Source organism: Nocardia sp. NPDC050630, assembly GCF_044457245.1.
Classification (GTDB): Bacteria; Actinomycetota; Actinomycetes; order Mycobacteriales; family Mycobacteriaceae; genus Nocardia.
Genome location: NZ_JBITGN010000007.1, coordinates 57,672 through 113,940, shown reverse-complemented (window position 1 = coordinate 113,940; position 56,269 = coordinate 57,672). Strand labels below are relative to the sequence as shown.

Annotated in this window: 57 protein-coding genes and 1 pseudogene; 33 read left to right on the top strand and 25 right to left on the bottom strand. The window is 65.1% G+C overall.

Annotated features, from left to right (window positions below; translation table 11 throughout):
• Positions 1-51: 51 nt before the first annotated feature.
• Positions 52-582 carry an anthrone oxygenase family protein gene (locus ACIBG0_RS19700; protein ID WP_397034298.1) on the bottom strand — a complete coding sequence of 177 codons (531 nt, stop codon included), beginning with the start codon at positions 580-582 and terminating at the stop codon, positions 52-54.
• Between the two features lie 86 nt (positions 583-668).
• On the opposite strand from ACIBG0_RS19700, the gene ACIBG0_RS19695 reads away from it, so the two are divergent.
• Both ACIBG0_RS19695 and ACIBG0_RS19690 read left to right on the top strand, forming a co-directional pair.
• Positions 669-1,244 carry a TetR/AcrR family transcriptional regulator gene (locus ACIBG0_RS19695; RefSeq protein WP_397034296.1) on the top strand — a complete coding sequence of 192 codons (576 nt, stop codon included), beginning with the start codon at positions 669-671 and terminating at the stop codon, positions 1,242-1,244.
• A 33-nt stretch (positions 1,245-1,277) separates the two neighbouring features.
• Positions 1,278-1,547 carry a DinB family protein gene (locus tag ACIBG0_RS19690; protein WP_397034294.1) on the top strand — a complete coding sequence of 90 codons (270 nt, stop codon included), beginning with the start codon at positions 1,278-1,280 and terminating at the stop codon, positions 1,545-1,547.
• A 44-nt stretch (positions 1,548-1,591) separates the two neighbouring features.
• Here ACIBG0_RS19690 and ACIBG0_RS19685 read toward each other — a convergent pair whose 3' ends face one another.
• Positions 1,592-2,215 carry a hypothetical protein gene (locus ACIBG0_RS19685; RefSeq protein WP_397034292.1) on the bottom strand — a complete coding sequence of 208 codons (624 nt, stop codon included), beginning with the start codon at positions 2,213-2,215 and terminating at the stop codon, positions 1,592-1,594.
• A gap of 156 nt (positions 2,216-2,371) precedes the next feature.
• On the opposite strand from ACIBG0_RS19685, the gene ACIBG0_RS19680 reads away from it, so the two are divergent.
• A complete protein-coding gene (locus tag ACIBG0_RS19680; RefSeq protein WP_397034290.1) occupies positions 2,372-3,148 on the top strand; it encodes a response regulator transcription factor in 777 nt (258 codons plus the stop codon).
• A gap of 216 nt (positions 3,149-3,364) precedes the next feature.
• Here ACIBG0_RS19680 and ACIBG0_RS19675 read toward each other — a convergent pair whose 3' ends face one another.
• The 7 genes from ACIBG0_RS19675 to ACIBG0_RS19645 all read right to left on the bottom strand — a co-directional run bounded on the left by ACIBG0_RS19675 (position 3,365) and on the right by ACIBG0_RS19645 (position 11,372).
• Positions 3,365-4,480, bottom strand: a complete 1,116-nt coding sequence (locus tag ACIBG0_RS19675) for a hypothetical protein (RefSeq protein ID WP_397034288.1) — start codon at positions 4,478-4,480, stop codon at positions 3,365-3,367.
• Positions 4,481-5,183: 703 nt separating this feature from the next.
• The gene (locus tag ACIBG0_RS19670) at positions 5,184-6,392 is read right to left on the bottom strand and encodes a hypothetical protein (protein WP_397034286.1); all 1,209 of its coding nucleotides are present in this window, start codon (positions 6,390-6,392) and stop codon (positions 5,184-5,186) included.
• Positions 6,389-7,522 (bottom strand): HesA/MoeB/ThiF family protein, encoded by a 1,134-nt coding sequence (locus tag ACIBG0_RS19665; RefSeq protein ID WP_397034284.1) that lies wholly within the window; start codon positions 7,520-7,522, stop codon positions 6,389-6,391. Before ACIBG0_RS19665 ends, ACIBG0_RS19670 begins: the two co-directional genes overlap by 4 nt.
• Before the next feature lie 895 nt (positions 7,523-8,417).
• Entirely contained in the window at positions 8,418-8,816 is a 399-nt protein-coding gene (locus tag ACIBG0_RS19660) for a PPOX class F420-dependent oxidoreductase (RefSeq protein WP_397034282.1), read from the bottom strand.
• Positions 8,817-9,000: 184 nt separating this feature from the next.
• Positions 9,001-9,477 carry an LOG family protein gene (locus ACIBG0_RS19655; RefSeq protein WP_397034280.1) on the bottom strand — a complete coding sequence of 159 codons (477 nt, stop codon included), beginning with the start codon at positions 9,475-9,477 and terminating at the stop codon, positions 9,001-9,003.
• Between the two features lie 33 nt (positions 9,478-9,510).
• Entirely contained in the window at positions 9,511-10,095 is a 585-nt protein-coding gene (locus ACIBG0_RS19650; protein WP_397034278.1) for a GNAT family N-acetyltransferase, read from the bottom strand.
• Complete coding sequence (locus tag ACIBG0_RS19645) at positions 10,092-11,372, bottom strand: helix-turn-helix domain-containing protein (RefSeq protein WP_397034276.1); 1,281 nt, start codon at positions 11,370-11,372, stop codon at positions 10,092-10,094. The genes ACIBG0_RS19650 and ACIBG0_RS19645 overlap by 4 nt, the downstream gene beginning before the upstream one ends.
• Positions 11,373-11,790: 418 nt before the next feature.
• Here ACIBG0_RS19645 and ACIBG0_RS19640 point away from each other — a divergent pair, with 418 nt between their 5' ends.
• Together ACIBG0_RS19640 and ACIBG0_RS19635 are read left to right on the top strand one after the other, a co-directional pair.
• Positions 11,791-12,015, top strand: a complete 225-nt coding sequence (locus ACIBG0_RS19640; protein ID WP_397034274.1) for a hypothetical protein — start codon at positions 11,791-11,793, stop codon at positions 12,013-12,015.
• 4 nt (positions 12,016-12,019) lie between these two features.
• Positions 12,020-12,253, top strand: a complete 234-nt coding sequence (locus ACIBG0_RS19635) for a hypothetical protein (protein WP_397034272.1) — start codon at positions 12,020-12,022, stop codon at positions 12,251-12,253.
• A 187-nt stretch (positions 12,254-12,440) separates the two neighbouring features.
• Here ACIBG0_RS19635 and ACIBG0_RS19630 read toward each other — a convergent pair whose 3' ends face one another.
• On the bottom strand, positions 12,441-12,941 hold the full coding sequence (locus ACIBG0_RS19630) for a GNAT family N-acetyltransferase (RefSeq protein WP_397034270.1): 501 nt from the start codon (positions 12,939-12,941) through the stop codon (positions 12,441-12,443).
• Positions 12,942-13,002: 61 nt separating this feature from the next.
• Between ACIBG0_RS19630 and ACIBG0_RS19625 the strand changes: the two genes are divergently transcribed.
• On the top strand, positions 13,003-13,638 hold the full coding sequence (locus ACIBG0_RS19625) for a class I SAM-dependent methyltransferase (RefSeq protein WP_397034268.1): 636 nt from the start codon (positions 13,003-13,005) through the stop codon (positions 13,636-13,638).
• A gap of 90 nt (positions 13,639-13,728) precedes the next feature.
• Positions 13,729-14,121 (top strand): hemophore-related protein, encoded by a 393-nt coding sequence (locus ACIBG0_RS19620; RefSeq protein ID WP_396955296.1) that lies wholly within the window; start codon positions 13,729-13,731, stop codon positions 14,119-14,121.
• A 17-nt stretch (positions 14,122-14,138) separates the two neighbouring features.
• Here ACIBG0_RS19620 and ACIBG0_RS19615 read toward each other — a convergent pair whose 3' ends face one another.
• Positions 14,139-15,323: a sensor histidine kinase gene (locus ACIBG0_RS19615; RefSeq protein ID WP_397034266.1), complete on the bottom strand. Its 1,185-nt coding sequence runs from the start codon at positions 15,321-15,323 to the stop codon at positions 14,139-14,141.
• A complete protein-coding gene (locus ACIBG0_RS19610) occupies positions 15,320-15,976 on the bottom strand; it encodes a response regulator transcription factor (protein WP_397034264.1) in 657 nt (218 codons plus the stop codon). Before ACIBG0_RS19610 ends, ACIBG0_RS19615 begins: the two co-directional genes overlap by 4 nt.
• Before the next feature lie 151 nt (positions 15,977-16,127).
• On the opposite strand from ACIBG0_RS19610, the gene cqsA reads away from it, so the two are divergent.
• Positions 16,128-17,360 carry an alpha-hydroxyketone-type quorum-sensing autoinducer synthase gene (cqsA, locus tag ACIBG0_RS19605; protein WP_397034262.1) on the top strand — a complete coding sequence of 411 codons (1,233 nt, stop codon included), beginning with the start codon at positions 16,128-16,130 and terminating at the stop codon, positions 17,358-17,360.
• Between the two features lies 1 nt (position 17,361).
• Here the strand turns inward: cqsA and ACIBG0_RS19600 are convergent, their stop codons facing one another.
• The 8 genes and pseudogenes from ACIBG0_RS19600 to ACIBG0_RS19565 form a co-directional block, all read right to left on the bottom strand.
• The gene (locus ACIBG0_RS19600) at positions 17,362-18,858 is read right to left on the bottom strand and encodes a sensor histidine kinase (RefSeq protein WP_397034260.1); all 1,497 of its coding nucleotides are present in this window, start codon (positions 18,856-18,858) and stop codon (positions 17,362-17,364) included.
• A 32-nt stretch (positions 18,859-18,890) separates the two neighbouring features.
• A pseudogene (locus tag ACIBG0_RS19595) lies at positions 18,891-19,193 on the bottom strand (response regulator); the annotation flags it as partial.
• 70 nt (positions 19,194-19,263) lie between these two features.
• On the bottom strand, positions 19,264-20,862 hold the full coding sequence (locus tag ACIBG0_RS19590) for an NTF2-like N-terminal transpeptidase domain-containing protein (RefSeq protein WP_397034258.1): 1,599 nt from the start codon (positions 20,860-20,862) through the stop codon (positions 19,264-19,266).
• A gap of 261 nt (positions 20,863-21,123) precedes the next feature.
• On the bottom strand, positions 21,124-21,501 hold the full coding sequence (locus ACIBG0_RS19585) for a VOC family protein (RefSeq protein ID WP_397034256.1): 378 nt from the start codon (positions 21,499-21,501) through the stop codon (positions 21,124-21,126).
• 92 nt (positions 21,502-21,593) lie between these two features.
• A complete protein-coding gene (locus ACIBG0_RS19580) occupies positions 21,594-22,292 on the bottom strand; it encodes a helix-turn-helix transcriptional regulator (RefSeq protein ID WP_397034254.1) in 699 nt (232 codons plus the stop codon).
• Between the two features lie 135 nt (positions 22,293-22,427).
• On the bottom strand, positions 22,428-23,036 hold the full coding sequence (locus ACIBG0_RS19575) for a hypothetical protein (RefSeq protein WP_397034252.1): 609 nt from the start codon (positions 23,034-23,036) through the stop codon (positions 22,428-22,430).
• A gap of 153 nt (positions 23,037-23,189) precedes the next feature.
• On the bottom strand, positions 23,190-24,014 hold the full coding sequence (locus ACIBG0_RS19570; protein ID WP_397034250.1) for an alpha/beta fold hydrolase: 825 nt from the start codon (positions 24,012-24,014) through the stop codon (positions 23,190-23,192).
• Between the two features lie 8 nt (positions 24,015-24,022).
• Positions 24,023-25,492, bottom strand: coding sequence for a PucR family transcriptional regulator (locus ACIBG0_RS19565; RefSeq protein ID WP_397034248.1), 1,470 nt, complete (start codon positions 25,490-25,492; stop codon positions 24,023-24,025).
• A gap of 193 nt (positions 25,493-25,685) precedes the next feature.
• On the opposite strand from ACIBG0_RS19565, the gene uraD reads away from it, so the two are divergent.
• From uraD to ACIBG0_RS19475, 18 genes are all read left to right on the top strand, one after another.
• The gene (uraD, locus tag ACIBG0_RS19560; protein WP_397034246.1) at positions 25,686-26,198 is read left to right on the top strand and encodes a 2-oxo-4-hydroxy-4-carboxy-5-ureidoimidazoline decarboxylase; all 513 of its coding nucleotides are present in this window, start codon (positions 25,686-25,688) and stop codon (positions 26,196-26,198) included.
• Positions 26,195-26,494 carry a hydroxyisourate hydrolase gene (gene uraH, locus ACIBG0_RS19555; RefSeq protein ID WP_397034244.1) on the top strand — a complete coding sequence of 100 codons (300 nt, stop codon included), beginning with the start codon at positions 26,195-26,197 and terminating at the stop codon, positions 26,492-26,494. The genes uraD and uraH overlap by 4 nt, the downstream gene beginning before the upstream one ends.
• A 3-nt stretch (positions 26,495-26,497) precedes the next feature.
• Complete coding sequence (gene pucL, locus ACIBG0_RS19550) at positions 26,498-27,373, top strand: factor-independent urate hydroxylase (RefSeq protein ID WP_397034242.1); 876 nt, start codon at positions 26,498-26,500, stop codon at positions 27,371-27,373.
• Between the two features lie 2 nt (positions 27,374-27,375).
• A complete protein-coding gene (locus ACIBG0_RS19545; RefSeq protein WP_397034240.1) occupies positions 27,376-28,251 on the top strand; it encodes an FAD binding domain-containing protein in 876 nt (291 codons plus the stop codon).
• Positions 28,251-28,721: a (2Fe-2S)-binding protein gene (locus ACIBG0_RS19540; RefSeq protein WP_397034238.1), complete on the top strand. Its 471-nt coding sequence runs from the start codon at positions 28,251-28,253 to the stop codon at positions 28,719-28,721. The genes ACIBG0_RS19545 and ACIBG0_RS19540 overlap by 1 nt, the downstream gene beginning before the upstream one ends.
• Entirely contained in the window at positions 28,718-30,061 is a 1,344-nt protein-coding gene (locus tag ACIBG0_RS19535; protein ID WP_397034237.1) for an 8-oxoguanine deaminase, read from the top strand. The genes ACIBG0_RS19540 and ACIBG0_RS19535 overlap by 4 nt, the downstream gene beginning before the upstream one ends.
• Complete coding sequence (locus tag ACIBG0_RS19530; protein WP_397034235.1) at positions 30,061-32,394, top strand: xanthine dehydrogenase family protein molybdopterin-binding subunit; 2,334 nt, start codon at positions 30,061-30,063, stop codon at positions 32,392-32,394. Before ACIBG0_RS19535 ends, ACIBG0_RS19530 begins: the two co-directional genes overlap by 1 nt.
• 133 nt (positions 32,395-32,527) lie before the next feature.
• The gene (locus ACIBG0_RS19525) at positions 32,528-33,970 is read left to right on the top strand and encodes an NCS2 family permease (RefSeq protein ID WP_397034233.1); all 1,443 of its coding nucleotides are present in this window, start codon (positions 32,528-32,530) and stop codon (positions 33,968-33,970) included.
• 4 nt (positions 33,971-33,974) lie between these two features.
• On the top strand, positions 33,975-35,042 hold the full coding sequence (locus tag ACIBG0_RS19520) for an XdhC family protein (RefSeq protein ID WP_397034231.1): 1,068 nt from the start codon (positions 33,975-33,977) through the stop codon (positions 35,040-35,042).
• Positions 35,043-35,210: 168 nt separating this feature from the next.
• Positions 35,211-35,591: a gamma-glutamylcyclotransferase gene (locus ACIBG0_RS19515; RefSeq protein ID WP_397034229.1), complete on the top strand. Its 381-nt coding sequence runs from the start codon at positions 35,211-35,213 to the stop codon at positions 35,589-35,591.
• Positions 35,588-36,388, top strand: coding sequence for a hydroxypyruvate isomerase family protein (locus ACIBG0_RS19510; RefSeq protein ID WP_397034228.1), 801 nt, complete (start codon positions 35,588-35,590; stop codon positions 36,386-36,388). The genes ACIBG0_RS19515 and ACIBG0_RS19510 overlap by 4 nt, the downstream gene beginning before the upstream one ends.
• On the top strand, positions 36,385-37,311 hold the full coding sequence (locus ACIBG0_RS19505) for an NAD(P)-dependent oxidoreductase (RefSeq protein ID WP_397034227.1): 927 nt from the start codon (positions 36,385-36,387) through the stop codon (positions 37,309-37,311). The genes ACIBG0_RS19510 and ACIBG0_RS19505 overlap by 4 nt, the downstream gene beginning before the upstream one ends.
• 2 nt (positions 37,312-37,313) lie before the next feature.
• Positions 37,314-39,089 carry a glyoxylate carboligase gene (gcl, locus tag ACIBG0_RS19500; protein WP_397034225.1) on the top strand — a complete coding sequence of 592 codons (1,776 nt, stop codon included), beginning with the start codon at positions 37,314-37,316 and terminating at the stop codon, positions 39,087-39,089.
• Between the two features lie 6 nt (positions 39,090-39,095).
• Positions 39,096-40,466, top strand: coding sequence for a glycerate kinase (locus ACIBG0_RS19495; RefSeq protein WP_397034224.1), 1,371 nt, complete (start codon positions 39,096-39,098; stop codon positions 40,464-40,466).
• A gap of 83 nt (positions 40,467-40,549) precedes the next feature.
• Positions 40,550-41,929: an allantoinase AllB gene (allB, locus tag ACIBG0_RS19490; RefSeq protein ID WP_397034222.1), complete on the top strand. Its 1,380-nt coding sequence runs from the start codon at positions 40,550-40,552 to the stop codon at positions 41,927-41,929.
• Positions 41,926-43,092, top strand: a complete 1,167-nt coding sequence (gene alc / locus ACIBG0_RS19485) for an allantoicase (RefSeq protein ID WP_397034221.1) — start codon at positions 41,926-41,928, stop codon at positions 43,090-43,092. The genes allB and alc overlap by 4 nt, the downstream gene beginning before the upstream one ends.
• A gap of 104 nt (positions 43,093-43,196) precedes the next feature.
• Entirely contained in the window at positions 43,197-44,123 is a 927-nt protein-coding gene (locus ACIBG0_RS19480) for a DMT family transporter (protein WP_397034219.1), read from the top strand.
• 352 nt (positions 44,124-44,475) lie between these two features.
• Positions 44,476-45,078, top strand: a complete 603-nt coding sequence (locus ACIBG0_RS19475; RefSeq protein ID WP_397034218.1) for a TIGR03086 family metal-binding protein — start codon at positions 44,476-44,478, stop codon at positions 45,076-45,078.
• A 162-nt stretch (positions 45,079-45,240) separates the two neighbouring features.
• On the opposite strand, the gene ACIBG0_RS19470 is transcribed toward ACIBG0_RS19475, so the two are convergent.
• Positions 45,241-46,413 carry a cytochrome P450 gene (locus tag ACIBG0_RS19470; protein ID WP_397034216.1) on the bottom strand — a complete coding sequence of 391 codons (1,173 nt, stop codon included), beginning with the start codon at positions 46,411-46,413 and terminating at the stop codon, positions 45,241-45,243.
• Positions 46,414-46,524: 111 nt separating this feature from the next.
• Between ACIBG0_RS19470 and ACIBG0_RS19465 the strand changes: the two genes are divergently transcribed.
• The gene (locus ACIBG0_RS19465; protein WP_397034214.1) at positions 46,525-48,060 is read left to right on the top strand and encodes a DHA2 family efflux MFS transporter permease subunit; all 1,536 of its coding nucleotides are present in this window, start codon (positions 46,525-46,527) and stop codon (positions 48,058-48,060) included.
• A gap of 41 nt (positions 48,061-48,101) precedes the next feature.
• On the opposite strand, the gene ACIBG0_RS19460 is transcribed toward ACIBG0_RS19465, so the two are convergent.
• Both ACIBG0_RS19460 and ACIBG0_RS19455 read right to left on the bottom strand, forming a co-directional pair.
• Complete coding sequence (locus ACIBG0_RS19460; RefSeq protein WP_397034212.1) at positions 48,102-48,887, bottom strand: alpha/beta fold hydrolase; 786 nt, start codon at positions 48,885-48,887, stop codon at positions 48,102-48,104.
• An 11-nt stretch (positions 48,888-48,898) separates the two neighbouring features.
• A complete protein-coding gene (locus ACIBG0_RS19455) occupies positions 48,899-49,330 on the bottom strand; it encodes an SRPBCC family protein (protein ID WP_397034210.1) in 432 nt (143 codons plus the stop codon).
• A 354-nt stretch (positions 49,331-49,684) separates the two neighbouring features.
• On the opposite strand from ACIBG0_RS19455, the gene ACIBG0_RS19450 reads away from it, so the two are divergent.
• The 6 genes from ACIBG0_RS19450 to ACIBG0_RS19425 all read left to right on the top strand — a co-directional run bounded on the left by ACIBG0_RS19450 (position 49,685) and on the right by ACIBG0_RS19425 (position 54,958).
• Entirely contained in the window at positions 49,685-51,115 is a 1,431-nt protein-coding gene (locus tag ACIBG0_RS19450) for an ATP-binding protein (protein ID WP_397034208.1), read from the top strand.
• The gene (locus ACIBG0_RS19445; RefSeq protein ID WP_397034206.1) at positions 51,115-51,543 is read left to right on the top strand and encodes a roadblock/LC7 domain-containing protein; all 429 of its coding nucleotides are present in this window, start codon (positions 51,115-51,117) and stop codon (positions 51,541-51,543) included. The genes ACIBG0_RS19450 and ACIBG0_RS19445 overlap by 1 nt, the downstream gene beginning before the upstream one ends.
• Complete coding sequence (locus ACIBG0_RS19440; protein ID WP_357472780.1) at positions 51,540-51,890, top strand: DUF742 domain-containing protein; 351 nt, start codon at positions 51,540-51,542, stop codon at positions 51,888-51,890. Before ACIBG0_RS19445 ends, ACIBG0_RS19440 begins: the two co-directional genes overlap by 4 nt.
• Positions 51,865-52,470, top strand: a complete 606-nt coding sequence (locus ACIBG0_RS19435; protein ID WP_040689533.1) for an ATP/GTP-binding protein — start codon at positions 51,865-51,867, stop codon at positions 52,468-52,470. Before ACIBG0_RS19440 ends, ACIBG0_RS19435 begins: the two co-directional genes overlap by 26 nt.
• Positions 52,471-52,622: 152 nt before the next feature.
• Positions 52,623-53,720 (top strand): cytochrome P450, encoded by a 1,098-nt coding sequence (locus ACIBG0_RS19430; RefSeq protein ID WP_397034204.1) that lies wholly within the window; start codon positions 52,623-52,625, stop codon positions 53,718-53,720.
• Positions 53,721-53,728: 8 nt separating this feature from the next.
• The gene (locus ACIBG0_RS19425; protein WP_397034202.1) at positions 53,729-54,958 is read left to right on the top strand and encodes a cytochrome P450; all 1,230 of its coding nucleotides are present in this window, start codon (positions 53,729-53,731) and stop codon (positions 54,956-54,958) included.
• Between the two features lie 55 nt (positions 54,959-55,013).
• Here ACIBG0_RS19425 and ACIBG0_RS19420 read toward each other — a convergent pair whose 3' ends face one another.
• Together ACIBG0_RS19420 and ACIBG0_RS19415 are read right to left on the bottom strand one after the other, a co-directional pair.
• Positions 55,014-55,958 carry a hypothetical protein gene (locus tag ACIBG0_RS19420; RefSeq protein ID WP_397034200.1) on the bottom strand — a complete coding sequence of 315 codons (945 nt, stop codon included), beginning with the start codon at positions 55,956-55,958 and terminating at the stop codon, positions 55,014-55,016.
• Positions 55,959-56,017: 59 nt separating this feature from the next.
• A complete protein-coding gene (locus ACIBG0_RS19415) occupies positions 56,018-56,230 on the bottom strand; it encodes a hypothetical protein (RefSeq protein ID WP_397034199.1) in 213 nt (70 codons plus the stop codon).
• Between the last annotated feature and the right edge of the window lie 39 nt (positions 56,231-56,269).

Here is a 56,269-nt window from a genome sequence, read left to right as displayed (position 1 = left end):
CTTGCTGCCATGAAAATCCGGGCGCATCGACCCGCGTTGGCGGACAGTGCGTCACGGGGTCGCTACGGAGGCCTCGGCCGAGGGTTCGTCCGCGGCTGAGCTCGGGCGCGGGGCCTCGTTGTGGGGCCGGATGGCGCCGACGACGACCGTGATCACCAGGATGAATGCGAGAAGTGCGCAGCCGGTTCGGGTGAAATGGAACAGTTCCCAACGCCGGAGGATGTCGGCATAGTCGCTGGGCGGGGTCCCCACCGCCCACTGCTTGATCTGCTGGTTGATCGGTACGTTCCCGAAGCGGGTCACCAGGAAGGAGAGGAATGTCAGCGCCGAGGCGCCCGCCGCGCCCCACCGCGGCCATGACTTCGACAGCACCGCGAGCACCAGCGTGCTCAGGACAGCGAGCCCCATCAGCGACTGCATCACCGGCCCGTTGACCCGCATCAGCGCGGTATGAAAGGTGAACCGAACATCAAGGGGTACTTCGCGAAACGCGTACAGCACGTTCACCGCGCCGTACCCGAACGCCCCGGCGAGCAGGCCGGGGAACAGCAGTGCCGCGGCCCGAACGGATTTCGACAACATCGGAACTCCCATCTCGATATCGCAACATCGAGTTGCGATATGGTCAGCATGCCCGGGTTATGCCGATATCGCAACAAGGAGTTGCAATGAGTTCTGCCGCACCCCTCGGACGCGGACCGAAAGTGCGTGCCGCCGTGCTCGCCGCGGCCGTCGAGGAGCTGAGCGAGCACGGGTACGCCGCGTTCACCGTCGAGAACGTCGCCCAGCGTGCCGGTGTGCACAAGACCACCGTCTACCGGCGGTGGGCCGACCGGGATGCCCTGATCGCCGATGCGCTGGCCGAGAGCGTCGAAGCGGAAATCCCTATCCCCGAGACGGGTTCGATAGAGGACGACCTTCGCGCGTTGGCGCGCGGTCTGGTCGCGTGGATCGGTAGCCCGTCCGGTCGGGCGGTCCTCGCTGTCATGCTCTCCAATGCTGCGCCACCCGACCGGACGCGCCATGCTTTCCGCGACCGCATCCGCAAGGCGCTGCCCGTCGCGACGCGTGCGGTCGAACGCGGCGAACTCCCCGCTGGCACGAACCCCGTCGAACTGATCAAAACGCTTGTGGCGCCGATCTATTTCCGTGTGCTGATTACCCGTGAGCCGGTGAACGACAGCACCGCCGACGCGGCCGCCGCGGTGGCGTTGACCGCGGCGCGCGCCGGTCTGTTCGGCTGAGCCCGGTCGAAGTGGAGCGTGACGATCGACCCCATGCGCGGACACACCCCACCGGACCGTACCGAGATCATGTGGCCGGGACCGGGACCCGCGAGCATTGACTGGCTGCACAATCTGCGCCAGGACTGGCTGCAGGTCCTCGACCGATCCGATCTAGACGCGCCAACCGCATTTCCATGGCAGAACGACCCCGACAAATCCGTGGCTCACGCCATCGCGTGGGTGAACGCCGAACTGATGAAGAATGCCACCGAGATCGGACAGCTGCGACTACTGCGGGCGGCTAGCGGTCACCGCCCGTAATGGCTGATGCGGATCCTCGGAATCGTCTCCGGGTGTGTCGGGCGTCAGTAGTACGGCGCATAGCCTTCGACGCGGACGAGGACATAGCCTGCGCTGTAAGCGGAGTCGATGGTGGTCTGATCGACTGCGACGATATTGTCCTGGCGCGATTCGCTCCAGAACTGATACAGCGGGCGTGTGCCGGGCTCCTGGCTGGTGTTGATGTATCCCTGAATGCCGATGTGGGTATATCCGGCACTGTAGGCGGAATCGATACCTGCCTGTGTCGCTGTGCTGAAGTTGTCCTGGCGGCTGTTGCTCCAGAACAGGTGCAGCGGTACGGTTCCCGGCTGCTGGGTCTCGTAGACGAAGGCTTCCTTGCGGATGGGCAGGTAGCCGGCGGCGGTGGCGCTGTTCTCGTCGTTGCGGTTGCCAGTGGTGAAGTTGTCGCCGCGGTCCGGATTCCACCAGGTGTAGAGCGGGTACAGCGACGCAACGTCCGCCTGCGCGGCGGGTGCGGCAGTGAGAGTGGTCCCCGCTATGCCTGCGGCAGCTAAGAGCGTGGCCGCCGAGATCGCCAGCCGCTGACGACGGGAACGTGCATCTCGGTGCGCCCCCGATATCGAGCCTGTTGTTACCCTGATCCGTCGCATCATGATTCTCTCTCCCCTTTTCGAGTCTCCCGACACCTACGGCCTCAGTTTCCTCGAAAGCGCTTGTCGGTCAACTGGTTACGTGCAATACAACGGTAGTTTTCGCGCCGCGCCGACTGCTATACGCAGACTTGCGTATAGCAGTCTTGTCTTTCGGCTGATATGCGAGATCTGTTGGTGGACAATGCAGGAGTGTCCGATCGGCCGGGTGGGGTTGCCAAGAAGATTCACGACTTAGCGTTGGAGATCATCACCGAGAAACAGCCGGTGCGGGTCTGGCCGCTATTGATGCACAGGTTGACCACCGACCTGCCATGCGACCTGGCCGTGCTGGTCGACTTGAACTGGAACGCAGGCACCGGTCACGCGCTCACCGGTGCCCCGGACTGGTTGCACGAGGCCCCACTGGACGCACTCATCCACGCGCACATGCGATCCCATCCGTTGCTTCGACATTACGCAGACACTCGGGACCTGACACCGCTGAGCATGGACGAGGTCACCGACGACGGTTGGTGGAAAGGAGAGGGGTATCGCGCCGGTAAGGAGGCCATCGGTATCGACCGCCAACTCGCTTTGCCGCTGTCCACGCGGCCTGGCCGAATCCGAAGTGTCATCATGAGCCGCAGCGGTGTGGGATTCAGCGATCGCGACCTCGAATACGCCGTGCTCGCCAGATCACTGCTCGACACCGTCGAAGCCCACGAGACAGTTGTCATCGCCTACACGGGACCGGGGGACCCCACCGAACACAAGATCACTCCACGTGAGCTGGCAGTCCTGACCCTGCTGTGCGAAGGCCTGACCGCTCGTGCCATCGGCACCAGACTCGCGATTACGCAAGCGACGGTGTCCAAGCACACCGAGAACATCTACCGCAAACTCGGCGTACGCGACCGCATTTCGGCATTGCGCAAAGCGCACAGTCTCGGCCTCGTCCCACCCCGCCTGTTCGCGGAATCCGAGTAGCTCTAATCTGGGCGCTGTCGAAGTTCACGCGCATCTGCGGGCCGATCATCTCGGCGTCCATCAATAGCTGTGCAGGAGTAGCACGGTGGGCCCCGGAACCGCCATGGCGAACTTGCCGACGAGTCGTTGTCGGACCGGCGGGAACATCCCCGACGCCCCCTCGATAGTCGAGGTAGCCGCCGTCCTATCCGTCGGCCTGGTCGGCGACAGATGCGATCAGAGGCGCGCGGGTGACGCGTCGGCTCGACGGATCGTGTCGTACATCTGCCGAATCATATCGGCGGCGCACGGCACGGATGAGGGACATTCGGGCGGGAGGCTCTCGAGCACGTCTCCGGCGCGTAGGTACATGTGATCGTACGGGTCCAGGTAACGACCGTCGGACCATCGGTTCACGACGGTCGCGTATCGTCGCAGCAGTACGATGTCCGCGCCGGCTGCGTCGGTGCCGCCCGGACGGCCGCTCGGTGCCTTCAGCCAATGTATTTCGGCCAGTAGTAGTTCTGGCAGCAGTACCTCGCTCATGACCTTGTCCGAATCGGCCCCACCGCGGTGGGTGTATTCATCGATCACGGCCAGCGACTGGGCTATGGCCGACACTTCTTCGTAGGTAGCGCTGGACATCCACGGATGTATGCCCAAACTTGTTGTGCGGTCGCGCAGCTCGGCATAATTCGGCAGGCTGCGCCTGCGGCCGGAGAGAAGACGTCGCCAGCGCGGCGTGTAGACCGTTCGGGCGATGTCGATCAAGATCGACCACCACAGATCGAAATTCTGCTGGGCATGCCCGGCCGGCTCCACCGCTCCGTGTCCCACGGGAAGGGGCATTTCGATTATCTTGCGGCGCAATTCGGGGTCGGTGAGAACGTCGAAATCCGCCCGCACCCCGTTGTCCCGCAGGAACGTCAACGCCCACCAGATGACGTGTGGTTGGAGCCACTGCCGTCCCTGCGAGGTCGCGTACGAATTGCGCAGCAGGCGAATGAGACGCTGCGGGTTACTCAGTTCGTCACCGATCAGCGTTACCGACCTGCTCGGCCGCATCGATAACTCGGCTGGACAGACTGTGGGCCTGCTCGTAGCGCTCGCGCGCCCAGCCCGTGCGCCAAAATTCTGCTGGCCCAACGAGATCGTCGATACCAGTGCCCAGGTGCCTTCGAGTAGCAGAAAACCCCAATTGTGGTCGGCATAGGCGATAGCGGCGAGTATGGCGCTGCCGACCGCGTTGGCCGCGAGGTAGGAGATCTTGGTGTCGTCCACCAGTCCGGCTTGGGCGGCGGCGAAGGCCGCGAGCAAGAGCAGAGCTCCCAGGACCTGCGGGACCTGGCTCATCGGCGCGCCTTCCCAGCGACACTGTCGCGCCGACATCGATCGGATGGAGGAAACTTTTCGTTCATGGTCGCCGTTCTCGTCCACGAGATGAAGTCCGCACCAATGTTCCGAGATTCGGGGAAACCACGCATCAGTCGATACCGGCCGGTTTGCCACTAACTACCTATCGCCCTTGGCCCTGCCGCACATTCCACGCAAACCGCACTCGTACCAGCGCTTTCGCCGGTCGGGATCGCCGACAGGATTAGGTATCCGCGATGCATCGGTAGTCAATCGGGCCGACAGCGGTGGAACGCGCCCGGCCCGCGCCTACGCGGTCGTCCATCAGATCGAGGCAGTCCGTAGTCGGGCGGGGTCTGCGGAAACCCTTTCGGGCCCGGCCTTTTGGACCAGCACGGCTCCGAGCAACAGCAGTACTGCGCCAGCCAATTGCGTCCGGCCCAGTGATTGGTAGACGCGGCTGGGGCGGCAGCGGTGCGCCACGGCCTGGACCCCTGCTCGGGTGGCGCGCACCGTAAGCAGCGGCAACCCAGCCGTCCGCAGGGCTACGTAAGCGGATGACCCGGGCAGACGAGTCCAGCGGAGTCTGCCCTCCTGCACTGATCGGCCAGCTATTCCTTTACCGGTACGGGTGTGCTCCCGGTGCTGGTGTATTCGGTAGCTCCGGTGGATCGCGAGAGCACGGTACCGTCAGCGATGTTGTTCACCGACGCCTTCCCCACCATGTCACCGCCCAGAGAGTGTGCACTGTGCCAAGGACGAGGAGAACGACGATGCTGTCCAAGTTGGTCGTCATCGGCTGTTCGGGGCCGAGTCGGGTCACGGCGCGGGAGATGAGCGTGAAGTCGGCGGGTATGGTGAACGCCGCCATCGAGGCCAGGCAGAGCGTCGTGCCGAATACCAGGAAAGCGCTGTAGACGCGTGCTGCGCGACGTTCGTGTTCAGGCAGGTAACGGCTGGGGTCCTGCAGAGCCTGCCCGCGCCCGGTAATGGCACCCCACAGCCGATTCCCTCGGTAGCGCGCATACGCCTTGCCGTCGCCGAACAGGTCGCGGCAGCCAGTAAGGTCTTGCAGGATGAAATAGACGTCTGTACGCATGAACACCAAGAACTGGAACGGCAGCGCCAGCAACGCCAGCACCATAACCGCGGCCAGGATCTTATGCGTTGTTGTGGTCTCGTCGGTCACCGTCAGCAGCAAGACCGCTGTCGCGGCGACCGAGAGATTCACCGCCATGCCAGCCGAATAGGCTGTCAATCGATGCCTGCGCGAGGCGATTTCGATCCCGCTGATATCGGTCTCGGCCACCAGAAATTGCAGCCGCGTGCCCAGTTGGATCCGAGCGTGGACGCCCGTGGCCCGTGCGGTGACAAAGTGCGCAAGCTCATGGACGAAGACCAACGACCATCCGCCGACGAAGCCGACTGCCAGGACCAGACTGCCCTGCGGGCTCCAGAGCAGGTCCTGGAAGTTTGGCAGCAGGTCGGGCCGCAGGGCGAGTGCCACCACTGCCGCCAGCATCAAGCTGCCGAACAACACCGGCAGAACCGGGCTCAACGCGAATCGGACGTGCTCGGGGCGCACTCGGGGGAAGGACGCGGGCTGCGGCACCTCGGATGGCACGGGGTGGTGGTCGATCTCGGCCACGAAGCCCAGCGCGATCAGTTCACGGACGAAAGACAGGACATCGAACTCGCAGCCCTCTTCGTCAGCCAGACGTACTTCCGCCTGCTCGACGGTGAGCCCCGCACCGAGCAGGTCGATCGCGACCGCGCCCGCCTTCGGAAGCGCCACGAACTGGCGGGTCTCGAACCGGCCGACGATCCATTCCCCATGATCGGGGCGGATCGCCAAGTCGTACAGATGGATCCGGCTTGCCGGCAGGATGTCGGCCACGGGCCGTTCGGTCACAGGGTATCCCCGCAGGAAGGGCAGTCCGGTCGGCGTGGGTATCGCGTCAGAGCCGATAGACCCGGTGCAGCGAGGTTCACGCCGTACTGAAAGCCTGGCTCGACCGGCGGCGCGCCGGTCAGCACGGCGAGTGCGAAGTGGGTGAGCAGGTTGCCCGTGATAGCGGCGGAAACGACGTTGGCGGGCTGCCAGGGCAGTCGCGGCCCGAGGCTGTCCAAAGGCACGTCCGGGGGGAGGCGCATATCGGCCTGCTCGATTTCCTGATCGTGCAGACACTCCCAGCATGGCCCCTTACCGGGGACGTAGGCGCCGGCCGAGGTGATGGGGCCGTGATAGCCGCCGGTCACCCACGGAATACCCGCAGCCAGGCAGACACGGTTCGCCCATCTGCGGATCGCGCGCGGCTGGTCGGCGCAAAGGGCGACGAGGTCGTGTCCGGGGCGGAGCAGGTCGGCAAGGTCGGCCGGTCTGTCGACCTGCCGCCGTTCGCCCGTGACCTCCACATCGGAGTTGAGGGCGCGCAGATGCGCCATCGCGGCGTCGACCTTGGACTTCCCGATGTCATCCTCGCGGTAGAGGACCTGCCGGTTGAGATTGGACAGTTCGACGGTGTCGGAGTCGACGCAGTGCAGATATCCGACGCCTGAGGCGACGAGCCCTTGCGCGACGGCTCCGCCGGTGCCGCCGAGGCCGATCAGGAGAACCCGGGATCGGCTCAATTCGATCTGGATGTCCCAGGGGCTCGAGCGGGGTGTCTGGTCGAGCCAGTGGAAGAACGCCATGCCGCGCGAGTAGCGTTCCAGCGCACGCTCGGACAGCTGAGCCGGAACGGGTACGCCGGCGTCCTCGACGAATCCGGCGTCGAGGAGTTGCTGCATAGCATCGGCTACGTCAGCATCCGATACATCCCCATGGCTGGACTTCACTACGGTCAGCACCTCCTGGGGTGACCGGGTTCCGTCCAGCGCCCCGACCAGGACCCAGACCCAACCGTCCGGATCTTCGATCTCCGCACCGACGCCATGGACCGTCGCGCCGATCCTGACATTGCCGTCCACGGTGACATACGGGACATGCTCCGGTTTGACCCGCGGACGCACCATGCCCGAGGCGCGTATTGTGCTGTCCATCAAGGGGACTCCCGATATCGGACTCGCTCGCCGAGGTGCGGCATCGCCCGCTGGCCAACCAGGCAGGGTGCACCTCCACGCGACTCTCCGGGTGGAAGGCGCACCCTACGGTGACGTCTACGCGCCCGACACCGAGGTACTGCCGGTCGTTTCCTTCTTGTCCAAGCGCCGGATCTTGATCACGACGCGATCCTGGGTCGTCGGCTGAGCGGGTGCCTTGTCTTCGGACTTTTTCATGAGCTCAATTCCTCGCCATCGAATAAGTGCACAATATCGAGGTCCACTATTCATGTGCACATCGAACAGGTGCACAACATTTACGTGTACAACGTTGAGGTACGTAGCGCCGTACTGTCAAGACCTGCTTGTGCGGTCGGGCTGGAATCCGGTGGGCCACTGTGGGTATCGATCTCGCGCGACAGTTGTATTTCGTTGTGCTGCAAGAGAGTTGATTTTGGGGGGAGTTGTCGCCGGTGCTGGGTGATGTTGTGGCCGAGGATGTTTCGGCTTGGCGAGCGGGTTTCGATGAGGTGTTCGCGCGGGTAGCGGGTGTTCTCTCGGGCAGAGCCGCGGGTTCGTCAAGAAGGGCACGCGCTCGGCCGGGGTTCAACGCCAGTGTTCCGGCACCGCCGCCACCGACCCAACAGCCCACGCCCCTGGGCCCGATCACTGTCGGCGAAATCCGCCGTCTCCAGGCGATAGTGCTCCACCCAGCTCGCACCCCCACCCACGCACTCGCCGTCTCCCGCTGGCGCCGACGCCACCAAACCCGCGTCCGACAAATCAGATATCATCGACAACGACTGTGACACAACGAAATACAACTGTCGTGCTAGGGCGAAACGAGCCCTCGAGCCGGCGCCGCATGCCCCCAAGGGGGCACGCTCGTGACCTTTTAGTTGGGCGTGCGACTGGTGAAATCGAAGGAGCCGCTGTCGATGCCCCAGGAGATGATTCGTTCGGGATGGATCCGAATGATCGAGCGCTCCTGGGGAGGGAACGGTGGCTCCTGGTCGTCGAGCGCCTCGGCCGTGCCGCGCACCTCGATGCCGCGAATAACATACGGGTCCAACGAGACCTGCTGGTCGACGACGAACGAGACCCGACTGCCCGCCTCGACGTTGCGGTACTTACGGCTGTTGCGCATGCGCATACCGCCGATGTCGATGGTGCCGTCGGTATTCACCCGATAGCTGGTCGGGTTGTTCTGCACGACGCCGTCGGGCGATACCGTGGCCAACCGACCGATTCCGGCCTCCGCGAGGAACTGCTGCTCATTCGTAGTGAAAGTCACCGATGAAGCGTAGCGGGAAGCCTCGGCAGCGCCCGTCACCTCTTCCCAGAAGTGGTTCACGTTGGGCATTCCCGGTCAGCTCGCGGATCAGGGCGTCGAACGTGGGTGCGTCTGGCCAACTCGGTTCGGTGATCCCGACGCGGGATTGCTTGATCGGTTGGAGGAGACCTGTGCGCGGTGCCTGTCACGCCTCGGCGAGTGCTATTCGGACTGCAGCCTCCGGACTTGATGCAACGATTGCTGCCTCGACTGGGTTGTCTTCGGCGTCGCGAATCTGCCAGCCGCCGAGTGTAATCACCGGAACGCCGCCACGACGATTGGCGAGGGCGAGTTCGGAAAGGGTGCCCCACGAACCGCCGACGATGATCACCGCGTCGGCGGACCAGACCAGGATGGCGTTTCGGGCTTCCCCCATGTTGGTGTAGAGGACCGCCGATAGGCCGTCGCAGATCCCGTCCGGGTCGGTGTCGGGCCGAACGCCGATGACGAGTCCGCCCGCAGCGGATGCTCCTTCGGCGACAGCGGCCATGACACCGTGCCCGCCGCCGCACAACACGGTCGCACCCGCTTCGGCGAGGAGCCTGCCGATATTGCGCGCGTTCGCCGCATCGGCGTCGGTGCAATCGCGAGGCCCGCACACGGCGACCTGGGTCGGTGGCACTGTCACTCCTTCTTGCTGGCCTGCGCGGTGTGTTCAGGCGGCCAGGTCGCGGATCAGTACGTGGAAGGTCGGGGCGTCGGGCCAGCTCGGTGTGAGGATGCCTACCCGGTGCCAGCCCCACTTGCGGTAGGTGCTGTAGGCGCGGGTGTTGTCGGGGCGGACGAGCAGCGTCGCGCGTTGTTCCGGTCGGTTGCCGAGGAGCTCGTCGTGTAGCGCGTGGGCGATGCCTAGGCCAGTTAGTTCGGACCGCACCATGATTTCGCTGAGCGCAAATGTGCGGGAACCATTCTCGGCGGTGAACTCGATAGCGTTGCCCTCATCCAATTGGAGACCACGCCACCACGCGGTGTTCTCGTGCAGCGGCCAGCCCCACGCCTGGCCACACGCGAGCCCGTCGAGCTCCGCGATTACCAGCTCGAAACCAGCGCCGCGGTTGGGGGCGGTGTATGCGTCGAAGCGGTGCATGAATGCCTCCGGCGCCTCGAATTTTTCGCCCGCCTCGATCGCATGAACGTAGGAACCGCGGAAAATGTCCTCGACCTGCGTGCGTCGTTCCCGTGCCTGTTCGGCCGAAAGATGATGGAACTCCAGGACTGTCGCCTTCTGGTCCGGATTCATGCCGTGTGGCCCTTCGCCAGATCATCGAATCGTTGCCGGAACTCGTCGGAATGCCCCTCCACCGCATCACGAACTGGCGCAAGGAGTTTGAGTGTGCGCGTTGATGAGACCTCTCGCTCGAGGTTGGTGAGGACCGAAAGCCCTTGATCGGTTGCGCCTTCGATATCCCCCGCGTTCGCCAAAGCTGCGGCCCAGCCTGCTCGATAGTTTGCGGCGTTGCGGGCACCTGCCTGCTCGAGCGCGAGTCCTGCGGACAGGGTTGCCGCCTTTGCCAAGTTGCCGAGGTCTCCGATACCGCGGGCCTCATGGCATCTGATCTCGGTAGTCGTGACGAACCGGAGCCACCGCGGGCACTCCTCTGGCGATTCGTGCTCGAACGCGAAATCGAGTTCACGCCACGCAGTGGCAACAGCTCTGCCGAATCCGGTGCGGTCGCCGAGGACGCCGTATGCCTGGGCTTCGCGGATCGCCATCAGTGCGTGGACGCGACCTGGCGAGCGACTACGGCTCAGGTCCCGCGCACGGCCGATGAGCCCGAGCGCGCGGTGGGGGTTTCCGTGGCCGGAGCGTGACAGAGTCGTCGCCTGGTGCGCGGCGTTCAAACATACGTGGATGGTCAGCTCTTCGTCGCCGGCCTGGTTGGCCAATGCGAACGCGTCGGCATAACAGCGACGCGCGAGGGGGTGCATCTCCGAGTCGTAGGCCAACCAGCCGGCGATTGTTGCAAGCTCGCCTGCGGCGCGCATAAATGCCTTGCCTGCTTGCTCGTCGAAGGCGCATGTTTCCAGGACAGCCTTCGCCCGCTCGAGTTCGTCTACTGCTGTCTGTACCAGTGCTGTGCCACCCACGATCTGCTCGCGCTGGGCAATGTCTTCGACGTTCGCCGCGAGGCGGTGAGCTTCGGCAATCCCGATGCGACTCGGGATCGGGGCGGACTCTACGGCAGGGAGCGCAATCGCCGTCCCGAGCACGACTCCGAACTCTCGGCGCTTCACTTCGTCGCCTTCCCGTGCAATGCGTGGTTTACCCGCCGCCAGGCTATCGTCGGCTACCGCTGCCCGAAACCGTTGCGCCTGTTGATCACTTAGCCGGGCAAGGGCAGAGTCCAGGTCGTGCGCAGACTTTCCCCGCACCGGTCGGGATGCCGTCGCCTTCTCCCACTTCCTGATCGTCGGCGGCTCGTAGCCGACCTGCGCGGCGAACTCGTCCTGCGTCATCCGCAGCGCCGCTATCCGAAGTGCCTTCACCTCCGCACCTGTCCACCTGCTGACGATCATGGCCACCCCTGTTCGCGTCCACAACGCTCGGTGTCAGAAGCGTATTACTTGTGTGCGGTTTCGTGGCTGGGATTGAACTGGCTGGTGGGCGACGCTTTAGTGGCATCCGGGGTGCCGGATGCCTGGGCCACAGCTACGGGGGAGGGATCATGGTGAATTCGAAACTGCCACAGCGATATCCGTTTGTCGGGCCGCCTGCTGCGTACAGCGACGCTACGGCCGATGTCGTCGAGCGTTTTGCGGATGCCATCCGCGAGTGGGCTGGGCAGTGTGGGCACAAGGAACACCGAGGTACCAAGTCCACGCCAGCCGCACACCGTGAGGGCGCATGATGCGACGATATCGGTTGCGTACCACGCAGACTCAGGATGGTTGCAAGGTTGCGGTGTGGCGGTTGGTCGAATGTTCGGCTCGGGTCTTGCGTGTCGAGTTCATTTCCGAGTCGTTCGCCGCGTATTGCTTGCCGTCGCGCGCGCCGCTGACGGGGGTGCAACCCGGAACGGTCGTGTTCGATCCGTATACCGATTTGGCCGCCGCGCGGGATTTGCTGCCCAAGCACGGTGATCTGTGGGACGCGCTTCGAGACGACTACTGGGCGGCGCTCATGAACTGCAAGGACCTGCCGAATCCATTGGAGGCGTAGGCAGATGTCCGAGAGTTCTCGGGATGAGATCGCTGCGTCTGTGCGCGCGTTGCTGGCTGCTTTTCACGAAGAAACGCATTTCAAGCTCGACCTTGCGCCAGTCGACAGTTTGCCGATCTACGAGCGCGCAGCCGATGGCTGGCTGTGTCGAGTCGGTGAGGACGGCTGGCTCCTGGATGTCGACAAGAGCGACACGATCGGGGACGAGTCGACCAGCGTTGGCGACACAGAAGCCTGAGCGAGCGTTCGACCGCCGTGCAACGTTCGCGACAAACTGGTCTAGCTCAGCACACATGACAGGGCAGCTGGACACCAGTGAGACCCCAGCCCTGCTCGCTGAACGACGCGGACTCGCCAATGATGGAGGCGCGGATGCCGATGGCCGGGTACTCGATAATGCGAATCTGGCGGGACCACAGACTTGCCTAGCTTTTCGGCGAAAAGGCGATCTCCTTGACGTAGCGGTGAGCAGGAACCGATACCGGCCCATCGGGCCCAGGGGCCTGGTGGCTGAACAGTCCCTCATCGACCCACCCGTTGCGCGTGTAGAAAGCGCGGGCTCGGGTGTTGCCCGGAACTACTGCCAGCCAGGCGCGGGAATGACCGTCAGCACGTATGCGCTGCTCGGCGGCATCGAGCAAGGAGGCGGCGATTCCGGTGCCGCGGTGGTGGCGGGATAGATAGACCTGGTCGACTTCGTCGTCGAGGGTCATGACGAAACCGGCTACCTGGTCGGCGATGATCGCGACGACGGTGTCGTCGATTCGCTCAGCGGCGCGTACGCCGAACGAATCCTGGGGCCGGACGGCGATGAGTTCGTCGGGAACATTGCCGAGGTGGGCATCGCGCCAGCCTTCGTACCAGATGGCCGCGATGGATTCGGCGTCCTCGGGCCGGGCGAGGCGCAGGTGCGGGGAATCGGTCATCAACGCAATGTAGCCCGGCGAGGGTTGACATGAACCCTGGTTGAGGTTGAAGGCTGGGGGTATGAATCGACCGGCTGAATTCTGGAATGCTGCCTATGACAACGGATCCGCGCCGTGGGTGATCGGGGAGCCGCAGCCCGCGGTGCTCGAACTCATCGAGCAGAGGTGGATCCGGGGTGCGGTGCTCGACGTCGGGTGTGGTGCCGGTGAGCACACCATTCGGCTGACCGAGCTCGGTTATGACGTGCTGGGAGTGGATCTGGCACCGAGTGCGATCGCCTATGCCAGGGCAAATGCAGGCGAGCGCGGGGTTGCCGCGCGGTTCGAGGTGGCCGATGCGCTGAATCTCGGGGATGAGCCCCGCTATGACACCATCCTCGACAGTGCGCTCTTCCACGTTTTCGCGCACGACAACGGCGATCCGTCCGAGTATCTGCGCAGCCTGCACCGGGTCCTGAAGCCCGGTGGGTATCTTCACATCCTCGCGCTCTCGGACGCCGAACCAGGCTTCGGCCCGCGCATCAGCCGCTCCGCGATCACCGACGCGTTCGGTGCGGGCTGGGAGTTGCAGGACCTGGCGGTCGCACGCTACCGGGGACGCGTCAGCGAGGCGGTCGTCGAGGCGCAGGAACTCGGTCTCACGCCGGGCAGCATTGTCGACGAGGCTGCGTGGCTCGCCCGGGTGCGCCATTCCTAGCGCTGTGCAAACACCGACCCTGGTGAACTGTGCATCGGGTCGCGGCACTGCCTGCCGTGATCCGATCGCCAATGGAAAGGGTCATTCGTCATGACATACACCCGTACCGGATTCGTGCGAACCGCCGTTGCGCTCGGCGGTCTGCTGGCGGCGGGGGCGCTACTGGTTCCTGGAACCGCTTCGGCGCAACCGGGCATCGGCGGCGGACTGATCGAGACGACATGCAGCTTCGCGCAGGTGGATGCGGCCATTCACGCCGAGGCGCCCAAGCTCGCCGAACGTCTGGACAGCCATCCCGATCGCAAGGCGAAGCTGCAGGAATTCCTCGGGCTGCCGGTCGAGCAGCGCAAGCAGCGCGCCCAGCAGTGGCTCGATAACCACCCGAATGCGCGGACCAAGATCGAAGAGAAGCGCAATTCCCCCGAGGGCCAGCAGAAGATCGACAAACTGCGCCAGATCGCGAACACCTGCCACAACTACTGAGTCGAACGCGGGCGGCGCTATCCGGCGTCGCCCGTTCGGTTCTCGATGGTGACCGTGACAGCGAGTCCGCCCTCGGGTCGCGCGGTCGCACGGACTTCGCCACCGTGTGCGTGCGCGACCGATCGCACGATCGACAGCCCCAGCCCCGCGCCCCGGCTGTTCGGTGCATGCGCTGATTCAGCCTCCCTTTCCCCGGTGGCCAGTCTGCGGAAAGGTTCGAAGAGGCCGTCGACTTCGAAGGCAGGCACTACCGGGCCAGTATTCTCCACCACGAGTTGGGCATTGCCTCCCGTGCTCACGGATGTGATCGAAACCCAACCGTTCTTGTCGACGTTGTAGCGAATCGCGTTGTCCACCAGGTTCTGTGCCAGACGTTCCAGCAATACCGGATCACCCGAGACCGGAGCCGATTCGATATCGGTGCGGATCTCGATACCGGCCCGGTCGGCGGCATCGCCCGCGACAGCGACCACCCGACGGACCACCTCCGCCAGATCGACCCGACTGCGCTCGATGAGCCGCTGCTCACTGCTCGCGAGCACCAGCAATCCGTCGATCAGCCGCTCGTGCCGACTGTTGACCTCCAAAAGCGTTACCCCGAGCCGACGCGTCGACTCGGGAGCGTCGGGATCGTCCAGCGCCACCTCGATCAACGTGCGATTGATGGTCAACGGTGTGCGCAGTTCGTGTGAGGCATTGGCGACGAAGCGCCGCTGACCGTCGAAGGCGCGATCCAACCGCTCCAGCATGGCGTCGAAAGTGTCTGCCAGATCTTTGATCTCGTCTTCGGGTCCGGTCAGCGCGATCCGCTCGTGCAGGCTGCGATCGGCCACGCGGCGCGCGGTCGCGGTGATCTGCTGCAGCGGATGCAACGCCCGCCCGGCCAGCAGCCACCCCAATCCGCCCGCGACGATCCCGATCGCACCCAGGCACACCAGCGACCAAACGAGCATCGCCTCCAAGGTGTCGCGGCGCTCCTTGGCGGCCTGCGCGGTCAGCGCCGCGTACAACTCCTCGGTGACGATCGGCCGGTTCCGCTTGGCCAGATACTCGCGCACGAGAATCTGGGCACCCATGCCGTGTCGTCGATCCAGTGATCGGTCGAGATAGAAATACATCAGCGCGACCAGAATCGCCCCGGCGATGAAGAACGCGCCCGCGTACAGCAGGGTGAGCCGGAGCCGAATGGTGCGGCCCCTCATCGGATTCGATACCCGACGCCCGCTTCGGTCTCGATCACCGGCGGATCGCCCAGCTTGCGGCGCACCATCATGATCGTGTATCGCACCACCCCCGTGAACGGATCGATGTTCTCGTCCCATGCCTTCTCCAATAACTGCTCGGCCGACACCACCCCGCCATCGGCGCGCAATAATTCGGCAAGTACCGCGAACTCCTTGCGCGACAAGGAAACCGGCTCGTCGTCGCGGGTGACGGTCAGACGGTGCGGGTCGAGCCGAATCCCGGCTCGCTCCAACACCAGTGGTGTCGCAGGACGCGCGCGCCGCCCGAGCGCCTGAATGCGGGCCACCAATTCGGAGAATGCGAACGGTTTGGTCAGATAGTCGTCGGCACCCAGTCCGAGGCCCGCGACCCGCTCGGCCACCGCCGCGGCAGCCGTCAGCATCAGGATCCTGGCATCGCTGCCCGCCTCGGTGAGCGAGGTGCAGACGGTATCCCCGGATACCTTCGGTAGATCGCGATCCAACACGACCACGTCGTAGTCGTTCACCGCGACTCGCTCCAGCGCATCCGCGCCATCGTGCACAACATCGACCGCCATCGCACGCCGCCGCAGCCCATCGGCTATCGCCTCGGCCAGCAATCGTTCGTCCTCGACCACCAGTACCCGCATTCGACCATCGTGCCCGTTGTCGCTGTTAGGGCGCTGTTAGGGCGACAGATGCCGCGTCGAGTTCGCGATTTCGGCGCATCTGGCGATGCGGAGTGATTCAATCTGCTCGGTGTGCGCTCTGTAGTAGCTGATAGCAGTGAAAGGAGTTCAGATGACAATGTCGGTTGCCGACCGCATATTCTTTCGCGTCAACCGATTCCATAGGGAACGGGTCGCGATCGCATGGGGCGGACGGCATATTCTGCACGGTCGTAAACCGAGGCCGGGTGACGTCGTGCTGTCCAGCAACGACTATCTCGCGCTTGCCCACGAGCCGCACGTCGTCGGTGCGATGTGCGCGGCGTTGCAGTACGCGAGCGGGGGAGCGCCGCCATCGGGCGCTTTCCTACACGGTGCCGACCATCCGCAGATCGCGCTGGAAACGACGCTTGCCGAGCATATGCGGGCGAAGGGCGGAATTCTGTGTCAGTCGGGCTGGGATGCGAATGTCGGACTGATGCAGTCGATCGCCGATCCGCATACGCCGGTCTACATCGATCACCTTGCGCAGATGTCGCTGTGGCACGGTGCGAAAACCGCTGGCGCGCCGGTATATTCCTTTCGCCACAACTTTCCGGGCCATCTGCGCGACGAGATCCGCAAACACGGACCCGGCGTCGTCGCGGTGGATTCGATCTACAGCAGCAACGGTAGTCGCTCTCCGCTGACCCAGATCTGCGATGTCGTCGACGAAACCGGCAGCGTGCTGGTGGTCGACGAATCGCATTCGCTCGGCACCGACGGACCCTACGGTGCAGGCATGGTGGTCGCGCTCGGCCTCACCGACCGGGTGCCTTTCCGGATCGCCAGCCTCGCAACGGCTTTCGCGGGACGCGCCGGATTTGTCGCCGTGAACAATATCGATTTCGTCGACTACTTCAAGATGGAATCCGATCCCGCGGTGTTCTCCGCGACACTGTTGCCACACGATGTCGCCGGTCTGGCCGCGACGCTCGACGTGGTTCGCACCGACGAATGGCGGCGGGTCCGGCTGCGCGAGATCTCCGCGGTCGTGCGGCGGGCGCTGATGGCGTTGGAATTCGATCTGGAGGGCTCGGCCAGCCATATCGTCGCGCTGCAGACCGGTTCGGATGAGCGCACCAGCGCGATCCGCGACTTCCTCGAGTCCCGCGGCGTTTTCGGTTCGATCTTGTGCTGGCCCGCCACCGCGCCCGAACACGCGCGCATCCGCTTCTCGTTGCATGCTGGGCTCACCGATATGCAGGTGGAGCGGTTCATCCAGGTGTGCGCCGAGGTGCGCAACAACTTCGGCGCGATGGCGCCGCTGCCGCATGAAAGGCCGAGGCCCGCACCACCCGCAGCGCAACTTGTGCCAACTCTGTGAGCTACCGGGCGGGCATCGCACGCGGCAGTATCACCGTGAAGGTCGCGCCGTTGCCCGGTTGGCTGTCCACACTCACCCGACCACCGTGGGCCGCAACAAGGGCCTGCACGATCGATAGCCCCAAACCCGTTCCGCCACTGGCCCGGGTGCGCGAGTCATCGGTGCGATAGAACCGTTCGAAGACTCGGGCGGCGGCCTCCGGCGTCAGGCCGGGGCCGGTGTCGATGACGTCGATGCGCACGTCATCGGCGGATGGGGTGAGCCGCACGGTGATCGCGGCGGTGGCCGGAGTGTGGGCCAGCGCATTGCCGAGCAGATTGGCCAGCACCTGACGCAAACGCGCCTCGTCGCCGGTCACATCCATGGTGCCGACGCCCGAACAGACCTCCAGCGTGATCGGGCGTTGCGGTTGCTGCCGCGCCGCCATGGCCTGCGCATTGTGTACCGCATCGCCCGCGAGCGTCAGCAGATCGACTTGACTGCGGTCGAGTGGGCGTTTGGCATCCACGCGCGCGAGCATGAGCAGGTCCTCGACCAGTAGGCCCATGCGCTCGGCCTCGGCCTCGATGCGGCCGACCACCATGGACGCATCCGTGCTCGCGCCTTGCCGGTAGAGCTCGGCGAAACCGCGAATCGTGGTGAGCGGGGTGCGCAATTCGTGGCTGGCGTCGGCAATGAACTGGCGCATGCGTCGTTCGGAGCGTCGGGCGTCTTCTTCGGAGGCCTCGGTGGCTGCGACGCCGTGCTGGATCTGGGCGAGCATCGCGTTCAGCGATCGCGCCAACCGATCGACCTCGGTATCGACACCACGCACCGGAACGCGTCGGTGCAGGTCGCCGCCCGCGATCGCCGCCGCGGTCTGCTCGACAGTGCGCAGCGGCCGCAGACTGCGTCGCACGACGAAATACCCGACCACCCCGAGCGCGATCAGCGCGGCCGCTCCGGTGCCGAGTTCGAAGTAGATCAATCGCGATACCGTCTCCTGGTTATCGGTGAGCGGCAGCGCGATGGTCGTCGAGCCGTATTGGTTGCTGGTGGTCAGGGCACGCCACCGCACCTCGGATCCGTCGGTCGAGCCGACGGTTGTGGGGACCGATGCCGATCGCCCGTCGATATCCGGTGTGGTACCGACGCTCGCGACGGTGACCGAGGTGCCCGGATAGATCTGTCCGTCGGGGCCTTGGTGCAACTCGTAGAAGCGGCGAGGTTGATCGGTGAACAGTCGAGGTGTCGGCGCCTGCGGCAGATCGGCCGGCACCCACACCGTCGCACCGTCATTCGTGCGGACCTGCTTCATCTCGCGTGGCTGGGCCCAGGAGCGGGCGGCATCGTAGAGCTGCTCGTCGGTGCGCGCGGTCAGCGACCGGCTCAACGCGGAGGTCACCGCGAAACCGGTGGAGACCAGCACCATTGCCGCCAGGAAAACCAGGGCGACAACAAGTCCAACGCGCAGCGGGATGGCCGAGACCCGCCGGGTGAGTGATTCGCGCAGTCTCATATCCGACTCGGCTGCGGTGCGCGCAGCACATAGCCGACGCTGCGCCCGGTGAATTTGTCGTCGACATCGTCGCGAGCGGACAGGAACGGCACCGGCGCATCGACCCCGTCCGCGCGTAGCCGCCGCGACAGCCCGAAATCGTCCATGCCCGGCATCATCACGTTTACGATCAGCGCATCCGGCCGGAACCAGCGTGCTTTGTTCAGCCCGTCCGTCCCGCTGATCGCCGGGACCACCTCGAACCCCTGGAATCGCAGACCGACCGCAAGGAGCTCGACCATCATCGGCTCATCGTCGATGACGGGAATGCGCGCTTCCGGCTCTGCTCTGCTCATTCCATAAGCGTGACCCGCGGAGCAAGGCCAGAGCTCGAGACAAGCTGGGTGTTGGCTGTGAGCTGTGGGCCTATTCGAGATCCGGATGGAAAATGCGTTCCGCCGCGTTCCGAACGGTGGTGCTGCTGTCCGGATCCTCGACGTGGAGTGCGAAGGCCAACTCGCCGGTATTGGCGAGCAGCCAGCCCTGCCCGCCAGCGGTGGTGACATATCCGCCGCCGGCGATCAGCCCGCGCAGTTGGTCGACCACCGCGGCGGGCAGCGGACTCGATCCGGCTGAAGTCCTCGCCGGGCGTCCGACTTCGATCATCGGTGGAGTGATGCGCCCATTGGCGATGGCGGCGGTGAGGATCGCCATGCCGTAGGCGCTGGCCTGGATCTCGCTCGCCCGGCCGCCGCGTCGGACCTCGTCGGTGCCCGGGGCCGGGATTCGCGAACTCACCTTGTCCAGACCCGTCAGCTCGAAGTCGACGCCGAGCCCGAGCGTGCGGGCGGTCTGGCCGATCTCGTCGAGAGATACGTTCTGCGGCGGTTTGTGCGCGCTGGTGGCCGCGGCCGTGCGCAGTAGTTCGGTAATGCCGCCGATCGGGGCGAGCCCGGCGAAGGCCACCGGTTGGTCCGTGCTTGCCGCATTGTTCTCGGCGGCGGCGACAATGGCTCCGGTCGCGGGCCGGATCGCGACGACGGCGGCCGGATTCCCGAGATAATTCACCGCGTTCTGGGCGGCGCGTTGCCAGTACGGATCCAGCGTGGAGGCCACGTCCGGCGCCGGTGTGCCCTGCTGTCCAGCGATATTGGCGACCGGAAGTCCGTCGGGTCCCGATAGCTGCACCGCCCAACCTGCGGTTCTATCCCGGTTGTCCTGCCACACCGTGCGCAGCGCGTCGAACATGGGGGATTGAATTCGGCGGTCGGCGGAGATCAGCCGTGGCTGCGGCTGCACGACCACCCCGGGAATCGGTGTGATGTCCGGTTCGAGCACCGCGAAGTCGTCCTGCCGCAGATTCACCGCGACGACCGGTTGACCTTTGGCGGCGGCGAGTTGCGCTCGCAAGGAAGCCCCGGTGATCAGCGGGGCGATCGGTTCGATGGCTTTGGCCAACGCGTCGGTGGTGGCGACCGGATCGGTGATGCGGGGGGGATCGAGCCGGACCACGGCGATGATCTGCTCGGTCATCAACATTTGCCCGAGACCGTCTTTCACCACCGGTGGCGGCGTTGGGTAGGCCTTCACCAGGTTGACTGTGCGGGTGTTGTCCAGTTGCGGCATAGCGATGGTGGGCTCCCAGGAGATGCGCCATCCGGTCGCCAACTTTCGTACCGTGCCCTGCGCGTCATATGTCCAGTTTCGATCGGGTCCGAATGTCCACGCGCCCTGCAGTGCGAAGATTCCCTCCGCGGTATCCAATGCGATGAATTGCGATAGCCGGAAGTCCGGAGCACCGGGGCCGAGCCCTTGGAATATCTGTCGCAGCGATGCGGCGGCATTGGTCGGTTGGGTGGTCAATTTCGCGGCCTTATCCGCATCCCGCTTGTTCAGCAGCTCGGTGAACTCTTCGACCGCGGCCCGCGCGCCGTCCGGATACTCCTCGAACGAACAGGCACAGCCGCTCAGCGCCACTGCGAGGATCAGTGCGCCCAGTGCGGCCGACCAACGTGTGCGATTCATAGGCGGCCCGACGCCATGACCCGGGGAAATGCTCATCGGGATCCTCGATTCTCGAGTCCAACCGCGATTGATGGTCGTCAGCATCCGATAGGGCAGCGCAATGGTCTTCGAGGCTAGCCCGCGCATTCGGCAGCCATCCATTCGATAAATCGGATAGCTGCCGAATTGCGATGGACTCGAGATGTGGTCTTATTTTGGCTCCCCGCAACAAAGTTCGAGCCGACCGGGGGACCTCGGCCGATGGTCGAGGTCCCCGTCGGATCACGACTGCGGCGGTGGGCTGAAGACGCCGAAGTCGTTTCCGGAAGTGTCGCGGATGTGCGCGAAGACGAGACCATCCTTGCCGGTGACCGGCGGGACCGATACCTTTCCGCCCAGCTTTTCGGCGGCGGCGACCGTGGCCGCCACGTCCGGTACGAGTACGAAGAAGGTCGCGTGATTGGCCGAGGCGTCGGGGGTGTGCGCGATGCCGCCGCTCGGTGTCTCGCTCGCGGGGTAGCTGACCAAGTCGTAGCTGTCGGCATTCGGATCCGCGGCGAAGCTCCAGCCGAACAGCTCGCCGTAGAACTTCGCGACCTCTTGCGGTTTATCGCTGCCGACCTGGAACCAGGCAACCGTGTTGAAAGGGGGAGTGCTCACCGTGTCTTCTCCTCGCGATCGGGTATGTGTCTTGTGTTGCCCGATCACGATCACCCGGCGCGGCGACAACCCCCTGTCGGTGTTTGGTCATCTCACAGCGCGACGGTCCGGAGTTCGCAATCCTTCGGAATATCGGTTGGGTTGAGCGGGCGCGGCAACATCGGGGTATCGGTCATGGTCACCGCGCGAATGCGGTCCAGCCGGAAGCAGCGTGACTCCGCGCGTAAGCGGCACCATGCGATGAGATACCAGCCGTGCGATCCATTGAGGAATGCCGTCGGCTCCACGTCCCGCTCGCTGACCGCGCCGAAGCGGTCCGAATAGCTGATGCGTAGCACCCGTCCCGCCTCGATCGACTGCCCGATGACCGACGGAATCGCTGGGACGGGTTGCGCATCAACCGGTTCCAGTAATCGAACGCGCGCGGCGAGGTCGCGGGCGGCGGTCGCATTGCGCTCCGACATCACCCCGAGAATCTTGCGCAATGCGCTGCGCCCGGCTTGGTCGAAAGGTGTCGCCTCGCTGCGCGCCAAGGCCACGGCGAGCGCGACCGCCTCGGCCGCGGTGAAGTTGAGCGGCGGTAGCGACATGCTTTTCTCCAACGCGTACCCGCCGCGCCTGCCGACATCCGCGTAGATCGGAATACTCGCCTGCTGCAGTGCCGCGATATCGCGCTCGATCGTTCGAATGCTCACCTCATAACGCTGCGCCAACTCTCGGGCGGTCCGCATCCGTGGCGCCACCGCCCGCAATTCCTCGACGATCGCATATAGCCGATCCGTACGGTTCACGCCGCCACGCTAGCGCCGACCACCGACATCCAATTGTCTTGGCGGGATGTGGCTATCGGTCGAGGTGTCGCATAGCCAGTGAGCGCCGCGCACGGTGACTTGTGCGCGGGCGTTACTGGTATCCGACCGGTCGGGTCAGCGCTTGTTCGAGACCAGCCTCGGTTCGTGTAGGTCGAAGTATTCGACTTCGCCCATGAGTTGGCTTTCCTCCTCGAACAGGGCGCGCAGATCGTCTGGGATCTCCACCTTTTCGTGGGCGCGTGCTTCGGCTTCGGAGGTGAAGTAGACGGCCTCGACGTAACCGTCGCTGCCATATGTCGCCAAGGTACCGCCGAGAATTTCGGGGCGCAGTTCGTGGATGCGCTCGGTGCCTTCGGCGAGCAGTTCGCGCATGCGGCGCGGATTGCGAGTGTGGCCCTCCATGATCTGGACGAACCCGGCCTGATCCGAGCCACCGCCCAGCCACTGCGTCACCTCTGGGCAATCCATGAACTGCACCGGTCCGTCGAAGCACTGTTCGGTCTCGGCCCACCACTTGGCCTGTTCCGGCCGCTGGCTATTGCGCCGCGCCGCTTCTTCGGATTCGAACCTCGCCAATGCGATGAACGTCCCGTCGTTGCACAACCCGCTGGTCGTCCCGAGATAACCGACGGCTCCCGGCTGCAATTCCTCGTTCCACTTATCCATACACCGACGCAGCCGATCGGCGTCGGCGACCTTTCCCTGAATAACTTGGATGAACATCGAGTCCTCCTGGTATGGAGTGAGCACTCCGCTCTGTCGCGAGGCTGACGCGTCGTGGTCCACCGAGGGTGCTCGGACCGCACGGCCCGCGAACGCGGCCACCGCACAGCTAATAGTTCGCCCCGGCACAGCCGTACGCAAGACCGGTGCGAATCAGCGTGCTTCGGCGCAGTTGGCCAGGAAGGTTTCGACCAACTGATTGACGACCTCGGGGACTTCGGCCGCGGCGAGGTGCGCGGCATCCTCGATAACCGCGAGCTCCGCGCCGGGAATCGACCGGGCCATGGTCTCGAGTTCGGGCACCGGAAAGGTGCGATCTTCGCGGCCGCCGACGACCAGCGTGGGGCAGGTGATCGCGGCGAAGCGGTCGCGCTGATCCGATCGCTCGATCACGACGGATCGGACGGCATGAGCGACCGACTTCGGATCATTGCGGCGAGCGGTTTCCAGGACCCGGCGCACGACATCGGGGCGCGTGGCTTCGGTAGTCGGTCCGAGGAAGGCGCGCACGACCGATCGAGTGAGCGGCGGGCGGATGCCGCGCAGGATTCCGATGAGGACCAGCAGCGCCGCGTACTGGAGTTTCTGACCGGTCGGGGCCGGTGAGGCCGTGCCGTTCATCAAGATCGCGGACCGGATGCGGTCCGGAAATTCGGCGGCGAAGGTGCCGCCGATCATCGCGCCCCATGAATTTCCGATGAAGTGGGTCCGCGGCAATTCGAGGTGGTCGAGGATGTCGACCACACAGCCCGCGCAGTCGTCGAAGGTGAAGCCGCGGGTCAGTGGAGTGGATTTTCCGTGACCGGGTGGGTCCACCGCAATGGTCAGGTAATTCTCGGCGAAGTGGGCGACCTGAGCGTCCCAGAGACCGGCGTCCATCAGCAGGCTGGGCCACATCATGAGCGGATCACCGTGCCCGGTTGTGACGACGTGCAGGGTTCCGAGCCGAGTCGGGATGTATAGATCCGTGCTGTCCATGGGTTCCTTCAGCGGAGTGCGAGGGCGAGGAAGAAGTCGACGCGATCTTCGAGGCGAGATAGATCGCGGCCGGTGAGTTCCTCGATCCGTTGGATACGGTAGCGCAGGGTATTCACGTGAACGTGAAGTAGCTCAGCGCATTTGGTCCACGAGCCGGAGACCTGGAGGAAGGTTTCCAAGGTGTGCACGAGCTCGGCGCGGTTTTCCTGGTCGTAGCTGCTCAACGGGTCGAGCAGGCGCAGGCGGAACATACGGCGGACTTCGTCGGGCACGCTGGCCAGCAGGAGCATATGGGTGGCCAGCTCGTCGTGGCCGACGACGCTGGTGGGGGCAGGACGGTCGGCGGCCAGACGGCGGGCATAGCGGGCTTCTTCGACGGCGCCGCGCAGGCCTTCGCCGTCGACGATGCCGCTGACACCGATCGATAGATGAGCACCCTGCAGTCCGGGCTCCAAAGCGTTGACGGCGTGGTGGATTTCGCCGATCACCGAGCCGTCCGCGGGAATCAAAGCGATGACTTCACCGTCGACCACACCTGCGGCAGGCCCTTTGCCGTAGAGGATTTCGCGGAGTAGGACGCGTAATTCGCCGGGGCGCAAGGCATCTGCGCCAGCGGCCACCGCGATATAGGTTTCCGCTGGGCCGAGGCCGGTCAGTTCCAGGCGGGAAATGATCTCGGCGGGTTTGGCATCGGAGACGATCAGTTCGATCAGTTCCTGGGCGAGGCGGCCCTCGGCGCTCTGGCGATCGTCGAGGCGGGCGCGTTCGAGTGATACGACCGCGGCCAGCTCACCGGTCAGGGCGCGACGTTCTTCCGGCCAATCCTTGAAATCGCCTTCGAAGACCAGGAACCAGTCGGCGGCGCGTGAGGTGCTGTGCTCGTCGACGGCGAACAGTGAGTAGCGCGCCTTCTCGTGGGTCAGCACATGGGGGAGGCGGCGAGCGTTCAGGAAAGCGGCGGTGACCGCGACCGGCGGTGCTGTGGCTGGCCCGGCCACCACTCGTCCGGTGGACGCGACGACCCAGCAGCGCATGCCGAGGTCACGTTCGATGAGCTCCAGCACCGAGCCGAGTCCGGTACCCGAGACGAGCTGGCGGTGCCGGTCGAGGATGGCGGTCAGGTCGGCGGCGCGCCCGGTGGAAAGATTGCGGGTCAATGTCTCGGTGACCTGAGCGAATGCGACATCCTCCCGGACGCGGAACAGCGGTATCCGATGCCGCTGACAGGCCTCGATGACATCGGGCGGCGCGCCGCCGTAACGGGCGTCGCCGGCGGCGAGTCCGGCGACTCCGGCCTGGGCAAGGGCGCGCACGAAGGTCTCGCTGTCCGTCGGGGCGAGCCGCCATTGCAGCCCGGTCAGCACCAGCTCGCCGCCGGAGAGATAGCGACTCGGATCAAGCATGTCGGTGGTCACTACCCAGCGCACGAAACGGTCGAGCTCTGCTTCGCCGGTGACGAGCTCGAGACCGAGATTCATGGTCAGAAGTGATCTAAGTCGCACAGTTGCCGAGGCTAACAGCCCAGCTCGCGCCTACCCGGTGGACGCTTTGGATATTCACACAAACGAGGCTGTGTGAACTGGCGCACACTTCGGATTTCTGGGTCCTAGCAGCGCGGATGACCGGCGGGTGTACTTACTCCCAGCACAAACAAGCTCGATGGGAGATCGGATGTCCGGTGAGATCGGATGGCTCAATGCGCTGCCTCCGGAGCAGGCCGAGGCGGAACTGCTGAGCTGCTGCGCCTCACACGTCTGGGCGCAGAAGGTGGCGGCGCACCGGCCCTACGTGGACAGCACGAGCCTGATGGCCGCCGCGGTCGCCGGGATACGTGAGTTGAGTTGGCCCGATATCGAGGAGGCGCTGTCGGCGCATCCGCGCATCGGCGATCGGGCGAAGGCGGGCACGCCCGAGCGCGAGGCCACGTGGTCCGCCGGTGAGCAATCCGGCACGGCGGGGGCGGACCAGCGGACTCTCGATGACATCGCCGCCGCGAACCTGGCCTATGAGCAGCGGTTCGGACATGTCTTCCTGATCCGCGCCGCGGGCCGCACCGCCGAGCAGATCCGGGCCGAACTGCGCAGGCGACTGGCGAATACCGCCGAGGGGGAACGTGTCGCGACGCAACGCGAACTCGCCGATATCACCCGGCTCCGGATCCGAAAACTGTTGGAGGACAGGTGAGTCTGTCCACCCATGTGCTGGATGCGGCATCGGGTCGTCCGGCGGCGGGGCTGGCGGTGCGACTGGAAAAGGCCGACGGCACCGTGCTCGCCGAGCGTCGCACCGACGACGACGGGCGCCTCGAGGATCTGCCCGCACTCGAAACCGGGGTGCACCGTCTGATTTTCGAAACCGGTGACTTCAGTCCGTTCTACCCGTCGGTGACCATCGACTTCCTGGTCACCGACCCAGCCGAGCACTACCACGTGCCGCTGCTGCTCAGTCCCTATTCCTACTCGACCTACCGAGGTAGCTGAACCATGTCGATCAAGCTCGGGCCGAATAGATACGGCAAAGCGGAAAACCGGGTCGTCCGGGTGACGAAAACCGGTGGTGTCCATGAGATCCGGGATCTGAACGTCGGTGTTGCGTTATCCGGTGACATGGACGAGGTCCACCTGACCGGTGACAACGCGACGGTCCTGCCGACCGACACCCAGAAGAACACCGTATTCGCCTTCGCCAAGGAATACGGCGTCACCTCGCCGGAAGCGTTCGGGCTTTTGCTGGCACGGCATTTCGTCGATTCCCAGCCACCCATCCATCACGCGCGGGTCTGCCTGGAGGAGTACGCCTGGGAGCGCATCGTGGTCGGACCCGGCGATAAGCAGTATTCGTTCGTACGCTCCGGCCAGGAGACCCGCACTTCGCGGGTGCACTACGACGGCGAAAGCACCTGGGTGGTCTCGGGTTTGACGGGTCTGGTGGTACTCAACTCCACCGGCTCGGAATTCCACGGCTACATCAAGGACAAGTACACGACGCTGCAGGAGGCCTACGACCGCGTACTGGCCACCGAGGTCAATGCGGAGTGGCGCTTCGCGAGCGAACCGAGTGACTGGGACAAGGCCTACCGTGCGGTCCGCGGCGCGCTGCTCGAGGCATTCGCCGACACCTACAGCTACTCGCTGCAGCAGACGCTGTACGCCATGGGCGACCGGGTGATCGGCGCGGTCCCCGAGGTGTGCGAGGTCCGGCTGTCGCTGCCCAATAAGCACCATTTCGTGGTGGATCTGTCCGGCTTCGGACTGGAGAACGACAACGAGGTGTTCTTCGCCGCCGACCGCCCCTACGGCCTGATCGAGGGCACCGTACTCACCGAGGACGCCCCCGCGGCCGGACCGGCATGGGAGTGACGATGGATTTCCTACGACCCGATTCCTGGACCGAGGCGCTCGAGCTCAAGGCCGCCAATCCGGAGGCCAAACCCATCCAGGGCGGCACCGATGTCATGGTCGAGATGAACTTCGACCACGGCCGTCCGGTGGCACTGCTCGATCTCAACCGCTGTCGTGAACTCTTCGATTACTCGACCGAGCCCGACGGCTGGATCCGGATCGGTGCTGGCGTCCCGTACGTGCGCATCATCAACCGACTCGACCACCAACTGCCCGGTCTGGCTCAGGCCTCGCGCACGGTCGGTTCGCCGCAGATCCGCAATCGCGGCACGATCGGCGGCAATCTCGGCGGGGCGTCCCCGGCCGGTGACGCCCATCCCGCGCTGTTGGCAGGCAATGCGGTGATCGAGGTCGAGTCGGCCGCGCGCGGTACCCGGCTCATCCCGATCGATGACTTCTACGTGTGGGTAAAGAAGAACGCCCTGGAGCCCGACGAGCTGATCCGCGCCATCCGGCTCGAACCCGCCACCGGGCCGCAATACTTCTCCAAGGTCGGCACGCGCAATGCCATGGTGATCGCGGTCTGCGCATTCTCGATCGCATTGCATCCCAACACCCGCACTGTCGGCACCGGCATCGGATCCGCCGGTCCAACGCCGCTGCGCGCGACGCCCGCCGAGCAGTTCCTCGCCGATGCGCTGGACTGGGATGACCCGGCTCCGTTGCCATTCGATGTGGTCCGCGACTTCGGTGCGCTGGTCTCGGCCGCGGCCGAGCCGATCGATGACGTTCGAGGCACGGCGGAATACCGCAAACACGCCCTGACGGTGCTGGCTCGCCGCACCCTGTCCTGGGCCTGGACGGACTACCTGGCAGAAAGAAGGAGGGCGGCCTGATGCGTGTGACCTTCGACGTGAACGGCTCGCAAGAGACCGTCGACAATGTGTGGGAGGGCGAGAGCCTCCTCTATATGCTGCGCGAGCGGATGGGCCTGCCCGGCTCCAAGAACGCCTGTGAGCAAGGCGAATGTGGTTCGTGCACAGTCTATTTGGACGGTACACCGGTGTGTTCCTGTTTGGTGGCCGCGGGTCAGGTGCAGGATCGCTCGGTGCGTACCGTCGAGGGCTTGGCCAACGGCGCGAAACTCGACCCGATGCAAGAAGCCTTCGTCGAGGCCGGTGCGGTCCAATGTGGTTTCTGCACACCGGGTCTCATCGTGCAGGCACACGATCTCATCGAACGCAATCCCGATCCCTCCGATGTGGAGATCCGCGAAGCGCTCGCCGGAAATCTCTGCCGCTGTACCGGATACGAGAAGATCCTCGACGCGGTGCGACTGGCCGCGGCACGGAAGGCGGGCCGATGAAGACTCTCATCGAGAACGCCTATATCGCACCGGTTGTCGGTGACGAGATCGCGTCCGGATATGTCGTCATCTCCGAGGGCCGCATCGTTGCCCTCGGCGCGGGACCGGCACCGATCGTACCGGGAGCCGAAAAGATCGACGGCACCGGCTGTTTGGTGACCCCGGGCCTGGTCAATACCCACCACCATCTCTACCAGTGGGCGAGTCAGGGCCTGTTCCAGGATTCCACCCTGTTCGAATGGCTGACCGGTCTCTACCGCACCTGGGCGCGCATGGACGCCGACGTCGTCTACGGCGCGGCCGCCGCGGGTTTGGGCTGGTTGGCACTGACCGGCTGCACCACCAGCAGCGACCACCACTACATCTTCCCGAAGGGGCGCGGCGACCTCTTCGAGGCCGAGGTGCGCGCGGCGAGCGAGATCGGCCTGCGCTTCCACCCGTGCCGCGGGTCCATGGACCGCGGGCAGAAGGACGGCGGTCTGCCGCCGGACGAGGTGGTCGAGAGCAGAGACGAAATCCTTGCTCACACCGCCGAAGTCATCGACAAATACCACGATCCATCGTTCGAATCGATGCTGCGGGTCGCCGTCGCGCCGTGTTCGCCGTTCTCGGTGAGCGAAGGTCTGATGATCGATTCCGCGACGCTGGCACGCGCCAAAAATGTTCGGCTGCATACCCATCTCGCCGAAACGCTCGATGAGGAAGAGCACTGCATCGAACAGCTGGGCTGCACCCCGGTCGAATACATGGAAAAGCTGGGCTGGCTCGGCGAGGATGTCTGGTTCGCGCACGCGGTGCACCTGCACGACGCCGATATCCGACGCTTCGCTGAAACGGGTAGCGGCTCGGCGCATTGCCCCAGCTCCAACGCCCGGCTCGGCGCGGGTATCGCTCGTGTCAGCGATCTGGTCGCCGCCGGTGCTCCGGTCGGTATCGGCGTCGACGGTGCGGCGTCGAGCGAATTGACCTCGTTGGCTGGGGAGATGCGTCAGGCCATGTTGTTCCAGCGCGCGGTGCACGGCCCTACCGCCTTCACCGCGCGCCAGGCGCTCGAGATCGGCACCCTGGGCGGAGCCCGTAATCTGGGCCGTCACAACGAGATCGGCAGTATCGAACCCGGCAAACTCGCCGACCTCGCCATCTGGCGGGTCGACGGCTTCCGCTCGGCGATCGAGGATCCGGTCTGCTCCTTGGTTTTCGGACCAACACCGCCGCTGGCCAGGCTGCTCGTCGGTGGGCGCACCGTCGTGGAGAACGATGAATTGCGCACTGTAGCCCAGGATGTCGTCGGCCGGGCCGGTGACGCGGCCCGTAAGCGGCTCATGCGACAGGAGGCATGATGACTGTCCCACGGACCACCCGTTTTCCGAAAGAGGTTGCCGCGCCGGGTAAAGGCGGCGTCGGGGAGAGCCCGTTGCGCCCCGACGGCACCCTGAAGGTCAAAGGCGAGTTCGCCTATGCCTCCGATCTCTGGATGGACGGCATGCTCTGGGGTGCGACGCTGCGCAGCCCGCATCCGCGCGCGATCATTCGCGAGATCGATATCGCGCCCGCACTGGCCATGACCGGTGTGCACGCCGTACTCACCCATGAGGATGTGCCGGGCCGCAAGATGTACGGGCTCGACCACACCTGGGATCAGCCGGTGCTGGCCATCGGCGAAGTCCGTCATCACGGTGAGCCCATCGCCCTGGTCGCCGCCGACCACCCCGAGATCGCTCGACGCGCCATCGACGCCATCGAAATCGATTGGGAGGTACTGGAACCCATCACCGATCCAATGGCGGTGCTCTCGGCCCCGAAACGGCTCGCGGTGCAGGAGCGTGGCGGTATCGCCCGGCACCAGCCGGTGCGCGTCGGCGATATCACCGTGGGCCGTGCGCTGGCCACCGTGGTGGTCACCGAAGAATACGAGGTCGGCATTCAGGACCAGGCATTCCTCGGGCCCGAATCCGGCCTGGTGATACCGGCCGAGGACGGCGGGCTCGACTTCTATGTCGCCACCCAGTGGATGCACAACGATCTGTCCCAGATCGGGCCGTGTCTCGGCCTGGCCGAGGACCGGATCCGCATGACCATGGCCGGTGTCGGCGGTGCCTTCGGTGGCCGCGAGGACCTGTCCATGCAGATCCACGCGGGCATGCTGGCCATGCGCACCGGCAAGCCCATCAAGATGATGTACAACCGCGAGGAGTCGTTCTTCGGGCATGTGCACCGACACCCGGCGAAGATGCTCTACGAATACGGTGCCAACGATGCCGGAAAACTCACCTACGCAAAGGTTCTCATCGTCCTCGACGGTGGCGCGTATACCTCGGCGACGCTGAATGTCACCGGTAACGCGTCCTCGCTCGCGGTGGGGCCGTACGAGATTCCGCATATCGAGATCGACGCCTACGGCGTCTACACCAATAACCCGCCGTGCGGCGCGATGCGCGGATTCGGCGCGGTACAGGCCTGTTTCGCACACGAGTCGATGATGGACAAGGTCGCCGAGGCGTTGGATCTGGATCCGGTGCACGTGCGCCAGATCAATGCGGTGTCACAGGGCTCCAAGCTGGCGACCGGTCGGGTGCTGCACGCACCGACGCCGATGGCCGAAATGCTCGGGCAGCTACGCGATATGCCGATGCCCCCGGAACTGGATGCCTCGGATATCCGGAACCTGCCCGGCGGCGCGTCGCAGACCACGCACGGCGAGGGCGTGGTGCGAGGTGTCGGCTACGGCGTCGGTATCAAGAACATCTGCTTCTCCGAAGCCTTCGACGACTACTCGACGGCGCGGGTGCGACTGGAAGTCATTGCGGGAGAACCGGTTGCGTTGGTGCACACCGCTGCCGCCGAGGTCGGCCAGGGTCTGGTGACGGTCGAGGCGCAGATCGCGCGCACCGAACTCGGCATCGAGCGGGTCACCATTCACCCGGCCGACAACCAGGTCGGCGACTCGGGTTCATCGTCGGCCTCACGGCAGACCTACATGACCGGTGGCGCGGTGAAGGCGGCTTGTGCGGCCGTGCGCCAGCGCGTACTCGCCCTTGCCCAGGCCGAGTTCGGTGCCTCCTCGGGACTGCGGCTGGTCGGCGGCAAGGTGGTTTCGCGCACGGGGGAGGTGCTCGCGGCGATCGTCGATGTCCTGGATGAGGGGGTTATCGAAGAGACCAGCGAGTACCACCACCGGCCCACCACGGGCATGGATCCGATTACAGGACAGGGCAATAGCCACACCCAGCTGGCCCTCTGCGTACACCGCGCGGTGGTGGACGTGGACACTGACCTCGGCCTGGTCAAGGTCGTCTCCCTGGACGCGGTCCAGGACGTGGGCAAGATCATGAACCGCCTGTCCCTGGAGGGCCAGATCCACGGCGGCTCGGTCCAGGGGCTCGGCCTGGCGGTCATGGAGGAAATCCAGGTTAAAGACGGTAAGGTGCGCAACCCCTCCTTCACCGACTACCTGATCCCGACGATTCTCGATACGCCGTCACAGCGGCTGGAGATTCTGGAGAATGCCGATCCGCACGCCCCCTACGGGCTGCGCGGCGCCGGAGAGCCGCCCACGCTCTCCGCTACCCCCGCGATCGCCGCGGCGATCCGTGACGCCTGCCGATCACGGGGTGGAACCGTGCACATCAACCGAGTGCCGGTGCGACCGGAAGACATCATCCGGAGCAGTTGATCAACAGGAGCAGCCGGTTCCATTGAACCGGACGGACTCCACAACAGCAGTACCCGAACCGTGCGTTCCGGCCGGAGTCCGAAAGGGCAGCCGCCGGACCGTAGGTCGGCTACGCCCCGAGGAGGGCACGCCAATGACCCAGATTCAGACCAAGCCCAGCACACCGGGGCCGGTGACCGGAAGGTCTGCGCTCGACCGGTTCTTCCGGCTGAGCGAACGCCGAACCACCGTTTCCCGCGAGATTCGTGGCGGCATTACCACTTTCGTTGCCATGGCCTACGTCATCCTCTTGGTGCCGTTGATTCTCGGCGGCGTCGCGGATGTCAACGGTGACAAGCTGAGCATCGCTCAACTCACCACGGCCACCGCATTTTCCGCAGGACTGAGCACCATCCTGATGGGTGTCGCGGGCAATGTGCCGTTGGCGCTCGCCGCCGGACTCGGTGTGGTTCCGGTGGTCGCCTTCCAGGCGGCACCGCATATGACCTGGCCGCAGACCATGGGTTTGGTCGTGCTGATGGGCGTGATCATCGTGGTGCTGGCCGCGACCGGGCTGCGGACGATGATCATCAATGCCATCCCGCTCGGTCTCAAGAATGCGATCGGCGTCGGAATCGGCATGTTCATCGCGATGATCGGACTGGTCTCGGCCGGGGTGGTCGGACACGGCGCGCAGACCGGTCCGCCCGTCACCCTCGGGGCGGGCGGTCACCTATCAGGTTGGCCCGTGGTGATTTTCGCGGTCGGTCTGCTGGTGATGCTGGCGCTGTTCATCCGCAAGGTGCCCGGTGCGATCCTGATCAGCATCGCCATCTCGACGGTGCTCGCCATTAGCGTCAACGCGCTGGCGAAGATCGACCCGCAGACATGGGGTCCGGTGGTGCCGGAGAAGCCGAAGGGATTCCTCGCCGCACCCGACTTCGGGTTGGCCCTGAATATCGACCTCTTCGGCGGATTCGCCGAGGCGGGCGGGCTGGTCGCCGGAGTCGTGCTGTTCACCCTGGTGCTGACCGGATTCTTCGACGCCATGGGAACGGTTTTCGGCGTCTGTGACGAAGCCGGACTGCTCGATGACCAGGGCACCATGCCGGGTATCGGCAAGGTCCTGACCATCGACGGTATCTCCCAGGTCATCGGTGGTATCAGCGGTGGGGCCGGAAATACCGTCTATGTCGAATCCGCGACGGGTGTCGGTGAGGGCGCCCGCACCGGACTGACCAGCCTGGTCACCGGTGGATTGTTCTGCCTCGCGGTATTTTTCACCCCGCTCGCGGCCGTGGTGCCGATCCAGGCCGCCGCACCGGCGCTGGTGATCGTCGGTCCGCTGATGATGACCCAGGCCCGCAAGATCGATTGGAACGATCTGGAGGTGGCGGTGCCCGCCTTCCTGACGATCGTGCTGATGCCGTTTACCTACTCGATCACCAACGGTGTCGGCGCGGGCCTGATCGCATACGTGGTGATCAAGCTGGCGCGCGGCAAATTCCGGGAAGTCCACTGGCTGATCGGAGTGGTGAGCCTCGTGTTCGCCGGATACTTCGGTATCTCGGCCATCGAACTACTCCTCGGCGGATAGCACCATGCGCGACCTCACGGCAGAACTGCGGAAATGGCATGCGGGGGAGAAGGATTACGCCGTGGCCACCGTTATCGGCGTCACCGGAAGCGCCCCTCGGCCGCCCGGCGCGGCGCTGGCGGTCGACGCCGACGGCATTGTCATCGGCAGTATTTCCGGTGGCTGCGTCGAGGGCGCGGTCTACGAACTCTGCCGTGAGGTGCTGCGCACCGGACGGCCGGTGCGCGAAACCTTCGGATACAGCGATGATGACGCCTTCGCGGTCGGACTGACCTGCGGCGGCGAACTCGAGATCTTCGTCCAGCGGATCACCGCGGTCGAGCGGGTCGCCGTCGAGGCGATCCTGCGCACCGACGAGGCGGTGGCACTGGTACGGGATCTGAGAACCGGTACGGCCACGGCGATCGGGTCCTGGTGGACGGTCGGCGCCGCCTTGGACGAGATGGTCATGGCCGAGGCCAGGGCGATGCTCGATACCGGCGCGACCGGTGTGCGCGAGATCGGCTGTGGTGTCGGGGCGGTCACGGTCTTCGTGGAATCGTATGCACCGCCACCGCGCATGATCGTCTTCGGCGCAATAGATTTCGCGGCCGCCGTCGCCAGGATCGGCCGCTTCCTCGGATACCACGTCACGGTCTGCGATGCCCGCCCGGTATTCGCCACACGCGCCCGTTTTCCGGAGGCCGATGAGATCGTTGTGCAGTGGCCGGACCGCTATCTCGCACGCACGCAGGTCGATTCGCGCACGGTGCTGTGTGTGCTCACCCATGATGCCAAATTCGATATCCCGCTGCTCGAGGTGGCGCTGCGCCTGCCGGTGGCCTATGTGGGCGCGATGGGTTCCCGTCGCACCCATGAGGAGCGCATGGCCGGTCTGCGCGCCGCAGGTGTGACGGAATCCGAACTGGCCCACCTACATTCGCCGATCGGTTTGGATCTCGGCGCGCGGACCGCGGAGGAGACCGCGGTATCCATTGCCGCCGAGATCGTCGCGGTGCGCCGTGGCGGCTCGGCCCAACCGCTCACCGCCACCGGCGGACCGATCCACCGGGACCTGCTGCCCGTCTGGTGAGCCGTGCATCGCCATCCCGGTACGCGGGGAGCGCGGTTTCGGTAAGAGGCTGGAGCATCCTACGAAATCGACTTCGGGATATCCGATCGGCTTCGGGCTAATCGCCGCTATTCCGGCAGTGCCGCCGGGTCACATAATTGACGAAATTGCGAACAAAGGATTCACCGAATGCCGTTGATATTTCTGAATGGTTCCGCCATGCGCGGCGAACCGCTCAATCATCTGCTGGACGGCGCGCCTTTCGCCGGTGCAGTGAAAACCGCGCCGCGCTACCGTTTCTATTCGGTGGGCGATCGGTTCCCGGGTCTGGATCCCGTCGCCGACGGCGGCGATTCGATCTCCGGCGAACTCTTCGATATCCCCATGGAAGTGCTGCGACAGCGGCTGCTACCTGCCGAACCACCCGAACTCGAACTCGGCGCCATCGAACTCGAGGACGGCCGTTCGGTCCTGTCGATGCTGCTGCGCCGCGCGCCTACCTCGTATCCGGAGCTGATCGATATCACCGCCATCGGCAGCTGGAAGAAATACCGTCAAGGAGCTGAATGAGTAAGCAGGCCGGGGGCCTCGCGTTCCCGAAATTCGATGTCAATTGCTCGATCCTGTTCACCGACCTCCCGCTGCTCGAACGCCCCGCCGCGGCAAAGCGGGCCGGATTCGACGCGGTCGAATTCTGGTGGCCGTTCGGCGAGAATCCGACGCCGGACGATAAGGAGATCGACGCGTTCGTGGGCGCGATCCGCGATGCCGGTGTGGAATTGATCGGTCTGAACTTCATCGACCTGATCCCGGCTGGTCGTGGGCTGATCTCGGTTCCGAGTGAGGTCACCCGGTTCCGCGACAATATCGATGTCGCCGTCGGTATCGCCGAAGAAACCGGCTGCCGCGCGTTGAACGCCCTGTACGGCAATCGCATCGAGGGTGAGAGTCCGGAGAAACAGGACGAACTCGCACTGGAGAACCTGAGTTCGGCTGCGCAGGCGGCCGGTGCCATCGGTGCCACGGTCTTGTTAGAGGCGCTCAATTCCTTTGAATCGCCGGACTATCCGATAGTGAGCGCGGCACACGCCGTGCAGGTCATCGAGCAGACCGGTGAACCGAACGTGCGTTTCCTGTGCGATTTGTACCACCTGGCCCGCATGGGCGAGGACCTGCATTCGGTGATCCGCACACACGCGGCGCAGCTGGGCCACGTCCAGGTCGCCGACAATCCGGGCCGTGGCCGACCCGGCACCGGCGGACTCGATTTCGCCGCGCTCTTCGAAACCCTGGCCGAGAGCGGCTACGACGGCTGGATCGGCCTCGAATACAAAGACCCCGAGCTGGATTGGAAGTGGATGAAATGACTGCAGCATCGCGTAGCGATTCCGTGCGGGGTGACGGTCGGGCGACCGGTGGGCGCAAGATCGGTTTTATCGGCCTGGGGATCATGGGCGCCCCGATGGCGGGTCACCTCGTCGCCGCCGGGCACGAGGTGACCGGTTACGACATCGGTCCGACCGGACTCGAGAAGCTGAAGGCCGCGGGCGGTTCGGCCGCTTCCGGTGTGGGGGAAGCGGTGCGGGACTCCGACATCGTCATCACGATGTTGCCGCAGGACGAGCACGTCGAGGCCGTCTTCGCCGACGTGCTGGTGCACGCCGCGCCCGGCACGCTGTACATCGACTTCTCCACTATCACGCCCAAGACCGCTCGCTGGATCGCCGAGAAGGGCGCGGACAATGGCCTGCGGGTCCTCGACGCTCCGGTCTCCGGCGGTGAGCCGGGCGCGATCAATGCCGGGCTATCGATCATGGTCGGCGGTAACCAGGACGACTTCGCCGCGGCAACACCGATTTTCGAGACGGTCGGCAAGACCTTCGCCCTCGTGGGACCCAACGGTGCCGGTCAGGTGGTCAAGGCCGCCAACCAGCTCGTCGTCGGCGGCACCTACGCCCTGATAGCCGAGGCGATCCTGCTGATGGAGAATCTGGGCGCGAATGCCGAAAAGGGCCTGGACGTGCTAGCGGGCGGACTCGCGGGCAGCAAGATCCTCGAACTCAAGCGTGCGTCCATGCTGCAGCGCGACTTCGAGCCCGGCTTCCGAATCGACCTGCACCACAAGGATATGGGCATCATCCTGCAGGCCGCCCGCGACGCCGGGGTATCGATCCCGTTGGGTGCGCTGACCGCGCAGTTGATCGCCGCCGCCCGTGCGATGGGTCACGGCTCACTGGACCACTCGGGGCTGCTGAAGGTGACCGAAGCGCTGTCGGGCCGGGAGTACTGACCATGGCACGCATGCGCACCGTGGACGCCGCGGTTCTGATTCTCGAAAAAGAAGGCGCGACACAGGCATTCGGCCTGCCGGGTGCCGCGATCAACCCCTTCTACAGCGCGATGCGCGCACACGGCGGTATCAAGCATGTGCTGGCCCGCCACGTCGAGGCCGCCTCGCATATGGCCGAGGGATACACCAGGGCGGCGGCGGGCAATATCGGCGTCTGCATCGGCACCTCGGGGCCTGCGGGCACCGATATGATCACCGGGCTGTATTCCGCCAGCGCGGATTCGATTCCGATCCTCTGCATCACCGGTCAGGCTCCGGTGGCCAAGCTGCACAAGGAGGACTTCCAGGCCGTCGATATCGCCGCTATCGCCGCACCGGTAAGCAAATGGGCGGTAACGGTGCTCGAGCCCGCACAGGTACCGGGGACCTTCCAGAAAGCTTTCCGGTTGATGCGGGAGGGGCGGCCGGGTCCGGTCCTGATCGATCTGCCGATCGATGTGCAGCTCGCCGAAATCGAGTTCGACATCGAGACATACGAGCCGCTGACGGTGCACCGCCCGGCCGCGACGCGGGCGCAGGCGGTCAAGGCCATCGAGATGTTGAATGCGGCGCAGCGGCCGCTGATCGTCGCGGGTGGCGGCATCGTGAATGCCGATGCCGCCGCGCTGCTGGTCGAATTCGCCGAACTCACCGGTGTTCCGGTGGTGCCGACACTGATGGGCTGGGGCACCATTCCCGACGATCACACGCTGCACGCGGGCATGGTCGGCCTGCAGACCTCACATCGGTACGGCAATGCCACCCTGCTCGAATCCGATTTCGTGCTCGGCATCGGAAACCGTTGGGCCAACCGGCACACCGGCGGTGTGGACACCTACACCAAGGACCGCACCTTCGTGCACGTCGATATCGAGCCGACCCAGATCGGTCGCGTATTCGCCCCGGATTACGGGATCACCTCCGATGCGGGTGCCGCCCTGCGCGTCTTCGTCGAGGTCGCGCGCGAACTCGATGCGGCCGGGCGGCTGCCCGATCGTAGTGTGTGGGCCGAGCAGTGCCGCAACCGCAAACACGTGGGGCTGCGCAAGACGCACTTCGACGATATGCCGATCAAGCCCCAGCGCGTCTACGAGGAGATGAACAAGGCGTTCGGGCCCGATGTGCGCTACGTCAGCACCATCGGTCTGTCGCAGATCCAGGCGGCGCAGCTGCTGCATGTCTACCGGCCGCGGCACTGGATCAACGCGGGCCAGGCCGGACCGCTCGGCTGGACCGTACCCGCGGCCATCGGTGTCGCGACGGCCGAGCCCGAAGCAACCGTGGTCGCGCTCTCGGGTGACTACGACTTCCAGTTCCTCATCGAGGAATTGGCCGTCGGCGCGCAGTTCAATATCCCGTATATCCATGTGGTGGTGAACAATTCGTATCTGGGCCTGATCCGTCAGGCGCAGCGCGCATTCGACATGGACTACTACGTGCAGCTCGCCTTCGACAATATCAACAGCCCGGAGCTCGCTGGCTACGGCGTCGATCACGTCAAGGTCGCCGAAGGCCTTGGCTGCAAGGCGATTCGGGTACTCGATCCGGCATGGATCGGTTCGGCCCTCGATGAGGCGAAGAAGCTGGTGACCGAATTTCGGGTGCCGGTGATCGTCGAGGTCATCCTCGAACGGGTGACGAATGTGTCAATGGGACTCGAGATCGACAATATCGTCGAATTCGAGGAACTCGCACAGTCCGCGGCCGACGTCCCGACCGCGACCGCGCGACTGGACTGAGCCGCGATGACTCGAGTCCTGATCGCATCCGACAAATTCAAGGGGTCGCTGACCGCCGCGCAGGTCGGTGCCGCTGTCCGCGCCGGTATCCACCGCATCCGGCCTTGTGCCGAGGTGGCGGTGGTGCCGATCGCCGACGGCGGGGACGGCACCGTCGCCGCCGCAATGGCCGCGGGTTTCGAGGCGGTCCTGGTGACCGCGTCCGGACCCACCGGCGAACCGGTGTGCACGGCGTATGCCCGTCGCGACGATATCGCCGTGGTGGAACTGGCCGACGTATCCGGGCTGGTGCGACTACCGGGTGGGAAGTTCGCACCGCTGACGGCCACCAGCCGTGGGACCGGCGAGGTCATCGCCGCGGCCACCGATGCGGGCTGCCGACGGGTGGTGCTCGGCATCGGCGGCAGTGCGGGTACCGATGGCGGTGCCGGGCTACTCGCGGCGCTCGGGGCCCGTCTGCTCGATGCCGACGGGGCTGAAATCGGTGACGGTGGTGCGGCATTGGCGCGGCTGCACACGATCGACCTTGCGGCGGTGCGGGAACGGCTCGCCGGGGTCGAGATCACCGTCGCATGTGATGTGGACAATCCCCTCACCGGTCCGCGCGGTGCGGCCGCCGTCTACGGTCCGCAAAAGGGAGCCAACGGTGACCAAGTGGCGGAGCTGGATTCGGCGCTCACCCACTGGGCGGATTGCGTCGCGGCCGCGACCGGCACCGATCTGCGCGATCGTGCGGGTGCCGGTGCGGCGGGCGGGGTCGGATTCGCGGCCGTCGCGGTGCTCAGTGCTCGGCTGTGTCCCGGGATCGAATTGGTTTTGCAGCTGGTCCGTTTCGCGGAACGGGTGGCCGATGCGGATCTGGTGGTGACCGGGGAGGGCGCGCTCGACGAGCAGACCCTGTACGGCAAGGCTCCCGCTGGCGTCGCTACGGCTGCCGGGTTCTCGGGTGTGCCAGTCGTCGCCGTCTGTGGCCGGAATACGTTGCCCGCCAACCGATTGCATGAGGCTGGGTTCTCCGCCGCATATGCACTAGCCGATATCGAACCCGATATCGCGCGCTGCTTCGCGGAGGTCGAACTGCTGCTCGAACGGCTGGGTATGCGGATCGCCGCCGAACACCTGCCGCCGGATCACACGGCGGAGCGACCGTCTGCCGAACACCTGCCGCCAGATCTCTCGACTGAGCAGCCCTCTGTTGGGCACCTGTCGTCGGAGGTCGCTTCGGATCAGGTGCCTACCGGCCCCGCTGCTGGGGCGGCCAGGGCGGAGCGGTCCTCTGCTGTGCACCGGTTGCCGGAGGTCGCTACGGACCAGGTGCCTGCGGGCCACGCCGCCGGGGTGGCATCTGCGGAGCGCAGTGTCGCGGACGGCCGATGACATTGTCGCGGCTACCTACCGAAATAGTTGCGGCGCAACGACATTCGACGGGAGATTCCGATGATTTCCGATGGAGTTGTGTGATGCGGAAGAACTCCGAGATCCAGACGATCGCACCGGTCCCCACACAATTGGACCTGGTGATCCGCGCGGAGCGGATCATCGGGACGACGAGGGAGGCCGGCGGCTCGATCGGCGTGCGCAACGGCCGGATCGTGGCGATCGAGCCGCTGGATTCCATCCTGACCGCGAAAACGATCGTCGAACTGGCCGCCGACGAGGTACTGCTGCCCGGCGTTGTGGATGCGCACGTGCACGTCAACGATCCCGGCCGCACCGAATGGGAGGGTTTCCCGAGCGCGACGAAGGCGGCCGCGGCAGGTGGTGTCACCACCATTATCGATATGCCGCTCAACAGCATTCCGCCGACCTGCGATCTTGCCGCACTCGAGGTGAAACGCAAGACCGCGCAGGATCGGGTGCACGTCGATGTCGGCTTCTGGGGCGGAGCGATCCCCGGAAATGTGGCGGATCTGCGGCAGCTGAACGACGCAGGTGTATTCGGCTTCAAATGTTTTCTGCTGCACTCCGGCGTCGACGAGTTCGCGGCACTGGACGCTGCTCAGCTGGAACTGGCCATGCGGGAGATCCGCTCGTTCGACGGTCTGCTCATCGTGCACGCGGAGGACGCGCACGCCATCGAACATGCACCGATTCCCCGGGGGGACAAGTACTCCGGCTTTCTGCGTTCGCGCCCGCGCGGTGCGGAGAACTTGGCCGTCGCCCAGGTAATCGAATTGGCTAGATGGACCGGTTGCCGCGTGCACATTCTGCACGTGTCCAGTTCGGATGTGCTGCCGATGATCGCCTCGGCCCGCCGCGACGGCGTCCGGATCACCGCCGAGACCTGCCCGCACTACTTGTCGTTCGCCGCGGAGGAAATTCCGGACGGGGCGACACAATTCAAATGCTGTCCACCGATCCGAGAGAGCGGCAATCGCGAATTGCTCTGGGAAGGGTTGCGCGATGGCGCCATCGATATGGTGGTCTCGGACCACTCACCATCGACCGCCGACCTGAAATGCTTCGATACCGGCGACTTCGCCCGCGCTTGGGGCGGTATTTCCTCACTGCAGCTCGGACTTTCGGCCGTCTGGACCGAAGCGCGACTGCGCGGATTCACTCTGGTCGATGTCGCGCGATGGATGAGCCGAGCACCCGCCGAACACGCGGGCCTGCACCGCAAGGGCGCCATCGAGGTCGGCTACGACGCGGACTTCTGTGTCTTCGCACCCGATGACGCCTTCGTCGTCGACGTGCATCGCCTGCACCACAAGAACGCCGTCACACCGTACGCGGCCCGCCCACTCGCGGGTGCGGTCCGCGGTACCTGGTTGCGCGGCAACCGAATCGATATCGATGACGAGCCGCAGGGGCGGCTCCTGGCCCGAGGAGAAGTATGACCGATCAATCCGCCCCCGCCTTCACCCGACTACCCGATCTGGCCTCCCGCGCGCTCGCGGGCAGCGTTGTCTACGCCAATGATGAGTTGTTCGCCGAGCGGGAGAACCTGATCCGACCCGGCCGTGCGGTTTTCAGCACCGAGGACTTCGGCCACAAGGGCAAAACCTACGACGGCTGGGAAACGCGACGTCGGCGCGAGACCGGCAATGACCACGCGGTCGTCCGGCTCGGTGTACCGGGCCGGGTGCACGGTGTCGTCGTCGACACTTCCTGGTTCATCGGCAATTTCCCGCCCTTCGCCTCGGTCGAGGCGACGAGTGTGGAGGGGCAGCCGTCCCCGGCCGAACTGCAGCAGGCGGAATGGGTGACATTGGTCGCGAAGTCGGATATCGCGGGCAATACCGACAACTTCTTCGAGGTCACCGACGAGCGCCGCTTCACCCATATCCGGCTCTCGATCTACCCGGACGGCGGCGTTGCCCGCTTCCGTGTCCACGGAACGCCGCTGCCCGATCCCCGTTTCCTCAGTGGCACAGTCGATCTCGCCGCCCTGGAACACGGCGGTGACGTGGTCGACTGCTCCGATATGTTCTTCTCCGCACCGACCAATATCCTGCTGCCAGGCCGTTCGCGGCAGATGGACGAGGGCTGGGAGGGTGCGCGTCGGCGCGATGCGGGCAATGATCATGTCACAGTGCGGTTGGGGGCGCGGGGGACGATTCGGCGCGTGGAGATCGACACCTCGAATTATGTCGGCAATGCGCCGGGTTGGGCGGTGCTGCGTGGGACGGATGCCGATTCCGGTGCGAATCTGGATGATCCGTCGACATGGACCGAATTGCTGCCACGCACGCGGCTGCAGCCGGATGCGCGTCACTTCTTCCGGATCGGAGTCGGCGCACCGGTCACCCACGTCCGGCTCGATGTGTACCCCGACGGCGGCGTGGCCCGGTTGCGGGTCCACGGCGAGATCGATCCGGAGACCTTGGTAAGCAACACCATCGCGTGGCTCGCAGCCCTGCCCGAAGCGCACGCACTGCAGGTACTCACCGGCGATGGTGGGCTGTCCCGCGACGAAGCGCGGAAGCTGCTGGCGCAATTCCCCTGTGCGAGCCCCGAGGCGGTGCCGTCGCCAGTAATCGAGGCGTTGCTCGCGTTGTAGTCGCTGGTCGAAGGACGATCGGAGCTCCCGATTACCCGTCCGACCGGCTTGTCCGCGTCCGAAAACCGCTGGAACTTGTCGATCGGCTGATCTAGGTTCGGCCCATGGTGCGTGCGAATGGGTCGGTCGAGCGGCAAGCCATTGCCGCAGCCGCCGTGACGGTGGTCCTGTGGGCTTCGGCCTTCGTGTTCATTCGCAGTGCGGGACACGACTTCTCGCCGGGCGCGCTGGCGCTCGGGCGATTGCTCGCCGCATCGATCACGCTGGTGACGGTGCTTTTCATCCGGGGTGAGGGCCTGCCGCCGCGGGCCGCATGGCCGGGCATCGTCACCTCCGGGGTGTTGTGGTTCGGCGTCTACATGGTGGCGTTGAACTGGGGTGAGCGCAATGTCGACGCGGGGACCGCCGCGATGGTCGTCGGCATCGGTCCGGTGCTGATCGCGGTGCTCGGCGGAGTGATCCTGCGGGAAGGGTTTCCGGTCCGGCTGATGATCGGGCTGGTCGTGTCGTTCGCCGGAACCATCGTCGTCGGAGTATCGACATCCGATGGCGGCGGCGCGGCGGTGCTCGGTGTCGTACTGTGCCTGCTGGCGGCTGTCGTCTGGGCCGCATCGACCATTGCGCAGAAACCGGCGCTCGCGACCGCATCAGCATTGCAGGTGGTCACCTTCGGCTCGGTCATCGGAACTGTCGCGTGCTTGCCGTTCTCGTGGCAATTGGTGATCGAGGCCGCCGACGCACCGCTGTCGTCCACCCTGAGCTTGGTGTACCTCGGCGTCTTCCCGACGGCTTTGGCTTTCACCACTTGGGCCTACGCACTTGCCCGCACTACTGCCGGAAAGATGGGCGTGACCACCTATGCGGTCCCGGCGCTCGTCGTGCTGATGTCGTGGCTCGCGCTCGACGAGGTGCCCGGCGCACCTACCATCCTCGGCGGTGTCCTTTGCCTGACTGGTGTCGCCGTTACGCGGTCCCGGTCGCGCGTTACTGCGTCCGTTGATCCGGAGGCGGCCGAACCTGCTCCGCGCTGAGGGTATGTACCAGCCCTGTGTGGCCGTCACTCGGTCCGAGTTGCGCGTTTATTGCGTCTGTCGATGCGGAGGTGGCCGAACCCGCTCCGCGCTGAGGGCATGTGCCAGGCCTGTGTCGCCGTCACTCGGTCCACTCGCGCCTTATCGCGTCCGTTGATCCGGAGGTGGCCGAACCCGCTCCGCGCTGAGGGCATGTGCCAGGCCTGTGTCGCCCCTACTCGGTCCACTCGCGCCTTATCGCGTCCGTTGATCTGGAGGCCGCCGATCCGCTCCTCGCTGAGGGCATCGGTGTAGTCGGCCGAGTTGCGCGTTCCGCGTTGTGCGCGGCGGTCGCGGAGCAGAATCGACAGGCGTGAATACCGTTGACCCAACCGTGGACCTGTTGGACCGCGCATTGACCCAGATGGGTGCGGTCATCGCGGCGATTCGGCCCGAGCAGGCGACGCTGGCGACACCCTGTGTCGGCTGGGATGTGCAGGCGCTCGTGCGACATGTCATCGCGCAGAGCCTGCGGAACTTCCTGGCTTCGGCGCGCGGCGAGATGGCCGATTGGGGGGCGCCGCCCGCCGAGTTGAGTGCGAATTGGGCGGCGGAGTACCGCTCGGCCGCCGCGCCCGTCCTGGATGTCTGGCATCACGCGGACCTGGAACGCCCGGTTCCGCTGCCGGGCGGCGCCGAAGCGCCGCTGCGCAGCCGAGCCGACCAGCAGATCACCGAATTGGCCATGCACGCCTGGGATCTCGCCCGCGCGACCGACCAGACCATCGACCTCGACCAGGAAGTCGCCGAGTACGGACTTGCCTGGTCGCACAAGATGCTGCGCCCGGAATTCCGTGGCCCGGATAAGGCTTTCGACCTCGAGGTGCCCGTACCGCCTGACGCTCCCGCCTACGATCGGCTAGCGGGATGGTTCGGCCGGGATCCGTCTTGGAAGTCGCCGGGGCCGCAGGACTGATCGGTAGCCACCCCGAAGCTCGGGAGCACTCGCCTCGGCGGTCTCGACCGCGCCGACGGGGCACCCACGGCGAGGTCGTCGGCGCCTCGCGACGAATACCGTGTTGCGGATGGGGCAGAACGCGCAGAAGATCCCGGCGACTGAGAAGCGCTGCTCGTCGAGCTATCGAGGCAACACGACAGGCAAAACGAGCGGCCCACGGTGCCGAAAACCTGAGCGCCACTGGATATCTCGCGGATCACACGCAAGCGTCGGGGCCCGGCCGTCCAGTAACAGCGTCTCCAGCACGGCTCCGGAGATGGTCCGAACCAAAGCGGTGCCGAGGCATGTATGTCCGCCGTGCCCAAGTCCCAACTGCGGATTATTGCTGCGTGTGAGGTCGAGATCGTCCGGATTTTCGAAGATGTCCGGATCGCGGTTTGCCGACGCCAGGCACAGCAGCACCGTGTCACCAGAACAGATGGTGCGCCCCGCGATATCGAGTTCGGTGCTGGCGAATCTCGGCCCGGAAACCACCTGCGGCGATAGGTAGCGCAACAGTTCGTCCACCGCCGGTCGGGTATCGGACATGGTGCGCAGCACCGCGAGTTGATCCGGGTGAGTGAGCAGCGCCAGTGCGGATCCGGCGATCAGGTCGACGAGCACTTCGTACCAGACGAACAGCAGATAGAAGATCATCGAGGCCAGCTCGTGCGCACTCGGCGAACCGGTCTCGGTACTCGAACGCACCAGCCGCCCGAGCACAGTGTCGCCCCGCGCCCCCTCGATGGTCGCGATGACGATGGAGCGCATGGTCGTCAGCGTGTCACGAGCCCGCGGGGGAGTAGCGCTCGGCAGCAATGTCGAACGCGCCCAACGTAATAACGCCTCGCGCTCCGGTGCGGCCAACCCGAGCAACTCGCCGAGCACAGTCGCGGGCAGCCCAACGGCGAACCGATCGATGAGATCGATCGTGACGCCTGTCTCCACCTCCGCCAGACCAGCCGACACCAATGCCGGCGCGGTGTGCGCCCATTCGGCGAGCCGTCGCGGCGACAACTCGGCGGTGACCGCCCGCCGCAACCGAGCATGGTCGGCCGGTTCGCTCTCCAGGAATCCGAGGTCCAACGGTGCGGGCACCACGAATCCGCGGTAGTCCGTCTCCCCGGCATAGCGCGGCTGGGTGCAGAGCCGATTGTCGAGCAGTCCGGCCCGGACATCGGCGAACCGGGTAACCAGCCAGGCGGGCGGGCCGTCGGGTGTCCGTACCCGATGCACCCCGCCGTCCGCACGCAATCGCCGCAGCATGGGCCATGGATTCGCGGCGAACTCGGCATCGAAGATCTGCGAAGTCACGTCGGCCATCATCCGGCTCCGCTACCCCCGCGAGATCATGGCAGACCCCAGGTGTGGCGAAGGTCGCAGAATAGGCTGGTGATTTGGTCGCTGAGGTGCAAGGCTTAAGCGGTGACACATCCTCCGGATACCACGTCGGCCGCAGCGGATCCCGCGACTGACAAGCTCGACATCGCGGTTTTCAAGGTGGCAGGGGTGGTCGTGCTCGGCGCGATCATGTCGATCCTGGACATCACCGTTGTAACCGTCGCGATCCCCAAATTCCAGAACGAGTTCCACACCACCACCGCGATCGCGGCCTGGTCGATGACCGGCTACACCCTCGCGCTGGCCAGCGTCATCCCGCTGACCGGTTGGGCGGCGGACCGGTTCGGCACCAAACGGCTGTACATGCTCGCGCTGACGCTGTTCGTGCTCGGCTCGGTGCTGTGCAGCCAGGCCTGGAGTATGGAGACGCTGATCGCCTTCCGCGTTGTCCAGGGTCTCGGCGGCGGCATGCTGATGCCGCTCGGCATGACGATCATGACCCACGCGGCCGGTCCGCAACGCGTCGGGCGGGTGATGGCGGTGCTCGGGGTGCCGATGCTGCTCGGCCCGATCTGCGGTCCGATCCTGGGCGGTTGGTTGATCGACAGCTACGGCTGGAAGTGGATCTTCCTGATCAATGTTCCGGTCGGTGTCATCGCACTTGTACTCGCCTTCATCGTGTTCCCCGCGGATAATCCGGAGCCGTCGGAATCCTTCGACTTCCTCGGCATGCTGCTGGCCTCGCCGGGGCTTGCGCTGTTCCTGTTCGGCGTCTCCTCGATTCCAGGTGAGGGCACGGTCATCGCGGCCAAGGTGCTCATACCGGCAGCCATCGGTCTGGTGCTCATCGTGTTGTTCGTCCTGCACGCGCTGCGCACCGAACATCCGCTGATCGATCTGCACCTGTTCCGCAACCGGTCGCTGACCTTCGCGGTGCTGACCATGGTGCTGTTCGCGACCGCCTTCTTCGGCGCGGGCTTGCTGCTGCCGACCTATTTGCAGCAGGTGCGCGGCGAAACGGCCATGGCGGCCGGTTTGCTGATGGTCCCGCAGGGCCTCGGCGCGATGTTGACGATGCCAATCGCGGGTCGACTGGTCGACAAGATCGGACCGGGCAAGATCGTGATGACCGGTATCTCGCTGATCTCACTCGGCACGCTGTTCTTCGTGCAGCTGAAGTCGGATACGTCGTATCCGTTCATGTTGGGCGCACTGTTCGTGATGGGCCTCGGCATGGGCTGCACCATGATGCCGACCATGACGGCGGCGATCCAGACGCTGACTCACCAGCAGGTCGCGCGTGGTACGACGCTGATGAACATCATCAACCAGTCCGCCGGGTCGATCGGCACCGCTACGATGTCGGTGGTGCTCAGCAGCCTGCTGAACCAGCATCCGTTCGCCAAGCCCGCGATCGCGTCGAACTATGATCCCTCGATCGCGGCGAAGTTGCCGCCCGGTGCGGTCGAGACCGGATTGAGCCAGGCCGCGACGGCATTCAGCCACACCTACATCGTGGCGGTGGTGCTCATGGTGCTGACCCTGGTGCCTGCGGCATTCCTGCCGCGGACCAAGCCGCAGCTGCCCGAAGTCGCGGACGCACCCGCGCTGGTGCATTAGTCGCAGGGTCCGAGTTCGCCTGTGCGCCAGGCGAACTCGGACTACGGACGGTTCGCGTCCAGGAATTCCCGGACGAGAGGGCTTGCGATGCTTCGGAATTCGTCGAAGTAGGCGTGCCGAGCCCCGGGGATCCATCTCAGCCGCGCACCCGGAATCCGTTCTGCGAGTAACGGTGCGTTTGCCGCTGGATTGAACAGGTCCTCGGTCCCGTGCACGATCAGCGTCGGAACCGTGATATCGGCGAGCACATCCCATGCGTCGTGTCTATTACTCGCGTAGAGATGTCTGCGCTTCGCGTAGGCGGGCATGCTCGCATCGCCGAGCGTGTTGAACGGGCCCGCGGAGCTCGCCAGAAACTCCCGGGTGTACATCAGTTCCAACAGCGCCTGCCGCGCCGCCGCCGGATCGGGCTGGGCCAGTGACCTGCGCACCTCCGCGCCCCGCTCGACAGCGTGGCGACCACCCGGTGACGTGCAGCCGAGCACCAGCGTATGCACCCGATCGGGGAACCGGGCGGCCAGCCACTGCGCGACTCGACCACCCATGGACGTGCCGTACACCGCGGCCTGTTCGATGCCGAGTTCGTCGAGCACCGCGACCGCGTCCTCGGCGAATCCGAGGGTGCTGTACGGGATATCCGGTTTATCGCTGTCACCGGTCCCGCGATAGTCCAGTGAGACGGTGCGGTAAGCGGTCTCGAAGTCGGCGCGAACGCCATCCCACCAATGGTGGTTATTGGCCTGCCCGGTGAGCAGCAGCAGCGGCGGGCCGGCGCCACCGGTCTGATAGGCGATCCGGGCACCGTCCGCGGCCTCGGCATGTGGCACGTCGAACTCCCTCAGCTGTAGAGCGCGACGAAACGCTCCAACGAGCGCTCGATATCGCCCTTCAACGCCCGCGCCACCCCGGAACCGATCGGACCGAACAGCGGTGCGCCGCCCAGATCGATATCGACGGTGACCTCCGAGCCCGCGTCTTTCGTGGCGACCAGCAGTTCCAGCTTGAATTTGGTACCGCCCCTGCCCGCACCGCTCAATGCGAGCCGGCGCGGCGGTTCAGCGGCCTTGACCGTCCAGGTGACCCGATTACGCAGTCCCTTGACCGATGCGACGCCGACCAATTGGGTACCGACGGTCAGTTCGGCGGGCACCTCGCTGCGCCACGCTTCGTGCATGAGGAGCCATTTGTCGAGTCCGGCTAGATCGGAGGTATGTGACCAGGCCTCCTGCGGGGGAATCGGCACGTCGACGGACACCTTCAGCTTTGCCATTCGCGCATAGTATCCGGTACCCGCGGTTCGCTATTTATGGCATTCGGTCATACCGATCGGGCAGTACCCGAAATGCGATGGGGGCACCGGCGGTTCGAGGAATCAGAATGTGGTCCTCGGATCGAGAGAGACTTCTCCGCGATGCTGCTACTGTGGGCGGGTCGTCGGGTGCCGAGCTACTATTCGGCTCGATCCGGGCGGTCGGTGATCTTCGAATCGCTTGCCGTGCGGGCACTCTGGGGTTGGTGCCGGTGTCGATGTGGCCGCATTCGACGAATGTTGATCCTGGTCGGCGTCGCGAGGAAGGCGAGACAACGCGCAGTGACTCCGGCTGTCGCAACGACGAGAGAGCTGATGAATCAAGATATCGCCGTGGTGCTTTCATGGATCCTCGCCCCCGCTCTCATTATTGCCGTGGCGGCGGCGTTGTATGTAGCGCAATACGCGAAACAACAGAAGATCCGCGCCGACGCCCTCAATAGAGCTAATCGGGCGCAGGAGGAAACCCTCGAGCACTTCGCCGGCCAGACACTGCCGGCGATGACCGAGGCGGTGCGCCGTTTCGAGGCACCGGTTTCGGCCATCGAGGTGCCGACGGGTCAGGAGAATTCCCGGTTCGTCCAGTGCCTGCAATGGATTTCCGAGCGGTACGCCGATGATCTGCGCCTGGTGCAGTCGGAGGCGCACGAGCAGGCCGCGCGCGAAGCCGAGGAAAAGGCGCAGCAGGCGATCAAGGCTACCGAGGAGAGCACTCGAGCCGAGATCGAATCCGCCTCGCGGGCCGCGACCAGTGCGGCGGTGCGCTCCTTCGGCACCTCCGTGGTCAGCCTCGGCGCGGATGTCAGTCAGGTGGTGAGCGCCGCGCTGCGCGAGCACCGCGACGACGAGGTCTACGCCACCCTGACTCGCATCGACCACACCGTGCAGCAGATGCTGCGGCAGGCGCAGTCGTATGTGATCGTCTGTGGTGGTCTGCCGGGTCGGCGCTGGCCGGCGCAGTCGCTCACCGATGTGGTCGGCGGCGCGATCGGGCGTGTGCGTGACTACCTGCGGGTGCGGGCCAACCAGCTCGACCGCATCGTCATCAGCCGTGCGGTGGAACCGCTCGTGCACACCCTGGCCACGCTGCTCGACAATGCGCTGCGCTACTCCCCGCCGACGTCTTATGTGGATGTGACCTTCCAGGAGGGCCACCACGGCGTCACCGTCATCATCGACGATGCCGGTGTGCGGATGAACGCGGAGCAGATGGAGGAGGCCAGGCAGGTGCTCGCCAATGAGCGCCCGATCGACATCCACCAGCTCGGCCCGTCCCCCCGCGTCGGTTTCCCCGGCATCGCGGCGCTGGCCCGGCGCTACGGCTTCACCGTCTACATCGATGGCCCGAACGTCTATGGCGGTATGCGGGCGATGGTCTACATCCCCGAGGCGCTGCTCGTCACCGCGGTGACGAACGCCGAACCGGCCGTTCCCGCCGTCACCCCGGCCCCGGAACCCGTGCCGACCACTGCAGCCGAGGATAAGCCCTTCGAGTTATCCCCGGTTCCGGTCTTGGCCGGGGTGGGCGAACAACCCGCCGAGAACGAGGAGTTCGCTGTGCACGAGATCACCAGTGGCGGCCTACCGAAGCGACGCCGTCGGGCGGTGTCTTCGGTGCCCGCGCAGACCGGCACCGAATCCGAAGCGGGACAGGCTCGTCCCGAAATAGCCTCCGCCTGGCAGATGGGTTCCAAGAGCGGCCGTGAGGCTGCTGCATCCGATAACAGCGAAGGGATGTCATCCTGATGAGCACACCGGTGACCGACAGCAGCAATAGGCTGGGTTGGCTACTCGAGGATCTCAGCAATGTTCCCGGCGTCCGGTTCGCGGTGCTGCTGTCCGACGACGGACTGCGGATCGCGCACTCCGACGGTGTCAATAAGGATGATGCCGAGCGTTTCGCCGCGGCGGCCTCGGGTCTGCGCTCCCTAGGTAAAGCGCTCGGCGAATTCTGTGGTGGTCTCGACAATGGTGTGCGTCAGAATATGACCGAATACGACCAGGGCATGATCCTCATCACCGCGGCGGGTGAAGGTGCGCTGCTCGGTGTTTCGACGACGGCCGAGACCGATATCGGGCTGGTCGCGCACCGCATGAATGAACTCGCCGGGCGGGTCGGGCACGAGTTAGGCGCCCAGCCGCGCGGAAGGGTTGAGGGCGGCTTGACGTCATGACGAGGTCCCGGCGAGACCCCGACTTGGTCCGGGCCTATGTGCGCACCGGGGGGCGAATCCGTCCCAGTCGTGATTTGGACCTGGTCACCCTGGTCGTCGCCGCCAAAGATCCGGCACCTGGTGCGACACCCGATGCGCGCCAGGTGCTGAACCTGTGCAGCCGTCGCAGTGCGCTGTCCATTGCCGAGATCGCCGCCTATCTCGACCTGCCGCCATCCGTGGTGAAGATCGTCGTCGCCGATCTGCTGGACAGCGACCACCTGGCCACTCCGACCCCGGCCGAAGTCATGCCGGAGATCACCCTGCTCGAGGAGGTACTCAATGGGCTCCGCGCTCTCCCGGCCTGAGCGCACTGTCGACTATGTGCCGGAGACCGTGACCCGGTCGGTAAAGCTCTTGGTGGCAGGCAATTTCGGCGTCGGCAAAACGACATTCGTGAACAGCGTTTCGGAGATCCGGCCCCTGCGCACGGAGGAGACGATCACCGAGGCCAGTGTCGGCGTCGACGATATGGCCGGGTTACCCGGCAAATCGCAGACGACCGTGGCGATGGATTTCGGTCGCATTACGCTGAATCCCACACTCGCGCTGTACCTTTTCGGGACGCCGGGGCAACGGCGTTTCGTCCCACTGTGGGAGGAATTGGCGCGCGGTGCGCTCGGCGCCCTGGTCCTGGTGGACACCCGGCGCATCGAGAAGGCCGATGAGGTGCTGTCCGTGCTCGAGGAGCGCGGAGTGCAGTATTCGGTCGCGGTCAACCAGTTCGAAGGCGCCAAGCGCTATCCGCTCGAAGAGATCCGGGACGCACTGGATCTCGCGCCGGATACTCCGCTCACCTCGCTCGACGCGCGTCAGCGCAGCACCTGTCTGCGGTCGCTGATCACGCTCGTCGAGTTCCTATTCCATCGCCAGGAGTCCCGGAAGTAACCGACGCATTGCACAAAGCTACAAACCAGCCCGGCCCCGCGTTCGGGTCGCCGATCGATACCGACGGCCCGCGCGTACCGCTCTACTCAGAGGAGTTCGCCGCAGATCCGCACCGCGCGTACCGGGAAATGCGCAGCCAGTATGGATCTCTGGTGCCGATCGAGCTATCGCCCGGTGTACCCGCCACTTTGGTGATCGGCTATCACACCGCGATCCGAATCCTGAACGATCCCGACCACTTTCCGGCGGATCCACGCACTTGGCAGCAAAATATTCCCGGTGAATGTCCGGTGCTACCGATGCTGGAATGGCGGCCGAATGCCTTGCGTAGCGCGGGAAACGAGCATTTGCGCTATCGGCAGGCGAATGCGGCCAGCCTCGGCGACATCGATCTGCACGCATTGCATGCCATCGTCGAGGAGGTCGCCGTCCCGCTGATCAATGCCTTCTGCGGTGACGGCGCGGCCGATCTGATCAGCCAGTACGCATTTCCGCTCAGCTTCCAGGTGCTGAATGTGATGCTCGGCTGCCCGGCGGAGATCGGCCAGCAGGTCGCCACCGGGATGGCGGCGATCTTCGAGGGTGTCAATGCCGATAAGGGCAATGCGATGCTCACCGACGCGCTGTTCGAACTCGTCACGCAGAAGCGCAGCGTGCCCGGCGACGACATCACCTCGCGGCTGATCGCGCATTCGGCCGCGCTCTCGGATGAGGAGATGATCCACCAACTCGTCACCGTCTACGGCGCGGGCATCGAACCGCAGCAGAATCTGATCACCAACACTCTGCTGCTGATGATGACCGACGACCGGTTCGCTGGCAGCGTGCACGGCGGAAGTCTTTCCACCCGTGACGCACTCGACGAAGTGCTGTTCACCGACCCGCCGATGGCGAACTACTGTGTCTCCTATCCGAGACAGCCGATCCTGATCGACGGCGTCTGGCTGCCCGCGCATCAGCCAGTCGTGATCAGCATGGCCGGATGCAATAACGATCCCGCCATCGGCGTTAGCGAATTCGGACCCAACCGTTCGCATCTGGCGTGGAGTGTGGGTCCGCATTCCTGCCCGGCGCGCTCGGTCGCCTATCTCATCGTCCAGGACGCCATCGACCAATTGCTCGACGCACTCCCCGAAATGCGTTTGGCAACAGAGCCTGAACAACTCAGCTGGCGCCCGGGTCCGTTCCATCGGGCCCTCGTATCCCTGCCCGTCACCTTTCCCGAATCCCCTCCGCTAACCATGCTTTAAGGAGATCTGTGGCGCAACAACCTATAACCCTGGATCTGACGGGAACCGATATCCAGGGCGAATCCGCACGCCTGCGTGAGCGTGGTCCGGTGGCGCTGGTGGAATTGCCCGCCGGTGTGCGGGCCTGGTCGGTGACCGATGCCGGATTGCTCAAGAAGCTGCTTATCGACGCGCGGGTGTCCAAGGATGCGAGCCAGCACTGGCCCGCCTTCATCAATGGCGAGATTCCGCAGGACTGGCCGCTTTTCCTGTGGGTCGCGGTGAACAATATGTTCACCGCCTACGGTGCGGACCACAAGCGACTGCGCAAGTTGGTCGCGCCCGCATTCACCCATCGGCGCACCGAGGCGATGCGCGGGCAGATCGAGCGGATCACCGAGGAACTGCTCGCCGAACTCGCGAGGACGCCGGTGGGCGAACCGGTCGATCTGCGTGAGGGTTTCGCGTATCCGCTGCCGATCCAGGTCATTTCCGAATTGATGGGTGTGCCCGAGGAACTCAACCCGGGCTTGCGCACATGCGTCGACGGCATTTTCGACACCTCACTGGGGCCGGAGGAGTCGCAGGCGAACTATATGGAGATGTATCGGATCCTCGGTGAATTGGTGGCGTTTCGGCGCGACCATCCCGGCGACGATATGACCAGTCTGCTGATCTCGCACCGCGACGAGGACGACGGATCCCAGCTCACCGAGCAGGAGCTGATCGATACGCTGTTGCTGGTCATCAGTGCCGGGCACGAGACCACGGTCAACCTGCTCGACCAAGCGATCTTCGCCCTGCTGACCAATCCGGAGCAGCGCGTGGCGCTGGTCGAGGAACGGGCGACCTGGGCCGATCTGGTCGAGGAGGCGCTGCGGTTCGAGGCGCCGGTCGCACATCTACCGCTGCGGTTCGCGGTCGACGATATCGAGATCGATGGGGTGCATATCGCCAAGGGTGAGCCGATTCTCGCGTCCTACGCGGCGGCCAACCGTGATCCGAAACTGCACGGTGACACCGCCGATCAATTCGATGTGTCGCGAGACAGTAAGGACCACTTGGCTTTCGGGTACGGCGTGCACCATTGCTTAGGTGCGCCGTTGGCTCGGCTCGAGGCACTGGTGTCGTTGCCCGCGATCTTCGCGCGATTTCCGAATATGCGGCTGGCGGCGGATCTGTCCGAGTTGGGGACGGTGGTCAGCTTCATCTCCAATGGGCATGCCAGGCTGCCGGTTACGCTGAATTACTCCACCTGAAAAGCCGGGCCCCCTTCCGATTTCGATCGGGAGGGGGTTCGTGCCCTTCCCGGGGTCAGCGCAAGGCAGCGATGCGGCCCTGTTTCCGGGCTTGGGCCAGTCCGCGCCGGGCCATCAATCCATTGGCCAGCAACAGCAGTGTCTTGTTCGGGGGTGCGATGAAACCGGATTGGGTGTGGGGTGCGTAAGTCGCGTCGGTGCCGTCGATTTCGATCCAGCCGGTGTGCTGACGACATTCGAGGCCGACGAGTTGTGGGCGATAGGAGTGGGCGAGGATACCGGCGCGGCGGCCGCCCTGGGCGACTTCCGCTGGGACCGTGAGGTTTACGCCCGCCTCGCTCGATCCGGTGATATTCGTGGGTACCACGGCCGGATAGCCGTCGGACTGGCGGTAGGCGAGCAGGCAGTGCGGCAATTTCCTGGCGCGCGCGGCAGCCTTGGCGCTGTCCACGCGGGGGCCGGTGCCTTTGGCGGGCGGCTGCTGCGAATCAGCGGTGGTGGGCAGCGGTTCGCCGAACACCTCAGGTTCGCCGGTCGCATCCGGATTCGCCCAGGTGATGATTCGGGTGACCGCAACCGTCACCACAACTCTGTCGGTGTAATAGGCGCTGAGCCAGCGATCCCAGAAGCGACCGCGTCGCGGTGCGCCCATATAGGGCGTCGCCTGCTCGGCGCGGCGATCGAGGGCATCCTGGTCGGGCTGGGCGTCGAAACTCGCGATGCCCTGCACCAGCACGAAGCTCTGGTTGTGCTGATCGCCCAGACCATGCTCACGCGCGTGATACGCGAGCGCGACCTTCGGCTCCCGTTTGATCCGCTCCAATTTGCGCCCGAAGCCGAGCGAGGTCGTGAACCCCACCGTCCCCCGCTCTCGGTCGCGCATCCCGATCGGCGACACCGCCGTCACCACCGCCCCACCGGCCGGAGTGATATAGGCCAATCCGGCGGTGAGATCACCACGCAAGACATCATCGATTTCGTCCGGCCAGGTAACTGCCATGCGCCGCAGGTTAGTCCCCTTGTCGGTGCGATATGCCGCGAATGCGCAACTGACGCACGTCATCGGTCGACGACGGCGCCCTGGCCCATTTCCGGAAATCGGTCGCGCAGCAGTTCCAGGCACCGGCGCACCTCGCGTAGGTCGCGCTCCAGCAACCGTGCCTCGGTGCTCGCGCCGGGTAGCCCGCGCCTGGTCAGGTGTGGCCGCAGTGCCGCGGCCAGGGACTCGGCTTCCGCGGTGAGTAATTCGTAAAAGACGCGTGCCTGTGCCACGTCGGATTCATCTCGCACTCGAGGCTCGGATCAGCGCGA

Excerpts from the sequence above, each read along its gene's own strand:
- alc (WP_397034221.1), top strand. The coding sequence starts at position 41,926 with ATGACCGATCAATCCGCCCCCGCCTTCACCCGACTACCCGATCTGGCC.
- ACIBG0_RS19695 (WP_397034296.1), top strand. The coding sequence starts at position 669 with ATGAGTTCTGCCGCACCCCTCGGACGCGGACCGAAAGTGCGTGCCGCC.
- ACIBG0_RS19630 (WP_397034270.1), bottom strand. The coding sequence starts at position 12,941 with ATGACCGATTCCCCGCACCTGCGCCTCGCCCGGCCCGAGGACGCCGAA.
- cqsA (WP_397034262.1), top strand. The coding sequence starts at position 16,128 with ATGACAATGTCGGTTGCCGACCGCATATTCTTTCGCGTCAACCGATTC.
- ACIBG0_RS19625 (WP_397034268.1), top strand. The coding sequence starts at position 13,003 with ATGAATCGACCGGCTGAATTCTGGAATGCTGCCTATGACAACGGATCC.
- ACIBG0_RS19525 (WP_397034233.1), top strand. The coding sequence starts at position 32,528 with ATGACCCAGATTCAGACCAAGCCCAGCACACCGGGGCCGGTGACCGGA.
- ACIBG0_RS19450 (WP_397034208.1), top strand. The coding sequence starts at position 49,685 with ATGAATCAAGATATCGCCGTGGTGCTTTCATGGATCCTCGCCCCCGCT.
- ACIBG0_RS19600 (WP_397034260.1), bottom strand. The coding sequence starts at position 18,858 with ATGAGACTGCGCGAATCACTCACCCGGCGGGTCTCGGCCATCCCGCTG.
- ACIBG0_RS19510 (WP_397034228.1), top strand. The coding sequence starts at position 35,588 with ATGAGTAAGCAGGCCGGGGGCCTCGCGTTCCCGAAATTCGATGTCAAT.
- ACIBG0_RS19635 (WP_397034272.1), top strand. The coding sequence starts at position 12,020 with ATGTCCGAGAGTTCTCGGGATGAGATCGCTGCGTCTGTGCGCGCGTTG.
- ACIBG0_RS19645 (WP_397034276.1), bottom strand. The coding sequence starts at position 11,372 with ATGATCGTCAGCAGGTGGACAGGTGCGGAGGTGAAGGCACTTCGGATA.
- ACIBG0_RS19480 (WP_397034219.1), top strand. The coding sequence starts at position 43,197 with ATGGTGCGTGCGAATGGGTCGGTCGAGCGGCAAGCCATTGCCGCAGCC.
- ACIBG0_RS19620 (WP_396955296.1), top strand. The coding sequence starts at position 13,729 with ATGACATACACCCGTACCGGATTCGTGCGAACCGCCGTTGCGCTCGGC.
- ACIBG0_RS19445 (WP_397034206.1), top strand. The coding sequence starts at position 51,115 with ATGAGCACACCGGTGACCGACAGCAGCAATAGGCTGGGTTGGCTACTC.
- ACIBG0_RS19650 (WP_397034278.1), bottom strand. The coding sequence starts at position 10,095 with ATGAATCCGGACCAGAAGGCGACAGTCCTGGAGTTCCATCATCTTTCG.
- ACIBG0_RS19435 (WP_040689533.1), top strand. The coding sequence starts at position 51,865 with ATGGGCTCCGCGCTCTCCCGGCCTGAGCGCACTGTCGACTATGTGCCG.
- ACIBG0_RS19575 (WP_397034252.1), bottom strand. The coding sequence starts at position 23,036 with ATGTTCATCCAAGTTATTCAGGGAAAGGTCGCCGACGCCGATCGGCTG.
- ACIBG0_RS19565 (WP_397034248.1), bottom strand. The coding sequence starts at position 25,492 with ATGAATCTCGGTCTCGAGCTCGTCACCGGCGAAGCAGAGCTCGACCGT.
- ACIBG0_RS19440 (WP_357472780.1), top strand. The coding sequence starts at position 51,540 with ATGACGAGGTCCCGGCGAGACCCCGACTTGGTCCGGGCCTATGTGCGC.
- ACIBG0_RS19530 (WP_397034235.1), top strand. The coding sequence starts at position 30,061 with ATGACTGTCCCACGGACCACCCGTTTTCCGAAAGAGGTTGCCGCGCCG.
- ACIBG0_RS19610 (WP_397034264.1), bottom strand. The coding sequence starts at position 15,976 with ATGCGGGTACTGGTGGTCGAGGACGAACGATTGCTGGCCGAGGCGATA.
- ACIBG0_RS19520 (WP_397034231.1), top strand. The coding sequence starts at position 33,975 with ATGCGCGACCTCACGGCAGAACTGCGGAAATGGCATGCGGGGGAGAAG.
- ACIBG0_RS19570 (WP_397034250.1), bottom strand. The coding sequence starts at position 24,014 with ATGGACAGCACGGATCTATACATCCCGACTCGGCTCGGAACCCTGCAC.
- ACIBG0_RS19690 (WP_397034294.1), top strand. The coding sequence starts at position 1,278 with ATGCGCGGACACACCCCACCGGACCGTACCGAGATCATGTGGCCGGGA.
- ACIBG0_RS19700 (WP_397034298.1), bottom strand. The coding sequence starts at position 582 with ATGTTGTCGAAATCCGTTCGGGCCGCGGCACTGCTGTTCCCCGGCCTG.
- ACIBG0_RS19540 (WP_397034238.1), top strand. The coding sequence starts at position 28,251 with ATGCGTGTGACCTTCGACGTGAACGGCTCGCAAGAGACCGTCGACAAT.
- ACIBG0_RS19590 (WP_397034258.1), bottom strand. The coding sequence starts at position 20,862 with ATGAATCGCACACGTTGGTCGGCCGCACTGGGCGCACTGATCCTCGCA.
- ACIBG0_RS19615 (WP_397034266.1), bottom strand. The coding sequence starts at position 15,323 with ATGAGGGGCCGCACCATTCGGCTCCGGCTCACCCTGCTGTACGCGGGC.
- ACIBG0_RS19515 (WP_397034229.1), top strand. The coding sequence starts at position 35,211 with ATGCCGTTGATATTTCTGAATGGTTCCGCCATGCGCGGCGAACCGCTC.
- ACIBG0_RS19545 (WP_397034240.1), top strand. The coding sequence starts at position 27,376 with ATGGATTTCCTACGACCCGATTCCTGGACCGAGGCGCTCGAGCTCAAG.
- ACIBG0_RS19455 (WP_397034210.1), bottom strand. The coding sequence starts at position 49,330 with ATGGCAAAGCTGAAGGTGTCCGTCGACGTGCCGATTCCCCCGCAGGAG.
- allB (WP_397034222.1), top strand. The coding sequence starts at position 40,550 with ATGCGGAAGAACTCCGAGATCCAGACGATCGCACCGGTCCCCACACAA.
- uraD (WP_397034246.1), top strand. The coding sequence starts at position 25,686 with ATGTCCGGTGAGATCGGATGGCTCAATGCGCTGCCTCCGGAGCAGGCC.
- ACIBG0_RS19420 (WP_397034200.1), bottom strand. The coding sequence starts at position 55,958 with ATGGCAGTTACCTGGCCGGACGAAATCGATGATGTCTTGCGTGGTGAT.
- ACIBG0_RS19535 (WP_397034237.1), top strand. The coding sequence starts at position 28,718 with ATGAAGACTCTCATCGAGAACGCCTATATCGCACCGGTTGTCGGTGAC.
- gcl (WP_397034225.1), top strand. The coding sequence starts at position 37,314 with ATGGCACGCATGCGCACCGTGGACGCCGCGGTTCTGATTCTCGAAAAA.
- ACIBG0_RS19495 (WP_397034224.1), top strand. The coding sequence starts at position 39,096 with ATGACTCGAGTCCTGATCGCATCCGACAAATTCAAGGGGTCGCTGACC.
- ACIBG0_RS19675 (WP_397034288.1), bottom strand. The coding sequence starts at position 4,480 with ATGAGCCAGGTCCCGCAGGTCCTGGGAGCTCTGCTCTTGCTCGCGGCC.
- ACIBG0_RS19505 (WP_397034227.1), top strand. The coding sequence starts at position 36,385 with ATGACTGCAGCATCGCGTAGCGATTCCGTGCGGGGTGACGGTCGGGCG.
- pucL (WP_397034242.1), top strand. The coding sequence starts at position 26,498 with ATGTCGATCAAGCTCGGGCCGAATAGATACGGCAAAGCGGAAAACCGG.
- ACIBG0_RS19665 (WP_397034284.1), bottom strand. The coding sequence starts at position 7,522 with ATGGACAGCACAATACGCGCCTCGGGCATGGTGCGTCCGCGGGTCAAA.